Genomic DNA, 57,671 nt, shown 5'->3' on the forward strand with positions numbered 1-57,671 from the left:
TAACTGGATTTTTCGACAATGTAACAGATAATACTGTTGGTATTAACTTTAAGACAAAAGACGGTTCAATAGCAGTATTCATGCGTCCAGATATTGGAGAAACATTTAGCGAGTTTAGAACATTCTTAGCCGTCTTGTTAATGTTGTTATTATTTATCTCGATTTCATTAGTTATCGCATCAACCTATTCAATCATTCGTCCAGTAAAAAAGTTAAAGCTAGCGACCGAACGCTTAATTGATGGTGATTTTGAAACACCTATCAAACAAACACGCAAAGATGAAATTGGAACATTACAGTATCACTTTAATAAGATGAGAGAGTCATTGGGACAAGTTGATCAAATGAGGCAGCATTTTGTACAAAATGTATCTCATGAAATCAAAACACCATTAACACATATTCATCATTTATTAAGCGAGTTACAACAAACTTCTGATAATACATTAAGACAACAATATATAAATGATATTTATACCATTACAACGCAGCTGAGCGGATTAACAACTGAATTGTTGCTCTTATCCGAATTAGATAATCACCAACATTTATTATTCGATGATAAGATTCAAGTCGATCAACTCATTAAAGATATCATTCGACATGAACAATTTGCTGCTGATGAAAAGTCGTTAATTATTTTAGCTGATCTAGAATCAATCAATTTCCTAGGAAATCAACGTTTGTTACATCAAGCATTGAGTAATTTATTAATAAATGCTATTAAGTATACAGATGTTGGTGGTGCCATTGACATCGCTTTGCAACATAGTCACAACAACATCATTTTTACAATAAGTAATGATGGTTCACCAATTAGTCCACAAGCTGAAGCACGTTTATTTGAACGTTTTTATAAAGTGAGCAAACATGATAATAGCAATGGTTTAGGTCTTGCAATTACAAAATCCATCATTGAATTGCATCATGGTACAATCCAATTCACACAAAGTAACGAGTATGTAACCACCTTTACTATTACACTGCCAAATAATTCACTTTAATCTCTACCTCCTGAAAAAACATTTCTGTTTTTATTTCAGGAGGTATCTTTTATATTGATTAGCGCTTTCTAGCCACTTAACATTTAATTTCTACCATTCAACAAAATTTAAATATATCGATGGTCATTTATGGTTTAATAATTTTGAAGGAGGCATTAACCTATGATGAAACTCAATTTATTTATCAATGCAAAAGAGACGGAATCTTATATTGATATACATGCACCTAAAATGAATGATCACGTTCAAAGTATTATTAATGCAGTCAATGATTTAGACAAATCACATACATTAGTCGGATACATAGACAAAGAAATCCATATCATTAATGTATCAGATGTTATAACATTCCAAGTTATTAATAAAAATGTAACAGCCATTACAAGCAATCAAAAATTCAAACTAAAATTACGACTTTATGAACTAGAAAAACAGTTACCACAACATTTCATTCGCATTTCCAAATCAGAAATCGTCAACAAGTATTACATTGAAAAATTATTATTAGAGCCAAATGGACTTATACGTATGTATCTTAAAGATGCACACTACACCTATTCTTCTAGACGTTATTTAAAATCTATAAAGGAGCGCTTATCAATATGAAAAATTTGAAAAACTCATTATTTATTAGCTTAATCATTGGTTTGTCCCTTTCACTGTTCTTTAGTATGTTATTTGCAGACGGCAAATATTATCCACTGAACCCACAATCAACTATTGGCATATTGTATTATACGCATTTCACAGAAACTACCGTAATGTTGATTTCTATCATTTTATGGTTACTCATAGGCGTCGTCTTTTTCCTTGGAGATTTTATCTTTAAATACACAGATTGGAGCATTACTAAAGCAACTATAATGCATTTCATAACAACGTATGTCGGATTCTTGCCTTTAGCAATGCTTGCCGGTTGGTTTCCACTAACAGTGCATTATCTAATCATATTCACAATTATCTTCATTGTGGTTTATGTATTAATTTGGATAATTCAATTCTTTAAAAATAAGAACTACGTAAACACTATTAACAAGCAACTGAAACAATTAAAATGATTTTCATTAACAACTAAAAAACGGTAATGTCTATCACATTAAAAAAGACATTACCGTTTCATTTATTATTTAACTTGTAAATACTTAGTTACTTCTTCATTAATTTTGTGATATAAATCCTCATGATCTGTTAAGCGATAACCAAATGACGGCACCATTTCTTTAATCTTTGGTTCCCATCCTTTGAATTCATCACGATAGCATCGCTGTAAAACATCAAACATAATATCTACAGCTGTTGACGCACCAGGTGATGCACCAAGTAATGCAGCTAATGTGCCATCATCTGACGTAATGACTTCAGTACCAAATTGTAAGTTACCTTTAGAATCCTCAGTATCCTTGATTACTTGGACACGTTGCCCTGCTGTAATCACTTCCCAATCTTCATTTTTAGCATTTGGGAAAAAGACTCTTAAATCATCCATACGCTCATCATTAGATAACATCAATTGTGACACTAAATACTTCGTAAGACTCATTTCTTTGATACCTGCAGATAACATCGTCACGATATTATTTGGTTTAACCGATTTAATTAAATCCATATGTGAACCTGTTTTTAAAAATTTAGGTGAGAAACCTGCAAATGGACCAAATAACAATGAACGCTTGCCGTCTACAAAACGTGTATCTAAGTGCGGCACTGACATTGGTGGCGCACCCACTGCTGCTTTTCCGTACACTTTAGCATGATGACGATCAATCACTTCTTGATTTGTACAGCGCAGGAATAATCCACTTACCGGGAAACCACCAATATGTTTTGATTGTTTAATCCCAGTCTTTTGGAGTAATGGTAAACTCGCACCGCCAGCACCAATAAATACAAAATCAGATTCATATGTTGTCGTTTCATTAGTTTCTAAATCTTTAACTTTAACTAGCCATGCCCCAGATTTCTGTTTCTTGATGTCTAATACATTCTGCTTATATTGAATTCCCACACCACGTTGCTCTAAATTTTCAAATAACTTTGCAGTTAACGCACCAAAGTTAACATCTGTACCAGTTTCATCATAAGTTAAAGCAATTGGTTCATCAGACTTACGACCTTCAATCATTAACGGTACCCAAGATTTCATTTCTTCTTCATCTTGCGATAATTTCATTTTTTCGAATAAAACACTTTTCTTTAACGTTGCAACACGACTTTTTATAAAAGCTACATTATCTTCGCCAATGACAAAACTCATGTGTGGCACCGCTTGAATAAAGCGATCTGGGTTATCTAATTGTCCTGTTTTAACTAAATATGCCCAAAACTGTTTTGAAATTTGGTACTGCTCATTTATCTTAATTGCTTTACTACAATCAACTGTGCCATCCTTACCTTCTTTTGTATAGTTCAACTCGCAAAGTGCTGAATGCCCTGTACCGGCATTATTCCATACATTTGAACTCTCTTCGCCAGGTTGTGCTAATTTTTCAAACACTTTAATATTTTTCTCAGGTGATAATTCTTTAAGTAATGTTCCTAATGTTGCACTCATAATACCGCCACCAATTAAGATGACATCTGTTTTGCTATGTTGTGTTGTCATAACAAATACAGTCCCCCTTTTTAAAATGAATAATGGAACGTTCGAGAAATACGACATATTAATACCACTTTAAATCAATAAGTGTCTCAATAGGTTCCCATGGTGATGCTCTATTACTATCTACTATGTATATTAATATTTTATAATAACGAAACTACTTTAATTATATACTTTATGTGCGATAGCACAAAGACAAAACCACAAACCTTAACAGCTATCAACCAATTTAATTTGATTGCTGATTACTCACTATTCATTTTAACATAAAGCGCTACCATTATTATAATGTCAAACTTCTTTCATTAATGATCCATTAAAAAAAGATGAGATGTTAGAAAACATCTCACCCTCTGTATATTTATATTTTGAAATACGTTTTTTTATAATAATGACAAGATGAAAGTCCAAATACAGATGAATATTAGTAAACATACACTGTATTTCAATGTCATTTTTAATAATTCTGATTCCTTACCAACTTGTTTTACTGCTGCAGTTGCAATTGCAATTGATTGTGGTGAAATCAATTTTGCCGCTACACCACCAACTGTATTAGCAGATACAAGAAGTGAACCACTTGTTCCAATTTGTTGTGCAACAGAAGCTTGAATTGGTGCAAATAATGAATTGTTATTTACAACTGATCCTGTCATAAACACACCTATCCAACCTAAGATTGGTGATAGAACTGGGAAGACATTACCTGCTTTAGCTATACCTTGACCCATTGCTGCACTTAAACCACCATAAGTTGTGATTTTAGAAATTGCTAAGATGAAACAAATTGTAAGAACTGGTAACCACAACTCTTTAAATGTAACGCCGAATAATCTACCAGCATCTTTAAAGTTAACCTTTTTAGACATTAAAATTGTAATAATAATAGTTAATAAAATAGCTGTACCTGTTTGTCCAATAATATTTAAAGTCAATACTAATGGTTTATGCGTAACTTCGCTGATTGTTCCAGGTAAGTTGAATTTAAATACTAATGATGATAAAGCACCATTTGGTAAGAATAAGTTTTTAAAGAATGGCGCACTCCAAATCATTACAATGACTGTTAATACAATAAATGGACTCCATGCATGTAATACTGCTTTTGCAGAATGTGCTTTTGCAGGTTCAATTTCTTCATCTTTATTAACACGATAAATGTGTTTTGGTTGGAATTTTTTAGAAAATACTGCTAATGCTAACATTGTTAATAACGGTGGAATAATATCTGCCAATTCAGGTCCACTGAATACAGTTAATAATCCTTGAGTAAGTGTATATGTGATTGAAACTACTAAAATTGCTGGTAATGTTTCTTTAACACCTCTAAAACCATCAATAATAAAGATAAGTAAGAATGGAATAATGAAATTTATGATTGCCAATGTTAAAGTTGCTGATTGAGAAACACCTAATACTGAAACATCTCCAGGTAATTTCAACGTTTCTACAACACCTACAGGGATACCAATCGCACCAAAAGCACCAGACGCTGCATTTGCGACTAAACATAACATCGCAGCTTTTAATGGATTAAATCCTAATTGTGTTAATAAAAGTGCACAAATTGCAATTGGTACACCAAATCCTGCTGCACCTTCTAAAAATGCGTTGAATGCAAATCCAATAAGTAAAACTTGAATACGTTGGTCTTGTGAAATATTTGTAATACTATCTTGAATTGTTAAAAATTGTCCAGATTCAACAGTAATTTTGTATAACAATACTGCCATCATAACGATATAGCCAATCGGAATGATACCTTGGAAGAAACCTTCGACTACTGCACCAGAAGCGATACCAACTGGCAATTTGAAAAATGGTATTGCAATTAGTAATGTTACAACAAGTGTTGTAATAGCTGCATAAATACCTTTCATTTTAAAAACAGTTAAACATAGTAAAAACAGTACAATCGGTATTGCTGCAATTAAAGACGATAATAATAAATTATCAAATGGGTTAAACGTATTTACTAACATAGGCTGACTCTTCTTTCCATAAAGTAGTAGTGTAATTGCTTCATTAAAATCATGCTCTGGCTATAGCATTTTGTTATCGATAACATTTTACAGAACAGTGAGATTAATGTGATTTTTTTCACAATTAAAATATACCATTTTTTCAGACTATTAACAATATCACTTTCCTATTTAATTGTTTTATTTTTCATTTTAAATCTGTTCATCAAAATGAATTGTACTTAATGTAATGAAGTAACTTATACTATTCATGAATTTTACATAAGACCGTGCTAAAATAAGGAAGATACTACGATGAGAAATGGAAGTTATAGCAATGATTAAACAGATAAATGTTTCTAATATGCAAAAGTTTGAATCTCAATTAATGAAAGCTCAGTCTGAAGGTTATACACATGTCGTTCCATATGCAAATGAGATAATGATTTATCAATCGATGTTAGATGCGGTTCAATTATATCCTAAGTCTATCGTGGTTGATTATACTGTGGATGGACAATACAAAAATGATTGTCACTATTTCGGTCAATCATCGATCAACATTGCCGATTGGGCTCAAAACAATAATTATTATCCTAACCTGATATATGCGATTCAACAGACTCTTGATTTAATACATTATTACTCTGTAGAAACGATTTTCGATTTAGCTTTATTGACACTTCTGAAAGGTGATTTATCAATCGATGGTCATGTCGTTTTTGATTTTAAAGCCCCTATAGCAACAAGTGCTTCAATATGGGAAACTATTAAAACTATTGAAGATTTTGATATGATGTCTCAGTTTTATTTGAATAAAATGGCTTATATTGATCATCATCCTATACCTTTTCGCAACCTTTTTATCGAGGATTCAGAACAACTTAATTCGCCAGATAATTGGTTGTATTCTACCAAGTTTATGCTACCTAAATGGTTATATAAAATAGCAAAGCAACGTGCTGATAACAAACAATTACAAAACTTCGGCCTGTATACGAAGCAACCAAACGTTTTAAAAGATCACATCGTTTTTATCGGTGATCATCATCAATATATAGGTAATTCAAAATATTTATTTACTTACTTCGTTAAACATAATCCAATGACTGCCTGTTATTTTGTTACTGACGATCGTCGCGGACCACATTTCATATCACCTAATTCTGAAAGAGCTGACGAATTGATTAACAGCGCACGCGTAGTTATAGTTGAAAATGATATACCTGAAACGTTACAACCAAACGGTACTTTAATTCAATTACATCAAGGCACACCAATAATGCAATTATTTTTAGATAGTAAAGAGCCTATTAAAAATATAGAAACACCTTTTTATCGTGCTAAAAGGTATAATCGCTGGTTGCAATTCGATTATGTTATACATTCTGCTGATGATATTAGCCACTTTTATCAAACGGCTTTTCCTAGTCACCAAGCAAATGTATTGGCTTATGGTAATCCTAAACACCAATATTTACTACAAAAGCGTAACGAAAGTACTACTCAACAACAGTATAAGAAATCGTTTAAAATAAATGATCAAAAACCAGTTTTATTATACGCACCTATTGGATTAGTGAGTGCGCAACAATTACCACTATCAGATGCTTTATTCAAAGCATATCATGTTGTGGTTCAGGGTGTTGATGAAGCGATCTTACCAGAAGAGGCGCTTGTTGCACCAAAGTATCTTAGTGCTCAAGACTTAATTCTAATGTCTGATGTCGTTATCACTGATTACTCAAATATAATATTTGATGCGATGGCTATAGACAAAACAGTAGCATTATACACTCCAAATCACAGTCAATACATTGAGTCTCAAGGTGTTAACGAAGATATTTGGCGTCATCTATCAAAAATTTGGTATACAGACCGACAATTATTAATTAATAATTTAATTTCCCAGGCAATACCAGTGATTAAATATCCACAAATACAACATAAAGAACAACCATTAGAATCTATTTCACAACTTATATTGTCTAAGATGACATCTAATCAATAGTGTTTAAATTTCTCAGTGGCTGTGAATGAGGTTTAAAAGTACTATAAAACGTAAACTTTGATACTTTAAAATACGCAAAAAACGGTAAACCCTAATTCATATTATAGAGTTTACCGTTTTATTTTTTTAACTTGCATCATAGTTATATTAACATTATTGTTGGTAGTTTGGATCAGTAACCATTGCTTGTCCAGTATAATCAACCGTTACAATTGAATATTTTCCATTTGCATTTGGGTCTTTAAAACTAAACACATACTTATAGTTGCCATTATGTTCTTCAATAGAATAATCATTATACACTTTATTATTACTACCAAATTTATTTGCTTCATTATTAGCCGCATTTAAAGCTGTTTGGAAATTTGGCAATTGCTGTAAAGCTTGAGTTTTATTTCCATTAAACGGATAAATTTGACGTGCAACCGGCGCGGCATTTTGTCCATAATATGGTGCAACGTAACTTGATTTTTGATTATTATTCGCTTGGTTATTATTTGTTTGGTTTTGGTCATTGTTTGTTGCATTTGAATTAGATTGTTGCTGGTTATCGTTTGCACTATTATCTTTATTATCTTTGTTTACGTCTTTACTATCATCTTTATTATCTTTCTTATCTTTAGATGAATCATTTGTTTTTTTATCTTGTTGTTCAGTTTTCGCTTTATCATCTTTTTCTTTATTACCGTCTTTTTGTTGGTCACTATCTTGACCACATGCAGCTAAAAATAATGATAATGCTAGTAACCCTGTAACTAATCTTTTCATACATATCTCCTCCTATAATTCGATATTCATTGAATAATCTTGAAATACATATCTACCATGTGTATCTTTTCATGGCTTGTTACCAAAGACGTCAACATTAATATGATCTGAATTATCACAATATCCATAACTACAATCTAAGGTTCTTTTTATTATACCCTAATTTTTGTTCATTATTATTTAATTTTTGTGAATTTTATGTTTTCTATAAATTTAATTATTTTACTTTAACAATTCATTACGCATTTAGCATTTCAAGGTATACACAATATTTATTACTATGATTTCATTTTATCTGCTGCAAAAACAATCATTATAACTCTTTTTCCATAATTAAATCTGTATCCGTTACATCACCTGTTTGAAAATGATGTTCACCAACCACTTTAAATCCATGACGTTTATAAAATGCTTGAGCACGAGGATTATGTTCCCAAACTCCTAGCCAAATTTTATGTTTATTATGTTCTTGTGCAATTTTTTCGGCCAATTCTATCAATTGTGAACCTCTTCCGCCACCTTGAAAGTCTTTCAAAAAATATATGCGCTGCACTTCTAAATAGGTCTCCCCCATTTCTTCAGTTTGAGCACTATTAATATTCATCTTTATATAACCAACATTCGCACCATCTTCTTGATAAAAATAATGAAATGAATCTACATGGTTAATCTCTTGTGTAAATTTTTCTACAGTATAATTGTCTTTAAAAAATTGATCAAAATCTTTGTCATCATAGTAAGAACCAAACGTGTCATAAAATGTTCTAGTTGCTAATTCAACTAATTCACTAGCATTTTGTTTTGAAATTTCTTTGATTATCCCAGCCATATAAATCCTCCAATAAACAGTGATCGAATCAAAATATTACTTATGTTATTTTTCAGCCAAAACTATTTAAAAATACATTAACACAAATCAATTACAGATTGTATTGATTGTGTGTAACATCAATAAATGATACATTTATTCCAGTAAAATGGCCGTATTTTCAAAAGAGAAAAAGAGAGGATGTATCGTTGTGATAGAAACATTTAAAGCATTTGTAATTGATAAAGATGAGAGCGGTAAAGTGACACCAACTTTCAAACAATTATCGCCTACTGATTTTCCTAAAGGAGATGTGCTGATTAAAGTACATTACTCTGGTATAAATTATAAAGATGCTTTAGCGACTCAAGATCATAATGCAGTCGTAAAATCGTATCCTATGATTCCAGGAATAGATTTAGCTGGAACAATTGTTGAATCCGAAGCACCAGGCTTTGAAAAAGGAGAACAAGTAATTGTAACGAGTTATGACCTAGGTGTTAGCCATTATGGCGGTTTTAGTGAATATGCGCGTGTAAAATCAGAATGGATTATCAAGCTTCCTGATACTTTAACATTAGAAGAATCAATGATATATGGCACAGCTGGTTATACTGCCGGTTTAGCAATTGAAAGACTTGAAAAAGTTGGAATGAATATTGAAGATGGTCCTGTACTCGTTCGCGGTGCTTCAGGTGGTGTCGGTACTTTAGCAGTACTCATGCTTAATGAACTTGGTTATAAAGTTATCGCAAGTACAGGTAAACAAGATGTTAGCGATCAATTACTTGAACTTGGTGCCAAAGAAGTTATCGATCGACTTCCTGTTGAAGATGATCATAAAAAGCCACTCGCATCATCAACTTGGCAAGCTTGTGTAGACCCTGTTGGTGGCGAAGGTATTAATTATGTTACAAAGCGTTTAAATCATAGTGGGTCAATTGCAGTTATTGGTATGACTGCCGGTAATACTTATACTAATTCTGTATTCCCTCACATTTTAAGAGGTGTAAACATTTTAGGAATTGACTCGGTATTTACTGCTATGAAATTAAGACAGCGCGTTTGGCGTCGTCTCGCAAAAGATTTAATGCCTGAAAATTTACATGAGATCAAGCAAGTTATTACATTTGATGAACTTCCAGAACAACTTAACAAAGTAATTAAACATGAAAATAAAGGGCGCATTGTTATCGATTTCGGTGTAGATAAATAGTATTCATGAAAAAGACATCCCGTTATGCGAGATGTCTTTTTATTTTCTTTTAGATTATCTACTTAATCAACATTACACAAATTAATCAATAAAAGAATTAAATAATTAAAATTCAACTAAACGGTACACAAAGACAACAGACAGTAGAGTAAATTGTTTGTTAAATAGCAATAATACCTTGATTTAATAAATTTTATTATTATAATTAATGTAAATAACTTTCAATGAATAGGTGTGATATTTTGAAAAAGTTATATAAAAATCGTTCGTTTTCTAATTTACTTATGAGTAGAATTTTGATAAATGCTGGTGATAGTCTCTATTATGTTTCTACAACTTGGATAGTTTTACAATGGACGCAAAACCCTTTACTAGTTGGTTTAACTAATACTTTATTAATGATTCCTATGTGTATTTCATTTTTATTTGGTCCTTTAGTAGATGCCTTACCATTAAAGAAGACTCTATTTTTAACCCCTTTATTACAATGTCTATTACTATCACTAATTGCTTCTTTAAACCTAATTGGATACTTAAATGTATACGGCTTGATCATTTTAGTGGCAATTGCAATGTTTTGCACTCAAATAGGATACCCAGCTCAGTCTAAAGCTATACCTTTATTAGTAAAAAAAGATCAATTATTAGATGCAAATTCTGCTATGAGTGTCGCATATCAAGGAACAGATGTTATTATGAATTCAATAAGTGGTATTATTGTTGCAGCAATAGCTTTTTTTCCACTATATTCTATTAATTCACTAATATTTCTAATAGCTTGTTTATTTATGCTGAATGTAAATATTCCTAATATAACTAACCCTGCAAGAAATAATCCTTCTTATTTACAAAATTTAAAAGAAGGTGTGCTAGGAATTAAAAATTCACTCCTACTAGTTGTTGCATTGGTAAGTGGTGTTATAAATTTTGGACTAGGACTTCTTTATACATGGATACCTTTAAAGGCTGACCATTTAGGTGGAGCCTATTATTACGGTTTATTAATGGCACTATTTTCAATAGGTTTAATTGTAGGTTCATTAATCACACCTTATATAAAAAAAATCAACTTGGGATATGGAAAATTATTAATACTCTTAAATACTATTTCAGGTTTAATATTAATTTTAGTTAACTATATTCCGCGAAATTTTTTTATAATTTTGTTTCCAGTAGCTTTTATGACAATTAGTATTACCAATATATCCTTAGCTTCTATTCAACAAAAGGTTATTCCAGAACATTTGCTTGCTAGATTAACTACAATCATAACAAGTATTTCAGCAATTTCATTACCGATGGGTAGTTTTATTGGCGGAATCCTAATAAAAAATCTTGGTATTGATTATACTCTTGTAATTGGTGGAGCATTATTTATTATTGCAAGTATCATTTTCTTTATATCTACACCTTACAGATCATTGCCTAAAATTGAAAAAATAGAGCATTATCATATATTCGGAATTCAGAAAATTGGAAACAATCATTAAAATTATACATTTTTATTAGTTCAATATACTTAAATAGGTTTTCAAAATAGATTTAGTATTAGAATTGATCTATGAAACTGACTCACAAAATGTCAAAACTCAAGAAGAATTGTTTACTGAATACAAAAATTTTAAACAAAAAATCACTAATGATTTATTAGATAAAACTAGTTAATTAAATGCTTTTCTTCGTCTAATCATTGGTATATCTATCTAAATCGGGAAATATTTTCCCATCAAAAAGACATCCCGTTTTGCGAGATGTCTTTTTATTTTTAAAACTTAATATACATTCCACCTGAATCTGGTTCCGTAGGTATAAATCCAAATTTTGTATATAATTTATCCGCCGGGTAGTCTGCGATCAGACTAACGTATGCACTTTCGACAGATACATTTTTAATATACTTCATAATATGTTCCATAATTTGACTGCCGTAACCTTGACCTTGATAACTTTTCGAAACAGCAATATCAACAATTTGAAAAGCAGTTCCGCCATCGCCAATTACTCTACCCATACCAATTAACCAATCTTTATCATACAAGGTTACTGTAAATAAGGCATTAGGTAATCCTTTTTCAGCTGCTTCGCGCGTCTTTGGACTCATACCTGCGTTAATCCTTAATGCGCAATAATCCTCGCAAGTCGGAATATCATATGTCACTTTAACCATTATTTACCCCACTTTTCATCACACAATATATCAACCTAGTATAAATGTTTATTTACAATAGTCTTATTCGCTTCTTTAAACACTTCATGATGACTTGAAACATAACCCTCTGCATTCGCATCTGGTTGGATATATGTTTTAGCAAGGTTCGCTGCATTAGCACCATCACTAAATGCACTTGCAATTAGATGTGATTTTGCATCATGATAAACAATATCTCCACACGCATAGATACCAGGTATACTAGTTGTCGTATTACCAAATCCTTTAACACGACAATCATCATGCATATCTAGCTTTGAAGATGTTTCACTCAATAATGTATTACAACGATCAAACCCATGACTAATAATGACATCGTCAAATTTAACTGTATGCGTATCGCCACTTTCAACATGTTCCAAAACAACTTCACTTATATGCGTTTCATCATCATTGCCGACCAAGTATTTAATACGTGTTTTTGGGCATAGTTTCACATTTAAATCTGTCACCAACGTTTTCATCGCTTCATGACCACTTACATCTTCTTTTCGATAAACAACTGTCACGCTTTTAGCAATCTTGGCAATATCATGCGCCCAATCTAATGCTGTATTTCCTCCACCTGATATTAATACATCTTTATCTTTGAAACGTCTGTAACTTTGTACAACATAATGTAAATTAGTTAATTGATATCTCTCTACACCTTTAACATCTAATTGTTTTGGATTAATAATACCCGCACCAATTGCAATGATAACTGCTTTCGATGTATATATTTCTCCCGCTTCTGTTTCAACTTCGAAATGACGTTCTGCCTTTTTCCTAATATCTACCACACGTTCATTCAAATGAACTTCCGGTTTAAAATATAATCCTTGCTTAATTGTATCTTTTAAAATTTCATGACAAGGTTTTGGCGCAATGCCGCCAATATCCCAAATAATTTTTTCAGGGTAAATTCTCATCTTACCCCCTAATTCAGATTGAACATCTATCAATCTTACAGACATATCTCGCAATCCAGCATAAAAGCTTGCATACAAACCAGACGGACCGCCACCAATGATTGTAACGTCTTTCATTATGTGCCTCCTATGACTCTCTATATTCATTTCTTTCATTAACGCGCTCAAATTGATAATTATTATCATTTAAAGCCATTATACTATTAATATTTATATTGTTAAAATAAATCGCATAGTTAACCATGAATTATCAATAACTATCCCATCACAATATAAAAACACACCTTTCAAAGTAAGAAACAACAATGTTCCTTTGAAAGATGTGTATATTTTTTAGTTCTAGTTATATTATTTTTTAAAAGACTCATCACGTGGTTCTTTAAGAATTGCTTGTCTTAAAAGGAAAAATAGCAACAATAAACCTGCAAGCATACCTGTGTGCCCAATACCTGCAAAGCCTGCAAATGCTTCTGGAGAGTATGATTTACCAGTGACTTGGAAGAATCCTTTTGTCACCATCATACCTATAGTAACGATAACACCTATGTTATATACATAGAAGAACCAGTTAAATAAGTAGTAACTTGATAATTTAAATAACTTCTCCAATGGTAATAATATTAAAAACATAAACATACCTAAAATAAGTGTATGTGTGTGTACAAGTGATAATTGTGTTGTACCAGTAAAATCATATGCTTTTGTTAGCTCTCTATAGAAAAAGCCACTAAATAAACCTATGATCATATAAAAAAGAAATGAATATAATAACCTACGCATTTTGAATCCTCCCTCACCTTTTCATTATATCCGATTATACCTATTATAACAGTGACAAAAAAGCGAAGATATGACACAACTGAATTTGGTTTAGCACATAGTATGACAGCTAAAATAACTTTACATCAAGCGCTATACAAATAAAATAGCTATACCATGACGCTCGCTACAAACGTCTTGTATAGCTATTATTTCTATTTATTAAATTATGACGGCACTTCAGTACGTTTTGTGCTATGTTTTCTAACAATAGCTGAAACTAAACTTGATACAGCGCCAAAAATCATAAACCCTATAAACATCCACATTGTACTATTTAATTCAATATGATGATTCAAGTATAATAGTTCTCTTACACTTGTTGCATAGTGTGTGAATGGATTCCAATCATATACATATTTTTGATAACTTTCAGGCAACATTTGTTTAGGTAACGTTACAAGTTGCATACTAAAGAACATTAAAATGAAGAAAATTGGAACTGACTTCATACCTAGCCATACCATAACACCTAAAATAAGGCCCACGAAACCAAGAATCGCAAATGCTACAAAAATTGCGATACGATTTGGATGGTCAAAATCAAATCCTTGAACGCCTTGCATGAAATAAATATAAACAAAGCTACCTGCAAATGCTGCAACAACTGCAAATATCATCTGTCCAATTGAAGCAATGATACGATGTTGCACGACGATATTGTTACTAGTTCTAAATGCAAAGAACAATAAGATAGACGTTACGATTGAACCTATCCAAATTGGCATAAACATTAGGAATGGTGCATTACCACCTGCTTGGTGATCTTTAACTTTATTAAGTTTTTCATTATCCACTTTTACTGGATTCGTCAAACCATTGATGTCCGCGGCATTGACTTTAACATTTTGACTCGTTAATGTTTCCAAACTTTGCTTCGTAATTTGAGCATTAATATTATCACCCATACCAGTTAATACAGCTGATGCAATTTGTGAACCTTGTAAGCTTGATCCTTCACTTACAATCGTTTTAAATTTAGCCTGCTTAACCTCTACTTGTTGATTCCCCATTTTTTGTTTCATTTGTTGAACCACTTGTGGCGGAATTTCACCTGAAGCAACTTTTTGTTGCATTTCTTCTTTTTTACTATCCATAACTACTTTTTGTGTTTTACTCATAGCATCTTTTGAAAAGTCTTTATCAATAATAGCTACTCCAAAGATTTTTTGATCTTTCAAATCTTTTTCAAGGTCTTTTTCACTATCAACCTTAACCCATTTAATTTTATTAGAATCACTATCTAATAATTTATCCTCTAATTTTTTACCAATGTTAACATTTTTATCTTGAATCGTTGTACCTTTATCCTCGTTTAATATACCAATTGGTAAATCTTTTGGTTTAGGATTATATGCAGGATAAAAAGCTAAAGAAAAGATTACCAAGATAATCATAGTTGCTATTGGTGCAATCCATAATAATTTATTTTTAAATATATTCATTTTATTAATTACCTCCTTATTAGACAATGTGTTGAATATTTCGCATGTTGTCTATTATAATATGTAAGTGGGAATAAACAATACACAATGTTCATCAATACGTTTATTAATAGACAAATACACCCGCATTGTTCAATAACACGAGGAGGTTGATTTATTTTTGAAAGAAGATAGGCGAATTAGAAAGACAAAGTCCTCCATTAAACAAGCGTTCACTAAATTACTACAAGAAAAAGATTTAGAAAAGATTACCATTCGCGACATAACAACACGCGCTGATATCAATAGAGGGACATTTTACTTACATTACGAGGATAAATATATGTTACTCGCAGATATGGAAGATGAGTATATTTCAGAACTAACGACATATACTCAATTTGATTTGTTACGCGGTTCTTCAATTGAAGACATTGCGAATACTTTTGTAAATAATATACTCAAAAATATTTTCCAACATATTCATGATAATTTAGAGTTTTATCATACTATTTTACAATTGGAACGCACGAGTCAATTAGAATTGAAAATCAACGAACATATTAAAAATAATATGCAACGTTATATTAGTATCAATCATTCCATCGGAGGCGTTCCAGAGATGTATTTTTACAGTTACGTTTCCGGAGCAACAATTTCAATTATTAAATACTGGGTAATGGACAAACAGCCCATTTCAGTTGATGAATTAGCTAAACATGTGCATAATATTATTTTTAATGGTCCATTAAGAATAATGGCAGAAAACCGTTTGCATAAATCAAACCTTGATTCACTAACTTAAGTAATACTCGCTTTTCCTAAATCCTTTAGAAAGGAACTATATATCATGATTACTTCATTCAGACATTCTGAAGATATAGATAAACATATTATAAAAACACCATTAGATCATACAGCGTCATGGATTAATGTAGTAGAACCAGACCGAGAAGAAATTGAAAATCTTATGGAACAATATAATATACCTGAAGACTTTATACGTGACCCTTTGGACTCAGAAGAAAGTTCCCGTATTGAATATGACGAAGATACTGGTTACTCATTAATCATTATTGATTTACCTATCGTCAATTCAACTAATCGTAGCGTTCTATCTTTTGTAACGATTCCATTAGGCATTATTATTGGCAACGGTATTATCGTAACAGTTTGTGACGCTGAAAATGAATTTTTAGAAAATTTACCTAAGCGTGATATTAATTTAAAATTTCACAGCAGATTTGCATTAGAAATTTTAACTACTATTGCCGACCATTATAATCGTAACTTACGATTACTTAATAAAAGTAGAATTCGTATTGAGAAAGAACTAAAAAATAACATTACTAACAAACAACTTTTCAAATTAATGGAAGTTGAAAAAAGTTTAGTATACTTTTTAGCTGCCTTAAAAGGTAACGATACAATTATTAAAAAGTTATTCCGTTTACCTGCAATTAAACGTTTTGAAGAAGATGAAGAATTACTAGAAGATTTAATCATTGAAAATAACCAAGCCATCGAAACAACAGAATTACATCAACGTATCTTAGAAAGTATCACAACATCATACGCTTCCTTATTATCTAATGATATGAATACGATTATGAAGACATTAACACTTTTCACGGTACTATTAACGTTACCAACACTCGTATTTAGTTTCTTCGGTATGAATGTGCCGTTGCCAATTGATGACCATAGTTATATATCTTGGATTATTGTGGTAGGTATTTCATTAATTCTTGTCGTAATTGTTAGTATTTTCTTATGGCGTAAACAGAAATTATAACTAAATTAAAAGGTATGACAGCTTAAAGTTTCATCCTATTGCATTTGCAATGACTGATACTTTGATTACTGTCATACCTCTTTTTTATTCTACAACTTCTTTATTTGCTTTTCTTTTAGATAAAATTAAAGTAACTGTTATAGCAATGATGAATGATATTGTCATACCAACAAAGTAGTGTAACCATCCTGCATGTACTGGATTGATTGAAATAAATCCTGGCAATCCAGCAGTTCCTAATGCGATTGCTTTAACCTTGAAGAAAGCAATATATGCTGAACCAATACCTGATCCAACGATAGCGCCAATAAATGGATATCTTAGTTTTAAGTTAACACCAAACATAGCCGGTTCTGTAATACCAAGTAATGCTGAAATACCTGCGGCAGATGCCACACCTTTTAACTTCTTATTTTGTTTAATAATAAAGAACGCTGCAATTGCTGCACCACCTTGTGCAACATTAGACATTGTCGCAATCGGGAATATAAATGATCCACCCGTTTTAGTGGCATCTGCAATTAATGTCGTTTCTACAGCTATAAAGCTATGATGCATACCTGTAATAACAATCGGAGCATACAATAATCCGAATATTAATCCACCAATTGCACCACCAAATTCATAAAGCCATGTTAAACCATCTGATAACCAGTAACCTAATTGTCGAGTGATTGGACCTACAAATGAAAATGTTAGAAATGCTGTTATAAAAATAGATAACAATGGTGTTAACAAATTATCTAACACCGTTGGAATAACTTTGCGTAACCCTTTTTCAATTGAGGCTAAGATATAAGCTGCTACAAGCATAGGTAACACTTGTCCTTGATAACCTACTTGATTAATATGCAAACCAAAAACATCCCAATATGGAATAGCCTTACCTGCTTCAACTGCTTTTGGGAAATCGTATGCGCTCATTAGCGATGGATGAACTAGTATCATACCTAATGCAGCACCTAAAAATGGATTGCCACCAAAGCGTTTTGCTGCACTAAATCCAATTAAAATTGGTAATAATGTAAATGGTGCATTCGCAAAAACATTTATCATTTCAGCTAATCCAGCAAATTGACTATATACATCTATCAATGATTTACCTGAAAAGAATAAATCTTTCGCAGTCAAAATGTTATTTAACCCCATTAATAAACCACCAGCAACGATGGCTGGTATAATCGGAACAAAGATATCTGAAAGCATTTTTACAAATCGCTGTAACGGATTCATATTTTTAGCAGATTGTGCTTTGACTTCCGAAGTGGTTGATGCTTCTTTTCCAGTTAATTTTTCCAGTTCACTAAATACTTTATTGACTGTACCAGACCCAATAATAATTTGGTATTGTCCCCCAGTAGAAAACGTCCCTTTAACTACATCCATATTGTTTAGCGCCTCTTCATTTACTAAACTTTCATCATTTAAAACTAATCGTAGTCTCGTTGCACAATGTGCCATTGCATCTAAATTCTCTTCTCCGCCTATCGCGTTCAAAATTTCTTCTGCGGATTGCTTATAATTCATATATTTAGCCTCCTAATTAGAACCGGTTCCATTTATTCCACTTTATTGTAACCGGTTCCAAAAATATTTGCAACACTCTATTATCATTTTATATAAACACCTACACCATTTTTGATAGCGCATTCATTTTTATTGCTATACTACATGCATGTATATTAACATTAATTATCGGAGGTAATTTTATGAAAGAACGTGGCTATATCGAACAGCTTTGGCGTGAGGAAAAATATCATGTATTGTTACACAGTCAACAGTCTTACCAAATGATAAGGAATGCTTTAAAAACGGATTTATCACTTCATCAAGTTCAACAAATGATTGATGATGCTTTGTTAATTGAACCGAGTATAGGAAGTGTATGTAATGCTTTTGATCATATGTGGGGATATTTTAAAAAATGTGCGAATGAAGAAGAAAGACAACAATCAAAACTACTTAAAGCTGATTTTATTAATGGTAAAATCGACACCCAAACTTTATTAGATTTTTTAGCAGAACTTGCTAATAAATATGATGTTCAATATTTACTACAAAGTCGTGTTTTAAACACAAAAAGAAAGAGATAGATTGAAACTTTAGTTGTAACGGACAAATAGTAGTCATTGGAGTTCAGCAATTCATACTTTGTACTAAAGTTTACTATAATCTATCTCTCAAGGTTTAAATGTACATATCTATATTAAAATGCGTTTCATGATGTTAGAAGATACCATACACATTTAATTAGTTACAGCATAAATCAATTTATACCCTTAATTATTACATTGTTTATATTTTAAATTCGGGGGAGTAATTTTAAGTAATATCTTGTTGCTGCTAATTCTATTGTTAATAAATTGATATTAGATGTAGAAATTGAGTGTGAAAGTTAATAATAGATGATTTAGCTAGTAACATAATTAATTCATATATAGTCAAAAAGTTCTGTTAGATACTGTTCTTGATGAATATTCTTTGATGTTAGGTGTTAGCTATTCTAGATGAGTTTCTTAGATGTGGATGCCTGTCTTGATGAAGTTATCTATGATGTTAATATAATACTTGATGTTGATTCTTAGATGTTAGTGCGATTTCAAGATGCTGATTCTTTGTTGTTGCACTATCTTGGTGACGTTTCTAGTTGTTTATAGTTATCGCATCTCTTGATGTAAAATCTAAGATGTTTATGCATTTCTAGATGTTAATTCTTCGCTGCTTAAGAATTATCTTGATGGTAAATCTAGTTGTGCCATGCATTTTCTCATGATGAATCTAAGGTGTTAATTCATTGATGTGTGCTGTTTCTTGTTGCTTCATTATCTTGATGGTGAATTTCGTTGTCTAATGCACTTTTTCAAATGATTATTCTAATTGTTACGGCAATAACTAGATGGATTTTCTTAGATGTTCACTTTTCTAGATGTTTATACTTATCTTGATGTTTTCTAAACAGAACTTTTAAACGCTTTATTTTTTAGTAGATTGTTTAAAATTTCTTAGTTGATGGTTATTGTTGTTGATTTGAATAATTTGTAGCGAATATTTTGTAACAGGGCTACTAAGAATTTTTATAACAAGAAGTGATTTCAATCGTACTAATTTTCAGCGTTTGATGACAAAAGTGTATGTCCAAACTTAAATAATGGCGATAAAATTTAAGTCATGGGTACATTTAATGTTTTTTGATTCAAACTTCCATTTTGGTCAATTTGCTTTTTTTATAACATAGTTGAATATCAATAAAAGATTAGCAAGTTAGTTCAAAATGGCTATGTATTGTTTTTTGAAATACATAGGTTTGAAATCTATATTAATTATGCACCAAATAATTTAATTAGACTCTATCGAAAATTTCCAAATTTTGCTTACTATCTTTCTAATTTTACTTTTATATTGTGCACAATGCATAAAAACAAGCGTTTTCCTAGGAGTTTTCATTAATTTCTTTTATTTTTCACTATTACCTTTTCAAAAATATTCAACTATAATAGGTATACTATCCATGATTTTAAAAATTTCCATGTTTTACATTTAAATGATAGATTTCAATATATATTAGGCAGGAGAGAGAAATATGACATGCCAACTTAAAATACATCATACATTATCGACAATACCCAGTCGTAATATTAATAATATTATGGTGCTATTTTCACTTACAAGTAAACTCAATATTACGATTAATGGTGAAACCAAAGACGTAAGTAATTATATTATCTTAATTAACCATGGTGATATTTATAATATTAACCACGGCGAAAATATAATCGAATTAATGATACCCGTTTTTTATTTTTATCAACAAGATGATGATTTCTTTAATGGTTATTTAGATCGTCATTTATTACAATCAAGTAATTATATTAAGTCATTAATTGCCGATTTAATCAGTACACCAACAAGATCTTCTTTAATGGGGAAAAATATAGGTCAAAGTATTATAGACACTTTACTTAAAGAAGCTTTTATAAGAATAGATCATGAATATTTACCAAATATTGCTTTAAGCAATCCGGTGTTCATAGACTGTGTAAACTATATTCATGACAATATTGATGCGCACTTGTCTTTAAAAGATATAGCGATGCATTGCAACATCTCTGAATCATATTGTTCTAATCTTTTTGTTCGATATTTGAGTATGAATTTTAAAGATTATTTTACAAGTATTAAACTTGTTAACGCCATCAATTTATTACTTTCTACAAAACATTCTATTACAACTGTTTCTGAATTGGCCGGTTATAACAGTCATACAAATTTTGCAAATCAATTTAAGAATTACTTGCATTTTAGTCCTAAACAGTTCCGTTCACTCGTTTCCAAGATTACTGAACCACCACAAATACACTTCCAACAAGATAACGTATCACAATTCACTGAGTTAATTTCAACAATTGATTTAACAGCTCAACTGGCTACAAATACAACAGATATTCATATAGATGATTTTAATCCGAAAGATCGAAGTCAGCGTGCCAAAGTATTTGTTCGATTTAGTAATTTCAATGAACTATTTCAATTTATTTTCAATGAATATTACGATATTAACTTTGAGCACTTACCAAAACCTGTCGTTTTCATTGACGATATTCACGATATTGAGATTAGCCAAACGAATTACAACCTGTTAAATAGATGTTTTGAAAAGCTTTTCGAAAAAAATATAGGTTTAGCAATCGCTATTAAATCAACACAACAATTCGAAACGATGAAGCAATTAATACTCACATTTTTACAAGGCAATCAAGACTATAAGACAAGCAAGAAATTAGTTAAATTTATGCTCGTATTTTGCTCTAATTCTATGACAGCAGAAGAAATTCATTTATGTCATCTTAAAATTAAAAACAAAAATAAAGAAATTAAATATAGTGTGACAGTCGATGGCTTTTTAGAAACTTATTCAACCGTGGAACAAGTTTATGATGTCATGCAGCGTCTTAAATTCCATTATTACTTTATTGATATTGAAAATTCAAAAACTGCAACACATCTTATCACTAAAAACCAACACTATCATCAAACTGACACTCATTTTGAACAGTATAAGAAATTTATTTTAGATTCAGGTATATCATCAACACAATTTGTATATAATAACCTGTCTGTAAGCGGATTTAAATATACTAATGATGGTAAGAATCCAATTCAATTATCTGACATAGTGTATCACTTAATTGCATTATTACGATATGGCGGTGGCATTAGCTATCAATTATTAGATGACCATTCAAATTATATTTCCTTGTACAACAAATATGGTAGTCCCCTACCATTAATGCATTTATATAAAATGTTTAGACCTTTTGTTAATGAAGATATTGAAATTACAAATAATTATGTATTGAGTCGTAAAGATAATAACTACCATTTCTTATTATTCAATAAAATTAATGATCGATATATGTCAGACGTAAAACAAGATTTCATTTTCCATAATGAATTACCTCAAGACTCTTTGATGATTATTAAAACATTGAATCATGAACATGGTTCAATTCAACATTTGCTTCCAATAAGCGATCAACTTGTTTATATAGAAAAAGAAATTTTAGATGAATTAGACAAAACGAATTACCCTAAAACGGAGCTTGCAGTTCAAGAAGAAACTGGTCGTACATTTGAACTCAAGTTAAATCACGACGAGGTTAAATATATTTGCTTTAAACCAAGCTAAATACTAACAGTCCTCTTGTGTTTAGTTTCTTACGTTAAAGGCTATTTATATCATAAGGAGATGATATGTAATGAGTAACTCACAAGCAATTCAAGCAATTGAAAACGTGTTAGCAACGTCAAAAGTTGGTGTATTATCAACTGCATATAATAATAAACCTAATAGTAGATATATGGTCTTTTATAATGATGGTCTTACTTTATATACTAAAACGAATATCCATTCTGCTAAGGTCAAAGAAATTAAAGATAATCCAGCAGCATATGTTTTGTTAGGCTACAATGATACGACAAATCGCAGTTTCGTTGAAATGGAAGCCACGATAGAAGTAGTTACTGATCAAAAAGTAATCGATTGGTTATGGGAGACTCAAGATAAAAGCTTTTTCAGTTCAAAAGAAGATCCAGAACTTTGTGTTTTAAAGGTGACACCACAATCTGTTAAATTGATGAATGACAAATCATTAGATACACCTATCAAAATCGATTTATAACACAAAGTATATATAGGAAATAACTTTTATGAATTCTAGATATAACAATGTTAAATACTTAAAATAACTCGCTATAATTAAAGTGTTTAATATGTTTACAATTCAATTTGCAATGTATTGTTTTTTAGACACACTTTATTCACATTTAACGTGATTAGGGTGTGTCTTTTTAAATTAATTTTATGTAATATAAATACTGCATTTGCAAACTGTTGCACTTTTAGGTATAACAGAATTAACTACATTTAAGGAGATTGATGAACCATGAAAAAGAAAAAAGGTTTTGGTCTTGGTATTAGTTTAATCGCCATCATGTTAATTGTATGTATTGTATTAGTAATCATGATGATGACTGGCGGAAAGAAAGATACATACTATGGAATTATGAAAGATAATACTACTATTGAAAAAATGATTAGTGAAAAAGATGAAAGCATTGAAAAAAATGTTAAATTACCTTCAGATTCAGATGTTAAAGTTAAAAAAGGTGATTTTGTAATTGTTTATAAATTAGCAGATTCAGATAAAATTGTTAAAGTTAAAAAAGTTGACCATGATGACGTCCCTCACGGTTTAATGATGAAAATTCATGACATGGGCAAAATGCACATGAAACACTAATTGTAATTTAAATTACAAATTTTAGTTGCCATCAAGGTATATACGAGTAAAAGCAGCGGTAAGTTGATTTCCAATTTGGAATCATCTTACTGCTGCTTTTTAAGAATTACTGTGTCAGTCTATTTTCGGTTCGCCTGCGCTTTTGCGCATGCATAAAAGCCCCTAACAACCAAAGGTTGTAAGGGGCTTTAAATGTCAGATAGTATTTTTTAAATTGATTTTAAATATTCTTGACCTTTTGCTTTGTCATATACGTTTTCCCATTTAGCTATAACGATTGTTGATAATGCGTTACCAATAACGTTTACACATGTACGTACCATATCTAAGATACGGTCAACACCAATAATTAATGCTAAACCTTGTGCCGGTAAGCCCATGGCACCTAATGTTGTTAATAAAACAACGATTGAAGTTCCTGGTACTGCCGCCATACCTTTAGACGTAATCATTAATGTTAACATCAACACAATTTGCTCTGATAATGTTAAGTGCATTCCATACATCTGTGCAACGAATAATGCTGCAATAGATTGATAAAGTGCTGATCCGTCTAAGTTAAACGTATAACCAATTGGTATAACAAAAGAAGTAATTTCTTTTGGAGAACCGAAGTTTTCCATTTTCTTCATCATTACAGGAAGTACAGCTTCCGAACTTGATGTAGAAAATGCTAAAAGCAATTCACTTTTCAAGATTCTAATAATATTCATGATATTAATACCACACATCCATGCAACTAGTCCTAGTATAGCGAATACAAAGAACACCATTGCAAAGACAACAACTAATACTAATTTTAATAGTGGTAATAATGCGGATGCACCAAATGTAATAATTGTAGTACAAATGAATGCAAACACTCCAAGTGGTGCTAATTTTAAAATTTTATTAATCATCCAGAACACAGCTTCAAGCGATCCGCTTAAAAATTCTTTAACTGGTTCTGCTTTTTTACCTACAGCAGCTAATCCTAATCCAAAGAATACTGCGAAGAAGATAATAGGTAATAATTCACCCTTATTTAAAGCTTCAAAAAAGTTTGTCGGAATAATATGTACAATGGTATCAATAAAATGATTTCCATATGTAGATTGTTCTGCTGCATGTGCAGTTGATTGATATTTAGAAATATCACCTTTAGGTAATTTTGTTGGGTCTAATCCAGCACCTGGTTTAAATAGGTTACCGAAGATAATCCCTAAACCTATTGCGATTGTTGTAATAATTTCAAAGTATAAAATTGTTTTCCAGCCATAACGCCCTACAGTTTTCGATTCCCCAACGTTCGAAATAGAAAGCGCTAGTGAGCAAAATACAACTGGTATAACGATCATTTTAATTAAATTTAAAAATACGTCACCAAATGGTTTAATGTAATTTGCTACGTTTTCTTGTCCATATAATAAAAGTCCTACGACAACACCTAACACTAATGCAATAACAACTTGCATAGGTAGGCTAATTTTTCTCTTGAATAGAGCCATAGTACAAACTCCCCTTCATCTGACATCACTCAATTATATCAGAAAATTGATAATTATCTATAAAAAATTAAAATATTTATCTTTTATAGATGTCAAAAATCACTAATTTCCATACAAAAACTGTTTACCTCAAATAATTAAAATTGAAGGCACTAAACTGTTTCACCAGTTATACGTTACACTATTTTGATGGTTTATAATTTTGATTAAAATATTTATGCTTTGCAGTTTTCAAACTTTTCTTAGTCTCTGTATCAAAGCCTTCAACAAATAATCCTTTATTAGTACTGATTGGTTGCACAACATAAGTTACACCAGGTTCATCTTTAAATGTAACTTCCTTATAGAAGAGACCTTTTTTAGCACTATACTCTGTTTTTTCTGATTTAATTTTATCTTTTAGATTTTTCTCTTCCAAGTAACTGTCAATTAGTTGAATATTCTTATGGCCTTGATATGTTTTCAGACCAAAGAAAAATGCTACTGCAACAATTAATGAAATAAATAATATAATGATAACTTTAATCGCGTTTTTTTTCTTCTTCATTATGTAACTCCTTTTTGCTTATCTATTCAGTATGAACGAATCAATTTATTTAATAAAGAGTTTTTACCAGATTGTAACAAATTTTTTTATTCTCAATATTATTATAGAAATCGAATTACATACACGATGCTTTTAAAAAATTTAATAACAAATTTTATTTTACTATCTATCAAAATAATTGACTACTTTTAACAATTAAGGATGATACAATTACATTTTTTTCAATTTAAAAAATCAGTCATATCAGTAATTACCGATGAAAATACTAAGATATCGATATATTTTGCATTATTTAACATTTAAATTCAATTATAGACAATTCAATAATTGCGATGAAATCAGTACTTGACAACTATTACACTTCATAATATTGTTTATTTTAACAAGGAGTGATTGGATGTATGTAGAAAACAGCTATCTTAGCAAACAGTTGTGTTTTTTATTTTATGTTTCTTCAAAAGAAATAATTAAAAAATACACAAACTATCTTAAGGAATATGATTTAACCTATACTGGTTACATTGTTTTAATGGCGATTGAAAATGATGAAAAACTTAACATCAAAAAATTAGGTGAACGTGTATTCTTAGATTCTGGAACACTGACACCATTACTAAAGAAATTAGAAAAGAAAGATTACGTTGTTCGAACACGTGAAGAGAAAGATGAAAGAAACCTACAAATTTCTCTAACAGAACAAGGTAAAGCAATAAAAAGCCCTCTTGCTGAAATTTCTGTTAAGGTCTTTAATGAATTCAACATTTCAGAACGAGAAGCATCAGATATAATTAATAATTTGCGGAATTTTGTTTCTAAAAATTTTGACTATTCCGACAAAAAATAACTCCCTATCATAAGGTGATGGGCAGAAGTATGCATCGCTATGTTTATTCATTATCTTTATTGCTTGTATAAATCTCGATGCTCAGTTCTTTTGCCCTGATTCCTTATCAGGCACAAATCTACCCATTTATTACTTTTTTATCTCCCCTTTTACTTTAACTTTTTTAATACTACTCATATAATGGCTTTGTAATACAAATTTCTATAATGGAAGTGATGATATTGAACTTCAATCAATTCGAGAATCAAAACTTTTTTAACGGTAATCCAAGTGATACATTTAAAGATTTAGGTAAACAAGTATTTAATTACTTTTCAACACCTTCATTTGTAACGAATATATATGAAACAGACGAATTATATTACTTAGAAGCTGAACTAGCAGGTGTAAATAAAGAAGATATTAGTATCGATTTCAATAATAATACGCTCACTATTCAAGCTACTAGAAGCGCAAAATACAAATCTGAACAACTCATTTTAGATGAGCGTAACTTAGAATCATTAATGCGTCAATTTGATTTTGAAGCTGTTGATAAGCAACATATTACTGCTAGTTTTGAAAATGGGTTATTAACCATTACCTTGCCTAAAATCAAACCAAGCAATGAAACTACTTCATCAACATCTATTCCAATTTCATAGTTAAATTTAAAATGAATACACTACTAAAGCCTTAATGTCATGCTACGAATATTGCGCATGATATTAAGGCTTTGTATTTAACTAAATGAATGTCATGTATTACATATCAACCGTTTTTCAATGAGCCATATTCTTTTTGGTATAAATGACGCATGGTAAATAATGCAATACATCCAAATACCGCTAAGAAAATAAATGCTAAATGACTTGATCCTGTTAAATTAGCTACGTACGTGATTACTAGTGGTGGGAAGAATCCTCCTAAACCACCCATCATTGATACGATACCATTTGCGGATCCCGCTTCATTTAAGAAGTAGGATGGTACTAATTTGAAGATTAAGCCGTTACCAATACCTGCACAAATACTTATTGTTAAACAGCCTACAGTGAATAATGCGATATGGTCTGAAATACCTAAAATAATGGCACCGATAATCATAACAACAAAATCAATCATCAATACTTTAACTGCATTAAATTTATCACCTAAAATGCCACCTATTGGTCTTAAGAATGTTGCCAGCGCAATGAATACACCTGATCGAATACCAGCATCTACTTTGTCAATTCCAAAATGATTTACTAAGTAGTTAGGTAAGAAAATACCAAATGCTACAAAAGCACCAAAAGTAATGAAATACCAATAACTTAAGTAATATAATTTGTAGTTTTTAGATAATGTTTTCATTTGTGCCATTAATGGCACTTTAATTTTACGTTCTTGTGTATCACCAAATATAAACATAATTAATGCAAATAAAGCGATAATAATTAAGTAACTTCTAACAGTTGTTTGCCAACCAATAATACCCGCAATTGGCGGTGCTAAAAATGAAGAAACTGCTGTACCGATATTTCCCATACCATAAATACCATTTGCTAGACCTACTTTTTCTTTAGGGAAATATTTAGGAACTGATGTAACACCAACTGAGAAAATTGCACCACCTACACCAAGGAAAAATCCTGACGCCATTAACATACCCGGTGTTTGTGCTTGGCTTAAGAAAAATATCGGGAATAACAATACGATAAAACTAGTAAAGAATACCCATTTAGCGCCAACAATGTTTGTTAGATAACCAAATGGCACACGGAGCACCGATCCCAAAATAACTGGTATCGCTAAAATGATTGATATTTGACCTTCAGTAACATTGACATCTTGTTTAATAAAGGGCATTAATGGCGCAATTATACTCCAAGCCATAAACCCAACCACTAAACTTAATGTCTGTAATGTAAGTTGAAAGCCACCTTTTGTTTTGTACATACGTTTCACCTTCACCAAAATCATTTATTTTTTAATAGATATCAATACTCTGCCTATATATTAGAGGTCAATGTTATTTAAAAATGCTTTCATTTATATGAAATCATTCAATATAGACAAAGTATTGACTACATATATATTTTATTATGATTGTGAAAAAGTGAACATAAGGATTTTCCCTTATTTATGAAGTGATTTACCCTATACAATGTCCCTTTAAGATGCTTTTAGACACTTATTCGCCATCATTTTAATCATATTATTTAGGAACACTCACATACTTTTCTTATTTTTTTCAATTAGTTACAATTACTGCTTGAAAATCACGTTACGTTATCCTTTATGCTGACAACATAAGGAGGTTTATCATGTATAAAATCAATATTATTAGATCAGATTCCGTCTATAAGAATATACTCAAGGCACCAATAAACGACCGTGATTCAATTTTCACTAAAGAAATATTAGTACCTTTTAAAAAGAAATTTGAGGTACAACATATGCCTATTTATAATGATGACAAACAAACAATGAGTGCGATTCAATTTTTAGATGCATTTCAAAAGTCTCCCAAAGAACTGGTTGAAACTGACCAAATGTCAATACAATACCTGAATAATGATTTCTGGAGTAATTGCGAAAAATATTTAAAAGTTGCTATAGATCAATTTTCAAATTATAGTATCTCATTTCAAGTTTCTAACTATCATTTCACAGTATTACTTGGAGATAGCCAAAAACCACTTATGTATCTAAATAAAAATCGCGGTGGTGATGGTGGCATACCAGGTTATATTATGATTTATTTAGTGCCGAGTACAAGTACAATTAATTCTATGAAAAGCTTAATTGCACATGAAGTAAATCATAATATGCGCTATCAATATTATTGATTGGGATGGCGGAAGTTTGATTGAATTGATTATTGCAGAAGGATTAGCTGAAAACTATGTAGAATCATTGTATGGTAAAGCGCATATTGGACCGTGGGTAACAAATACTAATTGGAGTCGTGATAACGTAAAAATTAAAAATACTATTTATAATCATTTACATTTAAAGCATATATTTGAATCGATGCCTTATCTCTATGGTGATGATATTAATAAACTTCAAGGTAGGCCTATCGTTGGCTTATCTCATGCTGCCGGGTATGCATGTGGCTATCACTTGGTAAAATACTTTTTACAAAAAACAAACATACCTATTGAAGTTGCCACAACACTTCCAGCACAAAAAATAATAAATGAGGTGACTGAATTTTGGCATACACATACACTTTAAAAGATATTATTGAAATTACAGGTGTAACTAAAAGAACTTTACATTATTACGATGAAATAGGATTATTAGTTCCAGATAAAAATGATAAAAATTATCGCGTTTATAAACAGCAAGACTTAGAAAAATTACAAAAGATTTTAATACTCAAGTCTTTTGATTTTGATATCGCTAAAATAAAACAATACATTTCATATGATAATGAACAATTGCGAAAGTTATTATCAGAGCAAGTAAGCAAGTTAGATAAAAAGATTTCAGACTTACAATTAATTAGACGCTCTGTATGTGAATTTATTAACGGACACTCTCTAATAGATACCAGCATTTTAAATAAGACACTACAGTCACAATATGATAAAGAAGCATCTATAAAATATGGTCATACGAAAGCATATCAATCATTTATTAGACGTAAAGACAGCTTACAATCGCAGGATATCAGACATAAATTGACAACTATCTTCAATAAATTTAATCATATGTCTTTGAGTCATTATCCAATCCAAGATTGTAGTGATCTCGTATTTGAGTGGAAGGCATTTATGAACACTATCGCTGATTTTGATGATGAAACATTATGCTGTATTGCTAAAACATATGAAGATGATACGCGTTTCAAAGATTACTTTAATTCATATGATAATCAAAATTTAGCATCATACATTTCAGAAGCTGTTAATTATTTTTTGAGCAATGTGAATAAGAGCGACAATTTTTAATCCTCATACAGATGCTACAACACTGAATACACCAACTAAAATAATTGTTCAAAGTAGAAAACTAATCATTTATTCTCTAAATCAATAACTATATTAAAAGTTATACCTTTGCAAAGCGAATTAGTAAAGGTTACCGAAAGGAGAAAGGATTAGGTTCCATTCGATTTATAAAAAAATATATTTCGAAACATACAAAAGCGCCAGAAGATAATCATTTCCTCTCGCGCTTTTATACTGAATTATATTAATTTCAAACTCTAAAACTCTAATAATTTCTTTTTCAATGCATATTCAACTAGCTCAGGTTTACTCTTTAAGCCAAGCTTTGTCATAATATGCGTCTTATGTGCTTCTACTGTTTTCACAGATACAAATAATTTCTCTGCAATTTCTTTATTCCCGTAACCTTTGGCAATAAGTGGCAATATTTCTAGTTCTCGTTTTGATAAGATTTTAAAAGGATCTGTTGTGTTTGCAGTGTCCTGATTTGAATTAGATACAAATTCATTCACTAAAGATGTTGTAAGTTTCATATCTACATATGTTTCACCTTTATATACAGTTCGAATAGCTAACAATAATTGTTCATCAGGTGCATTTTTCAATATGTAACCTTTCGCACCATTACGCAACACATGGAACAAATACTCCTCATCATCAAACATGGTTAATATTAAAATTTTAGTTTCTGGAAAACTGTCAGCAATTTTACTCGTAGCGATAAGACCTGACTCACCTGGTGGCATACTTAAATCCATTAGTAACACATCAGGTTTATATTCCATTACTTTTTGGTAAGCTTCGACGCCATCTGCAGCCGTTGCAACAACTTCCATATCATTTTGATAATTTAAAATCATAGAGAACCCCGTACGGACAACAGCGTGATCATCGGCAATGACTATTTTCAATTTTATTCCCCCAATGTATGTTTCAAATTGGAATGTTCAATGTAACATTGGTACCCTCACCAATTTTCGTTTCAATATTGACGCTACCGCTGACTAACTCAGCTCGCTCATTCATTCCATATAAACCGAGTCCAGAACCTTTAGGCTTAGAACTTGGATCAAAACCATTTCCCGCATCTATCACTTCTGCTACCAAATGGCGCCCAGTTTGACGGATACCTACATTTATTTCATTTACATCAGCGTATTTCAACGCATTTAGAATAGCTTCTTGTACTACTCGATAAACAACCGTTTCAATATCACTATCAAAGCGGGTATTTTTAATATTTGATGTATATATGATTTTTATTCCATAATTTTCTTCAAACTGTTTAAAATATGATTTAAAAGCTGCTTCAAGGCCTAGATCATCCAAAGAAGCGGGTCTTAATTCAACCGACATATTACGTATATCATCAATTAATTTAGCGACAATATATTCAATATTTTCTGCGTCTTCCAAAAGCTTAGTTGTATCTTCTTGATATTTTAATAATCTCAATTGAACATCTACATTGAGCATTTCTTGAATCACACTATCATGTAACTCTCTAGAAATTCGCTTTCTTTCATTTTCTTGGGCTGAGATTGTTTTACGCATCATACGTTGTTGATGTAATTTCTCTTGCTGTTCAATTTGTGATGAAACATTTTGAAGCGTAAATGCATGAATTCCCCTGTCTTGATCAATCAACTGATATGTTGCTGTAAATGGCATCACTTTTTGATCTTTCGTCTTCATAAATACTTGGAAATTCGTAGCTTGTACTTGCATCGATTCTAAGAAACAGTCTTTACATGATTGTACATCATAGGCATTTGTATACCCTTCACATCTGTGACAAATCGCATTCGCCACAGCACTGTAATTATCTTCTTCAGATAATATATCTTTAGCAGCATCATTCATTGCAATAATTTTGCCGTTATCATCAGCAAAAACTATCTTTTCGATTGAATGCTCATAATATTTTTTCAATAAAGTATCTAACTGTATACTGTCCTCATTAATCATGACTTACACCCTAATTCATCTCATTATTTATCATCATTGAAAATACCAAACTTACGTTGAATATCATCATTATCAAATATTTTTGGTAAAGGACGACCATCTCTTTGACCAAATAATAGTACGCCATACACTTGATTCTTATACCAAAGCGGCACTGCTAAAACTGCTGTTAATGATTCGCTCAATAAAATTGGATAGTCAATCTTTTCTTCAGGCCCTAAAGCTAAACCAACATTGGCTATTACCATACGCTTTCCTGTTTTCATAACAGTTCCAGCTAATCCACGACCTTTTCTTAAAATAATCAATTTAAATCGATTATTTTTATTACCTGAAACATAGTGCCATTTTATTGGAGATGATGGTTTGTTAGATTCATAGAAAGCGATTGCCGCAAAATCATAACCCTCTTCTTTGCGTATTTTATCTAATGTCTCTTGAAATCTACGATCTTCAATTATTGCTTCTGGTGTCAAATCCTTTCACCTCTTATGCTTACACTTTATTCTTACGGTAAATAATATATCTGCGATTTATATATGTCAAAGGTACACTCCAAACATGCACCAAACGTGTAAATGGCCAACAAGCCATAATAGTGAAACCTAACAATATATGCATTTTAAATGCAATCGGCACACCACTCATCAATGACGCATCTGGTTTTAACATAAATAATTGTCTAAACCAAATTGATAATGAAGTTCTGTAGTTAAAATCTGGATGTTGTATATTGGTTACTAATGTTGCGTAACATCCCATAAATACGATAAGTAATAATAAGAAATTTACAAATATATCCGACGCTGAACTTAATCTTCGAATACTTTTCGTAGTAACACGTCTCGCTGTTAATAAAAACATCCCTATCAAAGTTATTATACCAAAGATGCTACCAATATAAACAGCGCCTATATGATATAAATGCTCAGACACACCCACTGCATCCATCCATGATTTCGGTATTAACAATCCAACTACGTGTCCAAAAAACACTGGAATAATACCTAAGTGAAATAATAAACTTCCCCACATCAATCTTTTTCTTTCTATTAGTTCACTAGATTTAGCTGTCCAAGAAAATTTATCATAACGATAACGTGCAATATGACCTGCGACAAAGACAACTAAACATAAATACGGAAATATAACCCATAAAAACTGATTAAGCATGATGTTTCACTCCTTTTGGTGATGTCAAACATAATTTCAATGTTTTTCTAAGTGCTTGAATCACATAGGCATATGGATTGTTATCTTCACCAAGTGCATTCGCCATCACATATGTTCCATCCTCAATAATCATAATGATTAATTGAATATTCTCTTCAGCTCTTGGATCATTTCGCCATTCTGCCACTTGCAAAAATTGAAGCATCAACGGTAGATAATCAGAAAGTTCATTATCTACCATTTCTAGTCCAAACATTTCATATAATACCTTTAATTTAGCTAACATTTGCCCACGTTCTTTTTGCGTATCAAATTTGTTATACGTCATATATAATGGTGCTTTTTTCGTAAAATCAAATGTATCTGTATAAATCGCTTTGATTTCTGATAATGAAAATGTCATCATTACATTTCTAAATGCTACTAAATCTTCATATGCTGGATGATCTGTCGAAATTGTTTCTTCAAAAGTTTTTGGATGAAAAGTTAATTTTTCTGGAAAGCATAACTGTTGTGCCATATATCCAAAACTTTCTTGATATTTTTTAAAATTATCGAAATTAATCACGGAAAATCCCTCCATAGAAATTCTCATTATAAATTTCTTGACCAGTTTTCCCTGAACCTACTGCAACGCCACAGCCTTCACAGTTATCTCCAAAATGCTCGCCGCCGTAATTGTATCCTGTACTACCTTGTGCGTGATACGTATCTAAATAGGTTTCTTTGTGTGATGTTGGAATAACAAATCGATCTTCATATTTGGCTAGTCCTAATAAACGATACATGTCTTTAGTTTGGCGCTCGGTTATACCTAATCGCTCTAATCGAGACGTGTCAAATGGCTGTTGAGTAACTTGAGATCTCATATAACTTCTCATCATTGCCATACGTTGTAGGGCTCCTTTTACTGGCTCTGTATCTCCTGCAGTGAAAATATTAGCTAAGTATTCAATAGGTAAACGCATTTCTTCAATGGCTGGGAAAATCGCATCTGGATTTTGAGTTGTATTTTTACCTTCAAAATAGCTCATAATTGGGCTAAGTGGTGGGCAATACCAAACCATCGGCATCGTTCTAAATTCAGGATGTAACGGAAATGCAAGTTTATATTCAATTGCTAACTTATAAATTGGAGAGTTTTGTGCAGCTTCAATCCAATCATAACCAATACCATCTTTTTCAGCTTGAGCAATGACTTCTTCGTCAAATGGGTTTAAGAATATATCTAATTGTTTTTCGTATAAATCTTTCTCGTCTACTGCTGAAGCCGCTTCATGAACTCGATCTGCATCATATAATAAAACACCTAAGTAACGCATACGTCCTGTACAAGTTTCAGAGCATACCGTAGGCATACCCGCCTCGATTCTCGGGAAACAGAAAGTACATTTTTCAGCTTTGTTCGTTTTCCAATTGAAGTAAACTTTCTTATATGGACAACCTGTCATACAGTAACGCCATCCACGACATGCGTCTTGGTCAACTAATACAATGCCATCTTCATCACGTTTATACATAGCACCTGAAGGACACGATGCAACGCAACTTGGATTCAAGCAATGTTCACATAAACGTGGTAAATACATCATAAAAGTTTCGTCAAATTGGAATTTAATATCTTCTTCTATTTTTTGGATGTTAGGATCTTTTGGACCTGTAACATGACCACCTGCTAAGTCATCTTCCCAGTTAGGTCCCCATTCAATTTCAATGTTATCCCCTGTAATTTCTGAATACGCTCTAGCAACTGGCGAATGCTTCCCTGATTTCGCAGTTGTTAAATGTTCATAATTATAGTTCCATGGCTCATAATAATCTTTAATTAATGGCATATCTGGGTTATAAAAAATTTTACCTAAAGCAATTTTTGAAATTCTACTTCCAGATTTTAATTCAAGTTTCCCTTTACGATTTAGTACCCAACCACCTTTGTAGTGTTCTTGGTCTTCCCAACGTTTCGGATACCCTACACCTGGCTTCGTTTCTACGTTGTTGAACCACATGTACTCAGCACCTGGACGATTTGTCCAAGTGTTTTTACATGTCACACTACACGTATGGCATCCTATGCATTTATCTAAATTTAATACCATCGCAACTTGCGCTTTAATCTTCAAGCCAATTAACCTCCTTCATCTTTCTAACTGCTACATATAAATCCCTTTGGTTCCCAATTGGTCCATAATAATTAAAGTGATAACTAATTTGTGCGTATCCTCCGACTAGTTGTGTTGGTTTCAAATGGATTCTAGTCGGCGCGTTGTGTGAACCACCACGTGTATCTGTAATTTCTGACCCAGGCGTTTGAATATGTTTATCTTGTGCATGATACATAAACATTGTACCTTTAGGCATACGATGCGAAATAACTGCTCTTGCCGTTACAACACCATTACGGTTATACACTTCTAGCCAATCATTATCTTGGATATCGTGTTTTTCAGCATCTTCATTTGATATCCAAACCGTTGGACCACCTCTAAATAGTGTCAACATATGCTTATTATCTTGATACATTGAGTGTATATTCCATTTTCCATGAGGCGTTAAATAACGCAGTACCAAAGCATCTGTACCACCTTTAATTTTCTTATCTCTATTCCCAAATACCATTGGCGGCAATGTCGGTTTATATACTGGTAAGCTCTCTCCAAATTGTTGGAAAACTTCGTGATCCACATAATAACTTTGACGTCCTGTTAATGTTCTAAAAGGTACTAGACGTTCTATATTCGTTGTAAATGGTGAATATCGTCGACCTTGTTTATTTGAACCTGGGAATACTGCTGTCGGTATTACTTCTCGTGGTTGTGAAGTTATATTTAAAAACGAAATTTTCTCAGCAGCGCGTTCGCTAGAAATATCTTTTAACGGCATTCCAGTTTGTTCTTCGAGATCTTCATATGATTTTTGTGATAATTTACCATTCGTAGCAGATGAAATACTTAGTATTGCATCAGCTACATTACGTGCTGTATCAATACGTGGACGATTCGCTCTCACAGAATCATCATTTGTATCACTCCACGTACCTAACATACTTTTTAATTCTTCATATTGTTCACTGACACCGAAACTTACACCATGTGCTCCAACTTTCCCTTTTTCAAGTACAGGACCAAGCGTGACATATTTGTCGTAAATTTTAGTGTAGTCGCGTTCTACAATTGCAAAGTTAGGCATTGTACGTCCAGGTACCGCTTCAATTTCACCCTTCGACCAATCTTTCACTACGCCGTATGGTGTTGAAATTTCTTGCTTTGTATCATGACTAAGCGGAGTTGTCACAACATCTTTAAACGTTCCAGGTAAATAGTCTTTTGCCATTTCTGAAAATGCTTTTGCCAACGTTTTATAAATATCCCAGTCTGAACGCGATTCCCATAATGGATCAATAGCTGGATTAAAAGGATGTACATATGGATGCATATCTGTAGATGACAAATCATGCTTCTCATACCAAGTCGCTGCTGGCAAAACAATGTCAGAATATAAAGGTGTTGCTGTCATTCTGAAATCTAAAGAAACGACTAAATCTAATTTCCCTGTTGTTTCCTCACGCCACGTAATTTCTTCTGGCTTTTCATTTTCATTTGGTGTAGCTAATAACCCTGATTTTGTGCCAAGTAAATGCTTCATAAAGTATTCTTGACCTTTTGCAGAACTTGAGATTAGATTTGAGCGCCATATAAACAGTGATTTCGGATGATTCTTTTTCAAATCCGGATCTTCTATCGCAAATTGCGTTTGTTTTGACTTAACTTCATTTATCGCTCGTTTTAAAATTGCTTCATTTGAATCTATACCTTCATCTTTAGCTTCTTCTGCAAACAACAAACTATTTTTATTAAATTGTGGATATGATGGTAACCAACCAAGTCTAGCTGCTAAAACATTATAATCAGCTGGATGTTGATGCTTTAACTCCTCTGTTTTAGCTAATGGAGATTTTAAACGATCTACATTTGACTCTTCATATTTCCATTGGTCTGTTGCAAAATAGAACCAACTTGTTCCGTTTTGCAAACGTGGTGGTCCTTGCCAGTCTTTCGCAAATGCGACAGTACTCCATCCTTCAATCGGACGACATTTTTCTTGTCCCACATAGTGAGCCCAACCGCCACCATTCACACCTTGACAGCCACATAACATAACTAAGTTTAAGATTGAACGATAAATCGTATCTGAGTTAAACCAATGGTTAATACCCGCACCCATGATAATCATTGAACGCCCTTCAGTATCGATAGCGTTTTGCGCAAATTCTTTCGCTACTTGAATGACAACACTTTGTTTTACGCCTGAAATGGCTTCTTGCCAAGCAGGTGTATATTTTGATTCTGCATCGTCGTATCCTTTTGATTCTAATTTATGATCAAAACGACGCACGCCATATTGACTTGCCATTAAGTCAAAAATTGTAGCAATACGGACTTTGTCACCATTTGCTAAAGTGACTTGTCGAGTTGGAATTGGACGATTGAATATCCCATCTCCATCACTATCAAAGTATGGGAATTGAATTGTTTCTAATTCGTATCCACCTTCTGCCATTGATAATGTAGGGTTAATTTTAGAACCATCTTCTGTTTCTAGTTTTAAGTTCCACTTCTTACCTTCTTCCCAACGTTGACCCATTGTGCCATTAGGTACTACTAAACTATCGCTGATTGCATCATGAATAACTGGCTTCCATTCGCCTTGCTCTGTTGTTTGACCTAAGTCACTCGCTCTTAAAAATCGACCCGCTTTATATCCATTTTCATCTTCATCCAGCATGATAAGAAACGGCATATCTGTATATTGTTTAGCGTAATTTATAAAGCGTTCATTAGGTTGATTAACATAATGTTCTTGTAAAATAACATGCGTCATTCCTTGTGCAATTGCAGCATCTGAACCAGGATTCGGTGCTAGCCAGTTATCTGCAAATTTCACATTTTCTGCGTAATCTGGTGCTACTGAAATGACTTTTGTACCTTTATAGCGGACTTCAGTCATAAAATGTGCATCCGGAGTACGTGTTAAAGGTACATTAGACCCCCACATAATAATGTATGATGCGTTATACCAGTCGCTTGATTCAGGCACATCTGTTTGCTCTCCCCAAATTTGTGGAGAGGCAGGTGGTAAATCTGCATACCAGTCATAAAAACTAAGCATTTCACCACCAAGCAAATTGATGAATCGAGCACCTGCTGCATAACTAATCATTGACATCGCTGGAATAGGTGTAAATCCTGCGATTCGATCTGGACCATATTTTTTTATTGTATACAGTAATTGTGCTGCGATTATCTCTGTAACGTCTTTCCAATTTGAACGCACGTGCCCTCCCATACCTCGGGCTTGCTTATATTGTTTGGCTTTGTCTTCATTTTCAACAATAGACGCCCATGCAGCAACGCGATTACCATTGTTTTCTTCTAATGCTTCACTCCATAAATCCCAGAGTTTTCCACGAATATATGGATATTTGATTCGAAGCGGACTGTATTCATACCAAGAGAATGACGCACCTCGTGGACATCCTCTCGGTTCGTATTCAGGCATATCCGGACCACAACTTGGATAGTCAGTTTGTTGATTTTCCCAGGTAATCACACCATTTTTCACAAATACTTTCCAAGAACATGAGCCTGTACAGTTAACACCATGTGTTGTTCTTACTTCTTTATCGTGGCTCCAACGTTCTCTGTACATTTTTTCCCATTCTCTACTTTTACTTTCTAGGATCGACCAATTCCCATTAAATTTTTCTGTTGGCTTAAAGAAATTCAATCCAAATTTTCCCATATTTATATCCTCCTACGTATAAAAATACGATGTGTAGATGTCGTGTTTTTAAATACTTTAAAATGCCCAAGACTATTGCTTTAATTAGATTGTACATTTTTTCACAAACATAAAATATTAGGGAATCACCTAATTACTTAAGGAATTTCCCTATCAATAACGGGATTTCATTGAAATAATACACAATCATGTATGGTCGTGCTTATTGCCAATCTAAATCGTTCAAATTTGGCACAACGACAAATAAGGCTTCAACACGAATATATTCTCTCGGTTGAAACCTTACTTATTCATTTATTTTTTTAAATTAGTGACATAACACTGTATTAGCATCTGCACGATCGGTTGAAATATATGTTACATTTTCTTGCTGCTTAATAAATGCATCATAGTAATCATATTGCGACGAATGATATGTGCCATTCGATGTATTATTTGGGTTTAGCAAACAGCCATAACCTTCGTCATATAAATGTTCACAGAGCATAAGGGCGTCATGTTTAGAACCACTTACTACATAAAATTGCTGAGTCGGATTAGAAGTTGTTGAGACATTTTCAGTATAACCAACAACTTCCCCAATAATACATATACCTGGTTTCGCCTCAATTGAATAGTGTTGCAATTTTGAAATAATATTACTTAAACGCCCCTTAACAACAAACTCGTTAAAACACGATGCTTGAAAGACAATCGCTATCGGGTAATCAATATCTGTGTATTGTTGTATCTGTGTGATAATTTTCCCTAAACGTTTTACCCCCATATAAATTGCTAACGTGCCACCATTCACTAAGGAATTGACATCCACTTCATTTTCTTCTGAATCTTTAAAGTGACCTGTAGAAAATGTCACACTTTTAGCAACTGTACGCATTGTCAAACCTGTCTGCATAGTAGCAACTGCTGCGCTCGCTGATGTCACCCCTGGTACAATTTCAAACGCAATATGATGTTCATTTAGTGTGTCGACTTCTTCTTGCACACGACCAAATATCGCTGGATCGCCACCTTTAAGTCTAACAACCTTGTTATATCGACGCGCTGCTTCCACGATACAGTCATTTATTTTTTCTTGCTGAATATGTTTTGCATACGGCTTTTTACCAACATCGATAATTTCAGTAGTCAAATTCGCATATTGTAAAATTAACGGATTCACTAATCGATCATATAGAATGACATCCGCTTCACGTATTAAACGCTCAGCCTTTTTAGTCAAATAATTCGGATTACCTGGGCCCGCACCTATCAAGTAAACCTTGCCATATTCCTCTACAGACATATATATACGTTCCCGTCTGTAACTTCTACCTCATAAACATCTACACAACCTTCATCAGGTTCTTGAACAATACCTGTATTTAAATCAATTTTTTGATCGTGGAGCGGGCAAAATACATATTCCCCACTCACTGTCCCTTCAGACAATGGTCCTTGTTTGTGTGGACAGATATTGTGAATCGCATGAATTTTGCCACTTTCTGTTAAAAACAATCCTACCTCTTTGTCTTTGACAATAACCTTTTTTCCAATTAGGGGTGTTAATTCATCTATAGTTGTCACTTTAATTTTTTCTTTTGTTTCCATGTATTACACCTTCTCCACTTCAAAAATTTTACGTGCTTGCGCATTGCTAGTTATTGCTTCCCAAGGTTCAGCTTCGACTGCTTTTTTAGCATCCATAATGCGTTCAAATAGTTCATTTTGTCTTTCTGGGTCAAGTAAGACTTCTTTTACATTTTCAAATCCAAGTCTTCTTAACCATGGCGCTGTTCTTTCAGCATATATACCTGTTTCGCGATAATATTGCATCAAAGCACCACATAATTTGATTACTTCATCTTCTGTTTCTACAGTTGTTAAAAATTCAGCTTTTTCAACTTCTGTACCACCATTACCACCGATATAGATTTGGAATCCATTTTCAACTGAGATAATACCAAAATCTTTAACACCTGATTCAACACAACTTCTTGGGCAGCCTGATACACCCATTTTGAATTTATGAGGTGTATCGATGTATTCAAATGTTTTTTCTAAACGAATGCCAAGTCGTGTCGTGTATTGCGTACCAAATCGACAAAACTCTTTACCAACACAACTTTTAACTGAGCGAGTTTTCTTACCATAAGCTGATGCTGAACGCATACCTAGGTCTTCCCATATATTTGGTAATTCTTCTTTTTTAACTCCATACAAACCAACACGTTGCGAACCTGTCACTTTAACTAGTGGCACATGATATTTCTTAGCCACTTCTCCTAGACGAATCAGTTGGTCTGCATCTGTAACACCCCCACGCATTTGAGGTATAACAGAAAATGTACCATCATTTTGAATATTCGCATGGTAACGTTCGTTAGCAAATCTTGATTCTCTTTCATCTTCATGATCATGTGGATAAACCATATTCAAATAATAGTTAATCGCAGGTCGACATTTTGGACATCCACCTTTGTTTTTAAAGTTTAAAACATGTCGAACTTCTTTAGATGTTTTTAAACCTTTCGCTCTTATTTGCGTTACAATTTGATCGCGTGTCAAATCAGTGCAACCACATATACCAGCAGGTTTTGCGGCAACAAAGTCATCTCCTAAAGTGTGCTGCAATATTTGAGCAATTTGCGGTTTACATTTACCACATGAATTCCCCGCTTTTGTTTTAGCCGTTACTTCTTCAACTGTTGTAAAGCCATTTTCCGTAATCGCATTTACTATAGTACCTTTATCAACACCATTACAACCACAAATTGTTTCATCATCAGCCATATCAGCAATTGATAGCGATGCCTCTTCTCCACCTTTAGTAAGCAATGATACAAGTGTGTAATCTTCAGTGGATTCACCTTTTTTCATCATGTTATAAAAGCGTGAACCATCATCGATATCACCATATAGTACTGCACCAACTACATTACCGTCTTTTAAAAAGATTTTTTTATAGTTATTATCAACACTATTAAATATTTCAATACCTTTAATTTCTGCATTTTCTACAATTTGACCAGCACTATACAAGTCACACCCAGAAACTTTTAATGACGTAAATGTTGTTGATCCCTTGTATCCGTTCGTTTCTTTATTTGTTAAATGATCAGCTAATACTTTACCTTGTTCATATAGTGGTGCAACGAGTCCATAAACTTTGCCGTTATGTTCTGCACATTCACCAACTGCATATACATTGCTATCACTTGTTTGCATCACATCATTGACAACAATACCACGATTAACATCTAGACCTGATTCTTTGGCTACTTCTGTGTATGGTCGTATACCTACTGCCATAACAACTAAGTCTGCCGGAATCTCGCGTCCATCAGCCAATTTAACACCCTCAACATCATCTTCTCCTAAGATTTCAGTTGTGTTGGCTTGCATTTCAAACTTCATACCTTGCTTTTCTAGATCTGCTTTAAGCATATTTCCAGCTTTACGGTCTAGCTGCATTTCCATCAACCATTCAGCTAAATGTAACACCGTTACTTCCATACCTTGATCTAATAAACCACGTGCACACTCTAAACCTAGTAAGCCTCCACCAATTACAATTGCTTTCTTTTTAGTCTTCGCAATGTTCATCATTTGTTCAGTATCATCAATCGTTCTCCAACCAATTACACTCGGTAATGTCGAACCTGGAACTGGAATGACGAATGCTTTAGAACCTGTCGCAAAAATCAATTTATCGTATGATACTTCAATACCATTTGCAGTAGTAACTGATTGATTTGCTCTATCTACTTCAATTACAGGATCATTTGTAATTAACTCGATACCATGTTCCTCATACCACTCATATGGATTCATAATTGTTTCTTCAACTGTCATTTTATTTTGTAAAATATTTGAAAGCATGATGCGGTTATAGTTTGGATAAGGTTCTTTACCTATTACCGTAATATCATATAAATCGTTGGCGCGCTCTAATATTTCTTCGATTGTTCGAATGCCCGCCATACCGTTACCAATCATTACTAGTTTTTGCTTTGCCATAAAATATGCCCCTTTACTCCATAATATTTATTTCAAAAAAAGGTATTAATTTTTCGTTAGTGCTTTTATATTTTCATCGGAATCATTAAGCTTTCTAATCTATCGTTAATGATTTGCTTTAAAATTGGGTCGAAGTTAATTGAAGGTGTGATGTGTATATCTGTATTAATAACCATGTCATTCATTTGCTGCTTCACTTTGTTAACAAGCCTTCCGTCGTATAAAAATAATGGTACGACAATCAATTTTTGATACCGTTTCGAGATGCTTTCTAAATCATGTGTAAAACTAATCTCTCCATATAGCGTTCTCGCATATGTCGGCTTGCTAATTTGCAAATTTTGAGTGCATATTTGTAACTCTTCGTGTGCCTTAGTAAACTTTCCATTAATATTGCCGTGTGCAACAACCATAACTCCAACTTGTTGTTCTTCACCTGCTAATGCGTCACAAATACGTTGTTCAATTAATCGTCTCATTAAAGGATGTGTGCCAAGTGGCTCGCTTACTTCTACCTTTATGTCTGGATACCGTCGTTTCATTTCATGAACGATATTCGGTATATCCTTGAGATAATGCATTGCACTAAAGATTAGCAATGGTACAATTTTAAAATGGTCAACCCCACTTTGAATCAACGTCGTCATTACCGTCTCTAAATCCTGATGCTCACTTTCTAAAAACGCAATATCATAGTGATGTATATCATCTTTTACTAATTCAGAAATAAATGCTTCTAACGCTTGATTCTGTCGTCCGTGCCTCATGCCATGTGCAACAATGATATTCCCATTCACATTTACCAACCCTTTCACACGTATTGTATACCAAATCATTTTGTTTTTGTGAAAAGAATCACATTATAATGTAAAATCAGGGAATTCCCTGATGCCTGTAGTCATGCATATTCCTTATACATTTTCCCTTTTTGTTAAATCAAAAAAGCGACCGATATATGAATCCCTACTCAACATTTATTTGAGCAAGCATTAATATATCGGTCGCTTGTAGTGTATATTATTATCTTAAAATGGTGGTTGGCCTAATATTGTTTCGTCAAAGCGCTCGGGTATCAATACTTTGCGCATGATCACACCTAAATCGCCATCATCATTTTCATGTTCGCTGTATATTTCATAACCTCTTTTTTCATAAATTTTAAGTAACCACGGATGCAATCTTGCAGATGTACCTAAAGTAACTGCCGCTGACTTTAACGTATCTCGCAAAAATGCTTCTTCAACATAAGTAAGTAATTGGCTACCATAGCCTTTCCCTTCATACTCAGGATTTGTCGCAAACCACCAGACAAAAGGATAGCCCGAAATACTTTTCACACTTCCCCAAGGATATCTAACCGTAATCGTAGATATAATTTCATCATCAATTGTCATGACAAATGTAGTATTTTTATCTATATTTTCTTTAACAGCATCTAAATTAGCATTAACTGAAGGCCAATCAATACCTAGTTCTCTTAGAGGCGTAAATGCTTCATGCATGAGTTGTTGCAATTTTTCTGCATCTTGTTCACTTGCGAGTCGAATCATCATTTTTTGTCATATTAATCCCCACTCTTTTTTAAATGATTTAACCATATTTTATTTTTAAAATAAATATCCATCAAAGTGTATCAATAAATTTATCACATGTTAGAAAGTATGCTTCATCTGAATACACCAATACTCTCATAAAACTTATTAAAAATTACTCTCTCAACGTAAAAAAACCATTCAAATTCATGAATGGTTTGGAAGAATGATTCATTGTTACGCTATTTAATCACTACATCTTAATTATTGTTGCTCTAAACGATTACGCTTACCATTTAAGAAAGCATAAACGAGACCTACAAAAATACCGCCACCGACAAAGTTACCTAAGAAAGCAAAAACGATATTTTTTAAAACGTGTAACCATGAAACTGCATCAAGGTTAAAGAATACCATACCTGCATATAGACCTGCATTGAACACAACGTGCTCATATCCCATGTATACAAAGACCACGACACCACAAGCTATAAAGAATGCCTTTGTTAAGCCGCCTTTGAATTGCATAGAGATGAAAATACCAATATTAATAAAGAAGTTACAGAAAATACCTTTTGTAAAAATATTCAACCATGTTGAATCAACAGTCTTTTTCTGAACTAAAGCTGTTAAAGCTTGTGTCATTTCAGGTGTCATGACATGCGCAAATTTCATTAAGAAAAATAACACAAACCCACCTAAAATATTTCCTAAGAAACAATATAATAAAATCCAAGTCATCTTCTTAACAGAAACGACTTTATAATACCAGCCTACTGTAAAGTACATGAAGTTACTTGTTAATAATTCAGAGTTAGTTAATACAACTAAAATCAAACCTAAACTAAAAGCAATGGCTCCCATTAAATTGATAAGTCCATCTACGTGAGTACTCGCAAACTGCGTCTTTATTCCGAACATAAATACAGTAACGATTGAGAGTAAAAATCCGGCCATCATTGCTTTAAGCATATATCGGCCAGGTGTTTGCTGTACCATTACTTGCTTCATTTGTACTGAAGATGATATTGAATCAACAATTGCGCCTGTTGAATATGTATCTTCAACTGTTTTCTTATTTTCTATCACAGTACTTCCCCCATTTACTTTGATCAAATAAAATTTACTTTCTAATTATATTAGTAAATCAATGTAATTGATAGTTTAAATTTCAGAAAAATCTTTTTATTCTCTCAAAAATGTAGTTTTCTTTCATAAAAACAGCGAGATAAATCGCGTGATTGGCTAATATCTTTATGATTTAAGATATTACGACGCTCATTTTATCTCGCTTTATGTAAAGTATTACTTATTCTTTTTTAAATTTGAAAAGTAATGTAAACCATATGCAAATACACTGTAACCAATTGCAGTACGTAAAATAAACCTTATAACTTTATTAGGTACACATTTTGACGTTACTGAAATAGAAGATAGTAGTGTTGTGAAAATATATAATATTAAAACTTTGATATAACGTTCTACCATCGAATCATCCCTCATTTTTATAATATTACAAGATTATTATAAACCGAATGAAACAAAAAAGTTTTTACATATTTTCAACAACTTTATTTCAATAATGCATCAAGTTGATCTAAAGTTTGATTCATACCTTGTTCAACACCCATGTTTATGACTTGTTGAGCGGCTTCTTTTGTTGGAAATACCGATGTTGATGTCACTGTCGTTTTCGTTGTATTGCTCTTGGAAAATGACAAAGTAATTTTCATGCTTGGCATTTTTGTATCTTTTGCACCTTGAGGTGTCGCAAATGAGTCAATATATTCAATTAAATATGGACGCTTAACCGTTTTATATTCTGCTAATGTATAGCTGGTCATTGTAGGTGTTTTAATCGCATAAAATGCATCACCGCCTGAAACAGCATTAAAGCGAAACACTTTGGTACTAGCGTCTTTTGGATGAAACCATTTTTCAAATAATGCTTTTGTCGTATAGGCATCAAACACCTTTTCAATCGGTGCTTCTATCGTTCTTGAAAAAATAATTTTATTATCTTCAACTTTAATCGTCATCTTCCCACTCCCTATCTTTTATATTTACTCATCTTAACATGCATTGAGTAACATATGTTACCAAATCATTTGTTATAAACTATAGTAATATTAATCATTCCCTCTGTTGAAATTGATAACTACGAAATAAAAAACACACTCTATTCAGCTATTAACAGTTGAGTAGAGTGTGCAAACCTGTTGAATTAATGCGCTAACATTTCTTCTTTGATTTGGTCTTTATTTAATTTTGAAGGATAATATGTTGGCCAGTTATCCATTTCTTTTAATAACGCGTCATTATCATTACCCATAAAGATATGGAAGTGTTCTGCCTTTTTAGGTGCAATGTTGTGATCGCTAAATTGGATGAATTTCGGTAAGTCTTTATCATTACCATCGACCAATTTAAACATAAATCTCACGCCACGGTTACCTTTAGGATATTTCAATGTTTTCTTACCATTGTATTCATATTTACCAGTGTGTTTCTTACCATCTTTAGTAAATGTAATTTCATTTCCTTTTATATCAATGTTAGTAATATCAGTTTTATATCCTTTGTCATAATAAGCTTTTAAATCTTTAGCAGATTTCTTCGGATCATTTTCAGCTTTATGTTCCATCACTTCATCAAGCGTACCGTCTTTTAAGTAAGGGTAAACAGATTGCCATTCACCAGCATAATCGCTTAATTCACGGTCTTTAACTTGCTCATCTTTAAAATACCCATCAGAAATTGCTTTGTCATGTTTACTTTCAGCTTTGTCGTCTTTCACTTTAACACCACTGTCTAAAGCTTTACCGATATTTTCAATATTAGATTTCATTAATGATTGATACGTAATATTATCTTTTTTCTGTTGTTCTTTATTTAAAGACTCCATGTTGTAGAATTTTAAAGGCTTCGCATCTGTTTCTTTACGAATTGTTTCAGTCACTTTATTCGCAACATTATCTTCGTAAAGAATATATTTAGCATTGCTATCTCTAATTTCTTTAACAATTTTAGTTAATTCTTTTTGTGATGGATCTTCAGCATTCATGTTTTGAATACCTTTTTGAACAAAACCATAACGATCAGCTAAGTATCCAATTGATTCATGTGAAATGAATACTGCATTACCTTGCTTATCTTTTGTAACTTGCTTCATATCGTTATCAATTTTCTTAAGATCGTCGTTTAATTTTTTGTAGTTTTTCTCATAGTCATCTTTATGTTTTGGATCTTTTTTCACTAATTCATCTTTAATTTCTTTAGCGAAAGTTTGATTAATTTTAGGATCTAACCATACGTGTGGATCATATCCACCATGATGATGATGATGTTCTTCTTTCTCATGATCATGTCCCTCATGTTCATGCTCTTCACCATGCTCGTGTTGATCAGTTAAAAGCTTTGCTTTATCTAATTTATCCTCTAAAGACAGTTTTTTATCTTTATCTTTGATAGTAGATGCAACTTTCTTAGCAACCGGATCTAAATTATCCCCTGTATACATAAACAAGTCTGACTTGCTTGCACTTAATATATCTTTTTGTGTTGGTTCATAGCTATGTAAATCTGTCCCTGCTGGATAGATTGATGATACCTTCACGTGTTTTCCACCAATTTGCTCTGCAAATGATTGCAATGGATAAACTGTCGTTTTAATTGTTACCTTGCCATCTTTATCTTTTCCATCATCATTCCCACATGCGGCTAATGATAAAGTTACGGCTGGTACAAGAAGTAACATACCTAATTTCTTTTTCATAGTCACCCTCCTAAATAGTAATCTTTACGTTTTAAAATTATATACTCATGCTACTTAAAATACAAGCACTGTTTTTATAAATAATATAAAGTCGAATCATACTTTAGGTATTTACCACTTTTCGTTTTATCTAATACATGACTATTGTACAAATATGATACAGAAAACTTTATAGTATTTACGAACGTCATAATATAAGAAAAAAGACAATCTCTATCATATTGCTAATAGAAATTGCCTTTTCATATTGTCCTAAAATAACTTACCCTATTTTTATAGTGTGACTTTTAGATTTAATAATGGTATTTACATGATGCTATTTTTATATGATTGTCATCTACTGTATAAACCAATCTATGTTCGTGATTGATACGTCTACTATAATACCCAGTCAGATTCGATTTTAACTTTTCAGGCTTACCTATACCTTCCAATGCACCATTTCTGTCAATACTTTTAAGTAACTCATTAATTTTCTTCACCATTTTTTTATCGTTCTGCTGAAAATACTTATAATCTTCAAAGGCTTGAGGCGAAAACGTAATATTTAACCTAGCCATTATACATCTATATCTTTCGTTATAGTTTTCCCACGTTCTAGATCTGCAATTGATTGAGCTAAGTGTTCAGCATTATTTGGGTTCTGTTGGAGGTAAAGTGTTTCCATCATGGAGTTATAATCTGATTCTGACATGATTACTACGTTTTTATCATCAGTAGATGTTACAGTTACCATATCACTATCATCATTTACTTTTGTCATAAGTGCCTTTAAATTCTGTCGAGCGTATGAATAATTTTTAATAATCATATTTATCGCCTCCTTTTAACACACCTCAATTGTACAAATATCTGTACAATAAAACAAGCGACACAGAAAAAAACTACTAATCAAGATTTCGCACGGGGAAGAATCAATACCTATCCTGTACTGATTCCCTACTAAACAATGTTTACATGATAATTTCTACCTATTTAGACTTCATACATTAAAAAGACAATCTCTATCATATCGCTAATAGAAATTGCCTTTTCATATTGTCCTAATAAATTGATATCACTTACTTATCTCAACAATTAAGACTATTTTATTTTATCTTTTAATAACTTCTCATAACTTTCATAATCATATGGATCTTCAACTTTCTCGCCATTAATAAATGCAGTTGGTGTCGTTTTTATATGATTATCTTTCGCTATTTTTTTATCTTTCTCTGCAGCTTTCCAAGACTTGCTATCTTTTGTCTTGTAATCTTTTATAATTTTATTTTCCGTCTCTTTATCTAAATGCAGTTGTTTAATATGTTTATCTAATAGTTCTTTTGTTAACCATTCTTTATTTTCATCTTGCTGGGCAGCAAATAATTGCTTTTGAAAATCTAAAAATGATTTAGGTGCATACATCAATACTGCATGACTCGCACGCGAACCAACAATTGAGTCTTTACCTAAGAAAGCTAAATTGACAAATTGGTATTCCACTTTGTGATTATCTATATAATTTTTACGCAACTTTGGCATGACTTTTTCATCTAATTCTTTACAATAAGGACATTTATAGTCGCCATATATGACAACTAATGGTTTGCCGTTTTTCGAGGATGTCGTTGCTGATTCTTTTTTACCGCAAGCTGTTAAAATTAACATGCTCACTATAAATAATGTTAGTAATTTTTTAGTCATAATAACTCCTGTTCATATCTAGTTCGTCATATTTTCTTCATGATAATCCGCATCATGTTGTTGATAATATCGTCTCGAATCAAAATCTTGCTTATATGATACACGTTTATCACTAAAATCATATGCATAATAATGCACTTCATCATCATTACTCAAAGGTTTATAAGCTAAAATGATAATTTTATCCTTATCATAGACATAAATATTAGCATCTTTGCGTTCAAAATGATCAACACGATCACCGTTGCCTTTTTTGGCAAGTTGTTCTTGTTTTTGATTTTGAATTTTAACTGCTTCATCTATTTCTTTCACATATTTATCATTACCACATCCTGATATAAAGACTAGTAATAATAATACCGTCGCCACAAATCGCTTCAATGCTCCCACTCCTACTATCAACTTCCAACTAACTTTCAATATAATTAATACTATACACCGTCAAACATTAATGCGCTACAACTACTACCAATGCATTTAATATAAATATCCAAAGAAATAACAGTTATGTATAGTCAAAGAAAAATATATTTCATTTTCTATGTGTATTTGTAATCAGTTTTTGATAAAATAAAAAAATAGCATTATTAATAAATTCAAAAATTACAGTTCAATTCAGAGAGGGATGGGATAAAATGAACTTTGTAACGTTGACTTCGGATGAGTTCAATGCGTTTACAACAAAGCATTTTTCACATTACACACAATCAGCTATTCATTACAATCATAGAGTTGATTTAAAAGGCGATGTGCATCTTGTAGGGGTTAAAGATGACAATGGTCAAGTGATTGCAGGATGCTTATTGACAGAAGCACGCACACTTAAATTTTTCAAATATTTTTATACACATCGCGGGCCAGTGATGGATTATACAAATCAATCATTAGTAGCATTTTTCTTTAAAGCATTAACGTCATATTTAAAGAAACACAATTGTTTATATGTCCTTGTAGATCCATATTTAATTGAAAATTTACGCAATGCAGACGGTGAAATTGTTAAATCTTATGATAACCGAGCATTTGTTAGAACAATGGATAAATTAGGTTATAAACACCAAGGTTTCCCTGTAGGTTATGATTCAATGAGCCAAATCCGTTGGCTGTCAGTGTTAGATTTAAAAGATAAGACTGAAGACCAACTTTTAAAAGAAATGGATTATCAAACGAGACGTAATATTAAAAAAACATATGATATTGGTGTCAAAACTAAAACGTTAACGATTGATGAAACGCAAACTTTTTTCGACTTATTCCATATGGCTGAGGAAAAGCATGGTTTCAAATTCCGTGAGTTACCATACTTTGAAGAAATGCAAAAGTTATACGATGACCACGCCATGTTAAAGTTGGCGTATATTGATTTAAACGAGTATTTAAAAACGTTACAATTAAAGCAACAACAATTAACAGCTGAACTCTCAGGTGTTGAAGAAGCATTGGAAGAAAGTCCTAATTCAAAGAAAAATAAAACGAAACGCACACAGCTAGAACAACAGCTAAATAGCAATAAGCGTAAAATCGACAATACAATAGAACAAATTGAACAAGATGGTGCAGTCTTAAACTTAGCTTCTGCTTTGTTTATCTACAATGAGCATGAAGTTTATTACTTATCTAGTGGTTCAAACCCTAAATATAATGCTTATATGGGTGCCTACCATTTGCAGTGGGAAATGATTAAGTTTGCTAAAGCGCATCATATTGATCGCTATAATTTTTATGGTATTACCGGTGACTTTTCAGAGTCATCAGAAGATTATGGAGTCCAACAATTCAAAAAAGGTTTTAACGCACATGTAGAAGAGTATATCGGCGACTTTATTAAGCCTATCAAACCATTACTATATAAGGTACAAACATACTTAAATCATAAACGTCGTTAAAATATCGCTCCAAGATTATGACAACATAACAAAGAACCACGCATCATGTATATGGCATCATCACCATACTAAAACATGATACGTGGTTTTATTTGATTATTCTTCATTTATAACATTTAAGAAACGTCTTAATTCTTCTGTTTTCGGACGATTGAACATCTCTTCTGGAGCCTCTTGTTCTCCGATCATGCCTTCATGAATAAATACAATGTTATTAGATACTTCTTTAGCAAAACGCATTTCATGTGTCACAATGACCATTGTCATGCCTTCATTAGCCAAATCTTTAATAACCTTTAAAACATCATTCACAAGTTCAGGATCAAGTGCAGATGTTGGTTCATCAAACAACATCACTTTAGGGTTCATTGCTAGTGCTCTTGCAATAGCAACACGTTGTTGTTGACCACCTGATAATGCATGTGGACGTTGATCTTTGACATGTGTTAAACCAACTTTCTCAAGTAACTCAAGTGATTTCCCACGTGCCTCATCCTTTTTCAACTTTTTAACTGTGATAAGACCTTCCATTACATTTTCTAATGCCGTCTTATGCGGAAAAAGGTTATAACTTTGAAATACCATACCAGACTGTTTACGAACTTCTATTTGTGATTTTTTATCTTTAGATGTATATGTTTTGCCGTTAACATAAACTGTACCTTCAGTTGGAATTTCTAATGCATTAATCATACGTAACAATGTTGTTTTACCTGAACCAGATCGACCGATTAAGGTTACAACCTCACCTTGTTCAACAGATAAATCAATACCTTTGATGACTTCAACATCATTGAATGATTTATGGATATTGTTCAATTGAATCATGAGCGATACCCTCTTTCAATATAAGATTCATAGATACCTTGGATAATTGAAATAATAAAGCATACCACCCAGTACATTAGCGCAACTAACACATAAATTGTTAAATATTCATATGTTGTAGACGCAACTTCTTGAGCTTTTCTAAACATTTCAGCCACTAAAATAAATCCTAATAATGATGTATCTTTGATTAAACTTAAAAATGTATTACCTAGTGCAGGAATCGACACTCGAATTGCCTGCGGTAAAATGATACGTTGTATCGTTTGACCATACGTCATACCGATGGAATATGCAGCTTCTGTTTGTCCTTTCGGTATAGAAATAATACCGCCACGAATAATTTCCGAAGCATACGCACCTACATTTAATGATAAACCAATAATAGCAGCCACTACAGGTGCCAATGTCCATTGGTTGTCAGCGTCATTTGTTAATAATCTACCTAATTCTGGAATACCATAAAATATGATAAATAGTTGTACTATCATAGGTGTTCCTCGAATAATAGATACATAGACACGTGAAATACTTCTTAAAATTTTACTCGTTGAAATTCGCATTAATGCTGTAAATAATGCAATAATCAATCCTAAAACAAATGTAACTAATGTAATAGGAATTGAATATTTGACCAAACCTTCTAGCATAGGTCCGAAAGCTTGTTTTGCAGCATCTAGCGCATGTTGTTGTTCGCTATTTAGATTTAGAAACATCTTGACCAAACCATTTCTTACCTATTTTAGCTAATTCACCGTTTTCCTCGATTTTTTTCAAGCCATCATTGAATTTTTGAACTGTTTCATCATCTGCTTTTTTAGAAAATGCAAATGCAGATCTACTTTGTTCAGCATTACCTTTGATTGCTTTGATCTTAGCATTAGGTTTTTGTTTTTTATAATCCAAGTATGACAGACTATCATTAAATGTACCATCAACACGCTTAGACAATAATAAATCCATTGATTGGTTAAAGCCATCAACTTTTGTAATATCAGCACCTTTATCCTTAGCTAATTTACCATAATTAGATGTGAATGTTTGTGCTAACTTCTTACCTTTAACATCATCAAAATCTTTAATATCTTTTTCATTTTCACGAATAACTAAAACAGCACTTGAGAATGTGTAAGGCTTAGAAAATTTATATTTCTTTTCTCTATCAGGATTAATACCTACTTGGTTCGCGATTACATCAAAACGCCCTGCGTCTAAACCTGCAAACATAGAATCCCAAGAAGTTTCATTAAATTTAAGTTTTAAACCTTCTTCTTTAGCCACTGCTTTAATAACATCAATATCGTAACCAGTTAATTTACCATCTTTATCGTGGAAACTAAATGGTGCATAAGTCCCCTCAGTCCCAACATTAATTGTCTTGCTATCTTTACTAGCTTCCTTGTCTTTCGACGAATTGTTTCCGCATGCAGCCAATATGAAAACGAAAGCTATCATCACAAATAAAAGTCTTTTCATAGAATATATCTCCTTATTCTTATTATTCTAATCGGAATAAAAATATTTTAATCTGAAATGCCGGATAAGTCAATATGTTGAACTTTTGCTAAAAAGCTTTATATAGCTAGCAACTTATATTTATTGACGAGAATCAACTTCTTTTTTCTTCCCTTGTAACATAAATGAACAAAAGAAACTAATAACTGTAATCAATAATGCAAATAAAAATCCAGCGTGATAACCATGCAACATCGTATCAACTTTAATTTGATTCATCATATCAATTTTGTTCATGCCATTATAGTCTGACATAGTTGGAGAAAAGTTTTTGCTTGCATGAGATAAAATAGTAATTAATGCAGCTGTTCCGATAGAACCAGCAATTTGTTGTACTGTGTTTGTCATAGATGAACCATGTGCATTCATTTCTGGCTTTAATTGATTCATCGTATGGGTCATTACTGGAATTAATCCTAACGCGATACCAACCATTCGAATCGCATAAACTGTTGCCAACATGATTGTTGATGTTTGTTCATCCATTACAACAAAATAAGCCGTAGTAATAACAACAATCGCCATACCGACTAAAGCCAATTTTCTAGGACCAAACTTTTCATATAAAGCACCCGAAGTCATCGACATAAATGCCATAACAATTGCTCCTGGTAATAAAGTTAACCCAGAATCTAAAGCTGAACGATGCAATAAATTTTGCACAAAGATAGGTAAAATCGTTTCCGAACCAATCATCGATACCATTGTGACACCCATAATAATGATACCAACTGTAAATTGTTTATTTTTAAATACAGCAAAATTTAATAATGGTGTTGATAGCCGATATTGACGTAATACAAATAATGCGACTAAAACAACGCCTCCAATCATAGATAATAATACGATAGGATTATCAAAACCTTTTTCTGAAATTGAACTCGTTCCATACAATAACCCGCCGAAACCTAGTACAGAAAAAATGACAGAAATAAAATCAATAGGTACTTTAATTGTAGTTCCAACATTTTTTATCGTTTTAAATCCAATTAAAAATGTCACAGCTGCAATTGGAGCGACAACATGGAAAAGCGATCTCCAGTTAAAATATTCAACAAGGTAACCTGAAAGAGTAGGTCCAATAGCTGGTGCTAAACCAATTACCAAACCAAATATCCCCATATATTTACCGCGTTCATGCGGTTGGAAAACATCCAAAATCGTTGTCATCATCAATGGCATCATAATACCTGCGCCTAACGCCTGAATAATTCTAGCAACTAATAATGTTGCAAAGTGCGGACTCAAGCCGCCGAGTAATGTACCTAAGAAAAAGATAGAAATACCCACTAAAAACACTTGTCTTGTTGTATAACGTTGTATAACAAGCGCGGACAAAGGAATAACAATCCCATTAGTCAATAAAAAAGCTGTTGTCAGCCATTGAACTTGTGTATATGAAATTTCAAAATCTTTCATAATACTTGGTAAAGCCGTCACTAATAGTGTTTCATTTAATAATCCAAAAAATCCACCCATCAGCATAGTAATAATCATCGTTAATTTTTGTTTCTTCGACATTTAAAGCTTCCCCCTCACCATCTAAAAAACGACACACATTTTTAGATATCCGGTAATTATACCCATTTTCCAAAAAATTAGCACGACTTTATTACAATTTCTTTAAAACGTAATCATTACTATTTACATATGAGTAGTTATCGGTCATAATATATTTACAAGGAGGGATAGAGATGAAATTAGATTTACAGACTGCTCGTCGAAATTTAAATAGCCCTAACATTAAAACAAGAAAGCGTGCTTTAAAGATTATTAAGCAACACAAAAGAGCGAAATAATTGTTTTAATTTGACTATATTGTATGTCTAACTATATTTTCGAGTATCCCTAGCTCGTTAATATAAACTCTATACTTAACTATTTCCTTACATTACTTCACATATTTAAGAGCTGCATATACACTCACTCCTTGTGTACATGCAGCTCTTTTTTTATAAGTAGTATTTATCTATAACTTCTAAATCATCCGTTAATTCATAAACAAGCGGTGCACCTGTTTTAATTTCATAATTAATGATATCTTCATCTGACACATCTTCAAGATATTTAATTAATGCGCGAATTGAATTTCCGTGTGCAGAAACTAATACCGTTTGACCATCTAGCAAATATTGTGAAATATGATCTGTCCAAAATGGTATCACTCGAACTAAAGTATCTTTCAGACTTTCAGAATAAGGCATCATACGTTTATCTAAATGATTATATCGACGATCAGCTAAGTAAGCTTCACGTTGTTCTTCGGTTTCAGCAGGTGGTTTCACATCATAAGAACGACGCCAAATATGTACTTGTTCTTCTCCAAATTCTTTTCTAGCATCATCTTTATTTAAGCCTTGCAATCCACCATAGTGGCGTTCATTTAA

57 protein-coding genes and 1 pseudogene (2 of these 58 cut by a window edge) are annotated in these 57,671 nt (G+C 32.3%); 18 read left to right on the forward strand and 40 right to left on the reverse strand.

Annotation, left to right across the window (positions count from 1 at the left end; genetic code table 11):
• The 3 genes from hssS to IDG66_RS11535 form a co-directional block, all read left to right on the forward strand.
• Nucleotides 1-1,004 carry the 3' portion of a heme sensor histidine kinase HssS gene (hssS, locus tag IDG66_RS11525; protein WP_000477339.1) on the forward strand. 370 nt of this gene lie to the left of the window's left edge, so 1,004 of the gene's 1,374 nt are visible here — the last part of the coding sequence; its start codon lies off the left edge, out of view; its stop codon occupies nucleotides 1,002-1,004.
• Nucleotides 1,005-1,166: 162 nt separating this feature from the next.
• A complete protein-coding gene (locus tag IDG66_RS11530) occupies nucleotides 1,167-1,610 on the forward strand; it encodes a LytTR family DNA-binding domain-containing protein (RefSeq protein WP_000977022.1) in 444 nt (147 codons plus the stop codon).
• Nucleotides 1,607-2,062, forward strand: a complete 456-nt coding sequence (locus tag IDG66_RS11535; protein WP_000793170.1) for a DUF3021 domain-containing protein — start codon at nucleotides 1,607-1,609, stop codon at nucleotides 2,060-2,062. Before IDG66_RS11530 ends, IDG66_RS11535 begins: the two co-directional genes overlap by 4 nt.
• A gap of 65 nt (nucleotides 2,063-2,127) precedes the next feature.
• Here IDG66_RS11535 and mqo read toward each other — a convergent pair whose 3' ends face one another.
• Both mqo and IDG66_RS11545 read right to left on the reverse strand, forming a co-directional pair.
• On the reverse strand, nucleotides 2,128-3,606 hold the full coding sequence (mqo, locus tag IDG66_RS11540) for a malate dehydrogenase (quinone) (RefSeq protein WP_000211366.1): 1,479 nt from the start codon (nucleotides 3,604-3,606) through the stop codon (nucleotides 2,128-2,130).
• A gap of 380 nt (nucleotides 3,607-3,986) precedes the next feature.
• A complete protein-coding gene (locus IDG66_RS11545) occupies nucleotides 3,987-5,585 on the reverse strand; it encodes an L-lactate permease (protein WP_000960854.1) in 1,599 nt (532 codons plus the stop codon).
• 316 nt (nucleotides 5,586-5,901) lie between these two features.
• Between IDG66_RS11545 and IDG66_RS11550 the strand changes: the two genes are divergently transcribed.
• A complete protein-coding gene (locus tag IDG66_RS11550) occupies nucleotides 5,902-7,575 on the forward strand; it encodes a CDP-glycerol glycerophosphotransferase family protein (protein WP_001837382.1) in 1,674 nt (557 codons plus the stop codon).
• Nucleotides 7,576-7,728: 153 nt separating this feature from the next.
• Here IDG66_RS11550 and IDG66_RS11555 read toward each other — a convergent pair whose 3' ends face one another.
• Together IDG66_RS11555 and IDG66_RS11560 are read right to left on the reverse strand one after the other, a co-directional pair.
• Nucleotides 7,729-8,343: a hypothetical protein gene (locus IDG66_RS11555; protein ID WP_000826997.1), complete on the reverse strand. Its 615-nt coding sequence runs from the start codon at nucleotides 8,341-8,343 to the stop codon at nucleotides 7,729-7,731.
• 313 nt (nucleotides 8,344-8,656) lie between these two features.
• The gene (locus IDG66_RS11560) at nucleotides 8,657-9,172 is read right to left on the reverse strand and encodes a GNAT family N-acetyltransferase (protein ID WP_000907332.1); all 516 of its coding nucleotides are present in this window, start codon (nucleotides 9,170-9,172) and stop codon (nucleotides 8,657-8,659) included.
• A 190-nt stretch (nucleotides 9,173-9,362) separates the two neighbouring features.
• Between IDG66_RS11560 and IDG66_RS11565 the strand changes: the two genes are divergently transcribed.
• Nucleotides 9,363-10,367 carry an oxidoreductase gene (locus tag IDG66_RS11565; protein ID WP_000573235.1) on the forward strand — a complete coding sequence of 335 codons (1,005 nt, stop codon included), beginning with the start codon at nucleotides 9,363-9,365 and terminating at the stop codon, nucleotides 10,365-10,367.
• Nucleotides 10,368-10,609: 242 nt separating this feature from the next.
• Nucleotides 10,610-11,857, forward strand: coding sequence for an MFS transporter (locus tag IDG66_RS11570; RefSeq protein WP_000737848.1), 1,248 nt, complete (start codon nucleotides 10,610-10,612; stop codon nucleotides 11,855-11,857).
• Between the two features lie 275 nt (nucleotides 11,858-12,132).
• Here IDG66_RS11570 and IDG66_RS11575 read toward each other — a convergent pair whose 3' ends face one another.
• From IDG66_RS11575 to IDG66_RS11595, 5 genes are all read right to left on the reverse strand, one after another.
• The gene (locus IDG66_RS11575; RefSeq protein ID WP_000241612.1) at nucleotides 12,133-12,534 is read right to left on the reverse strand and encodes a GNAT family N-acetyltransferase; all 402 of its coding nucleotides are present in this window, start codon (nucleotides 12,532-12,534) and stop codon (nucleotides 12,133-12,135) included.
• A gap of 35 nt (nucleotides 12,535-12,569) precedes the next feature.
• Entirely contained in the window at nucleotides 12,570-13,604 is a 1,035-nt protein-coding gene (locus IDG66_RS11580) for an NAD(P)/FAD-dependent oxidoreductase (RefSeq protein ID WP_000655972.1), read from the reverse strand.
• A gap of 10 nt (nucleotides 13,605-13,614) precedes the next feature.
• Complete coding sequence (locus IDG66_RS11585; RefSeq protein WP_001808030.1) at nucleotides 13,615-13,731, reverse strand: hypothetical protein; 117 nt, start codon at nucleotides 13,729-13,731, stop codon at nucleotides 13,615-13,617.
• 104 nt (nucleotides 13,732-13,835) lie between these two features.
• Complete coding sequence (locus tag IDG66_RS11590; protein ID WP_001253464.1) at nucleotides 13,836-14,267, reverse strand: DUF2871 domain-containing protein; 432 nt, start codon at nucleotides 14,265-14,267, stop codon at nucleotides 13,836-13,838.
• A gap of 206 nt (nucleotides 14,268-14,473) precedes the next feature.
• A complete protein-coding gene (locus IDG66_RS11595) occupies nucleotides 14,474-15,751 on the reverse strand; it encodes a YhgE/Pip domain-containing protein (protein WP_001020016.1) in 1,278 nt (425 codons plus the stop codon).
• A 160-nt stretch (nucleotides 15,752-15,911) separates the two neighbouring features.
• On the opposite strand from IDG66_RS11595, the gene IDG66_RS11600 reads away from it, so the two are divergent.
• Nucleotides 15,912-16,535, forward strand: coding sequence for a TetR/AcrR family transcriptional regulator (locus tag IDG66_RS11600; RefSeq protein WP_000656771.1), 624 nt, complete (start codon nucleotides 15,912-15,914; stop codon nucleotides 16,533-16,535).
• Between the two features lie 45 nt (nucleotides 16,536-16,580).
• The gene (locus IDG66_RS11605) at nucleotides 16,581-17,525 is read left to right on the forward strand and encodes a magnesium transporter CorA family protein (protein WP_000633068.1); all 945 of its coding nucleotides are present in this window, start codon (nucleotides 16,581-16,583) and stop codon (nucleotides 17,523-17,525) included.
• An 84-nt stretch (nucleotides 17,526-17,609) separates the two neighbouring features.
• On the opposite strand, the gene IDG66_RS11610 is transcribed toward IDG66_RS11605, so the two are convergent.
• Nucleotides 17,610-19,052, reverse strand: a complete 1,443-nt coding sequence (locus IDG66_RS11610; RefSeq protein ID WP_001108126.1) for a sucrose-specific PTS transporter subunit IIBC — start codon at nucleotides 19,050-19,052, stop codon at nucleotides 17,610-17,612.
• Nucleotides 19,053-19,234: 182 nt separating this feature from the next.
• Between IDG66_RS11610 and IDG66_RS11615 the strand changes: the two genes are divergently transcribed.
• The 4 genes from IDG66_RS11615 (at nucleotide 19,235) to IDG66_RS11630 (ending at nucleotide 24,325) form a co-directional block, all read left to right on the forward strand.
• Nucleotides 19,235-19,618: a YbgA family protein gene (locus IDG66_RS11615; RefSeq protein WP_000664393.1), complete on the forward strand. Its 384-nt coding sequence runs from the start codon at nucleotides 19,235-19,237 to the stop codon at nucleotides 19,616-19,618.
• Nucleotides 19,619-21,105: 1,487 nt separating this feature from the next.
• Nucleotides 21,106-23,211 (forward strand): AraC family transcriptional regulator Rsp, encoded by a 2,106-nt coding sequence (gene rsp / locus IDG66_RS11620; RefSeq protein WP_103143704.1) that lies wholly within the window; start codon nucleotides 21,106-21,108, stop codon nucleotides 23,209-23,211.
• A 70-nt stretch (nucleotides 23,212-23,281) separates the two neighbouring features.
• Nucleotides 23,282-23,704, forward strand: a complete 423-nt coding sequence (locus IDG66_RS11625) for a pyridoxamine 5'-phosphate oxidase family protein (RefSeq protein WP_000071904.1) — start codon at nucleotides 23,282-23,284, stop codon at nucleotides 23,702-23,704.
• Nucleotides 23,705-23,968: 264 nt separating this feature from the next.
• A complete protein-coding gene (locus IDG66_RS11630; protein ID WP_000727328.1) occupies nucleotides 23,969-24,325 on the forward strand; it encodes a DUF4889 domain-containing protein in 357 nt (118 codons plus the stop codon).
• Between the two features lie 209 nt (nucleotides 24,326-24,534).
• Here IDG66_RS11630 and IDG66_RS11635 read toward each other — a convergent pair whose 3' ends face one another.
• Both IDG66_RS11635 and IDG66_RS11640 read right to left on the reverse strand, forming a co-directional pair.
• On the reverse strand, nucleotides 24,535-25,812 hold the full coding sequence (locus tag IDG66_RS11635; protein WP_001173165.1) for a cation:dicarboxylate symporter family transporter: 1,278 nt from the start codon (nucleotides 25,810-25,812) through the stop codon (nucleotides 24,535-24,537).
• A 181-nt stretch (nucleotides 25,813-25,993) separates the two neighbouring features.
• Nucleotides 25,994-26,359: a DUF3139 domain-containing protein gene (locus IDG66_RS11640; protein WP_000727537.1), complete on the reverse strand. Its 366-nt coding sequence runs from the start codon at nucleotides 26,357-26,359 to the stop codon at nucleotides 25,994-25,996.
• A 397-nt stretch (nucleotides 26,360-26,756) separates the two neighbouring features.
• Here IDG66_RS11640 and IDG66_RS11645 point away from each other — a divergent pair, with 397 nt between their 5' ends.
• Complete coding sequence (locus tag IDG66_RS11645) at nucleotides 26,757-27,203, forward strand: MarR family winged helix-turn-helix transcriptional regulator (RefSeq protein WP_000289213.1); 447 nt, start codon at nucleotides 26,757-26,759, stop codon at nucleotides 27,201-27,203.
• Nucleotides 27,204-27,418: 215 nt separating this feature from the next.
• Nucleotides 27,419-27,847, forward strand: a complete 429-nt coding sequence (locus IDG66_RS11650; RefSeq protein ID WP_078065667.1) for an Hsp20/alpha crystallin family protein — start codon at nucleotides 27,419-27,421, stop codon at nucleotides 27,845-27,847.
• 106 nt (nucleotides 27,848-27,953) lie between these two features.
• Here the strand turns inward: IDG66_RS11650 and IDG66_RS11655 are convergent, their stop codons facing one another.
• Nucleotides 27,954-29,123: a nitrate/nitrite transporter gene (locus IDG66_RS11655; protein WP_000278558.1), complete on the reverse strand. Its 1,170-nt coding sequence runs from the start codon at nucleotides 29,121-29,123 to the stop codon at nucleotides 27,954-27,956.
• Nucleotides 29,124-29,491: 368 nt separating this feature from the next.
• On the opposite strand from IDG66_RS11655, the pseudogene IDG66_RS11660 reads away from it, so the two are divergent.
• Nucleotides 29,492-30,407, forward strand: a pseudogene (locus IDG66_RS11660) (DUF2268 domain-containing putative Zn-dependent protease).
• Nucleotides 30,386-31,126 (forward strand): MerR family transcriptional regulator, encoded by a 741-nt coding sequence (locus IDG66_RS11665; protein ID WP_000332069.1) that lies wholly within the window; start codon nucleotides 30,386-30,388, stop codon nucleotides 31,124-31,126. Before IDG66_RS11660 ends, IDG66_RS11665 begins: the two are co-directional and overlap by 22 nt.
• 257 nt (nucleotides 31,127-31,383) lie before the next feature.
• Here the strand turns inward: IDG66_RS11665 and nreC are convergent, their stop codons facing one another.
• From nreC to IDG66_RS11770, 22 genes are all read right to left on the reverse strand, one after another.
• Nucleotides 31,384-32,037 (reverse strand): nitrate respiration regulation response regulator NreC, encoded by a 654-nt coding sequence (nreC, locus tag IDG66_RS11670; RefSeq protein WP_000706315.1) that lies wholly within the window; start codon nucleotides 32,035-32,037, stop codon nucleotides 31,384-31,386.
• A gap of 22 nt (nucleotides 32,038-32,059) precedes the next feature.
• Nucleotides 32,060-33,094, reverse strand: coding sequence for a nitrate respiration regulation sensor histidine kinase NreB (gene nreB / locus IDG66_RS11675; RefSeq protein WP_000606546.1), 1,035 nt, complete (start codon nucleotides 33,092-33,094; stop codon nucleotides 32,060-32,062).
• Between the two features lie 23 nt (nucleotides 33,095-33,117).
• The gene (nreA, locus tag IDG66_RS11680; RefSeq protein ID WP_000186933.1) at nucleotides 33,118-33,570 is read right to left on the reverse strand and encodes a nitrate respiration regulation accessory nitrate sensor NreA; all 453 of its coding nucleotides are present in this window, start codon (nucleotides 33,568-33,570) and stop codon (nucleotides 33,118-33,120) included.
• A gap of 19 nt (nucleotides 33,571-33,589) precedes the next feature.
• Nucleotides 33,590-34,267 (reverse strand): respiratory nitrate reductase subunit gamma, encoded by a 678-nt coding sequence (narI, locus tag IDG66_RS11685; RefSeq protein ID WP_000934155.1) that lies wholly within the window; start codon nucleotides 34,265-34,267, stop codon nucleotides 33,590-33,592.
• Complete coding sequence (gene narJ / locus IDG66_RS11690) at nucleotides 34,260-34,835, reverse strand: nitrate reductase molybdenum cofactor assembly chaperone (RefSeq protein ID WP_000606771.1); 576 nt, start codon at nucleotides 34,833-34,835, stop codon at nucleotides 34,260-34,262. The genes narI and narJ overlap by 8 nt, the downstream gene beginning before the upstream one ends.
• The gene (narH, locus tag IDG66_RS11695; protein WP_000692645.1) at nucleotides 34,828-36,387 is read right to left on the reverse strand and encodes a nitrate reductase subunit beta; all 1,560 of its coding nucleotides are present in this window, start codon (nucleotides 36,385-36,387) and stop codon (nucleotides 34,828-34,830) included. The genes narJ and narH overlap by 8 nt, the downstream gene beginning before the upstream one ends.
• Nucleotides 36,377-40,066 (reverse strand): nitrate reductase subunit alpha, encoded by a 3,690-nt coding sequence (locus IDG66_RS11700; RefSeq protein ID WP_001837375.1) that lies wholly within the window; start codon nucleotides 40,064-40,066, stop codon nucleotides 36,377-36,379. The genes narH and IDG66_RS11700 overlap by 11 nt, the downstream gene beginning before the upstream one ends.
• Before the next feature lie 307 nt (nucleotides 40,067-40,373).
• Nucleotides 40,374-41,351: a uroporphyrinogen-III C-methyltransferase gene (gene cobA / locus IDG66_RS11705; RefSeq protein ID WP_000109972.1), complete on the reverse strand. Its 978-nt coding sequence runs from the start codon at nucleotides 41,349-41,351 to the stop codon at nucleotides 40,374-40,376.
• Complete coding sequence (gene nirD / locus IDG66_RS11710) at nucleotides 41,342-41,656, reverse strand: nitrite reductase small subunit NirD (RefSeq protein WP_000448220.1); 315 nt, start codon at nucleotides 41,654-41,656, stop codon at nucleotides 41,342-41,344. Before nirD ends, cobA begins: the two co-directional genes overlap by 10 nt.
• 3 nt (nucleotides 41,657-41,659) lie before the next feature.
• Nucleotides 41,660-44,065, reverse strand: a complete 2,406-nt coding sequence (nirB, locus tag IDG66_RS11715) for a nitrite reductase large subunit NirB (protein ID WP_001118725.1) — start codon at nucleotides 44,063-44,065, stop codon at nucleotides 41,660-41,662.
• Nucleotides 44,066-44,130: 65 nt separating this feature from the next.
• On the reverse strand, nucleotides 44,131-44,862 hold the full coding sequence (locus tag IDG66_RS11720) for a sirohydrochlorin chelatase (RefSeq protein WP_001014065.1): 732 nt from the start codon (nucleotides 44,860-44,862) through the stop codon (nucleotides 44,131-44,133).
• 228 nt (nucleotides 44,863-45,090) lie between these two features.
• The gene (locus tag IDG66_RS11725; protein WP_000973468.1) at nucleotides 45,091-45,618 is read right to left on the reverse strand and encodes a GNAT family N-acetyltransferase; all 528 of its coding nucleotides are present in this window, start codon (nucleotides 45,616-45,618) and stop codon (nucleotides 45,091-45,093) included.
• Nucleotides 45,619-45,861: 243 nt separating this feature from the next.
• Nucleotides 45,862-46,686 carry a formate/nitrite transporter family protein gene (locus tag IDG66_RS11730; protein WP_000572040.1) on the reverse strand — a complete coding sequence of 275 codons (825 nt, stop codon included), beginning with the start codon at nucleotides 46,684-46,686 and terminating at the stop codon, nucleotides 45,862-45,864.
• A 216-nt stretch (nucleotides 46,687-46,902) separates the two neighbouring features.
• Nucleotides 46,903-47,085 carry a hypothetical protein gene (locus IDG66_RS11735; RefSeq protein WP_000230294.1) on the reverse strand — a complete coding sequence of 61 codons (183 nt, stop codon included), beginning with the start codon at nucleotides 47,083-47,085 and terminating at the stop codon, nucleotides 46,903-46,905.
• An 83-nt stretch (nucleotides 47,086-47,168) separates the two neighbouring features.
• Nucleotides 47,169-47,636 carry an SRPBCC family protein gene (locus IDG66_RS11740; RefSeq protein WP_000153344.1) on the reverse strand — a complete coding sequence of 156 codons (468 nt, stop codon included), beginning with the start codon at nucleotides 47,634-47,636 and terminating at the stop codon, nucleotides 47,169-47,171.
• Nucleotides 47,637-47,821: 185 nt separating this feature from the next.
• Nucleotides 47,822-49,372, reverse strand: coding sequence for a zinc ABC transporter substrate-binding lipoprotein AdcA (gene adcA / locus IDG66_RS11745; protein ID WP_000727763.1), 1,551 nt, complete (start codon nucleotides 49,370-49,372; stop codon nucleotides 47,822-47,824).
• Between the two features lie 187 nt (nucleotides 49,373-49,559).
• A complete protein-coding gene (locus IDG66_RS14210; RefSeq protein WP_223200558.1) occupies nucleotides 49,560-49,631 on the reverse strand; it encodes a hypothetical protein in 72 nt (23 codons plus the stop codon).
• Nucleotides 49,632-49,665: 34 nt separating this feature from the next.
• On the reverse strand, nucleotides 49,666-49,932 hold the full coding sequence (locus tag IDG66_RS11750) for a Txe/YoeB family addiction module toxin (RefSeq protein ID WP_000113262.1): 267 nt from the start codon (nucleotides 49,930-49,932) through the stop codon (nucleotides 49,666-49,668).
• Complete coding sequence (locus tag IDG66_RS11755) at nucleotides 49,932-50,183, reverse strand: type II toxin-antitoxin system Phd/YefM family antitoxin (RefSeq protein WP_000584499.1); 252 nt, start codon at nucleotides 50,181-50,183, stop codon at nucleotides 49,932-49,934. Before IDG66_RS11755 ends, IDG66_RS11750 begins: the two co-directional genes overlap by 1 nt.
• Nucleotides 50,184-50,347: 164 nt before the next feature.
• Entirely contained in the window at nucleotides 50,348-50,428 is an 81-nt protein-coding gene (locus IDG66_RS11760; RefSeq protein WP_223197974.1) for a hypothetical protein, read from the reverse strand.
• 27 nt (nucleotides 50,429-50,455) lie between these two features.
• Nucleotides 50,456-51,055 (reverse strand): DsbA family protein, encoded by a 600-nt coding sequence (locus IDG66_RS11765; protein WP_000162810.1) that lies wholly within the window; start codon nucleotides 51,053-51,055, stop codon nucleotides 50,456-50,458.
• Nucleotides 51,056-51,073: 18 nt separating this feature from the next.
• A complete protein-coding gene (locus IDG66_RS11770) occupies nucleotides 51,074-51,436 on the reverse strand; it encodes a DUF4467 domain-containing protein (protein WP_000819843.1) in 363 nt (120 codons plus the stop codon).
• A 254-nt stretch (nucleotides 51,437-51,690) separates the two neighbouring features.
• Here IDG66_RS11770 and fmhA point away from each other — a divergent pair, with 254 nt between their 5' ends.
• Nucleotides 51,691-52,941, forward strand: a complete 1,251-nt coding sequence (gene fmhA / locus IDG66_RS11775; protein ID WP_001012222.1) for a FemA/FemB family glycyltransferase FmhA — start codon at nucleotides 51,691-51,693, stop codon at nucleotides 52,939-52,941.
• A 96-nt stretch (nucleotides 52,942-53,037) separates the two neighbouring features.
• On the opposite strand, the gene IDG66_RS11780 is transcribed toward fmhA, so the two are convergent.
• The 4 genes from IDG66_RS11780 to mdeA all read right to left on the reverse strand — a co-directional run bounded on the left by IDG66_RS11780 (nucleotide 53,038) and on the right by mdeA (nucleotide 56,805).
• Nucleotides 53,038-53,769, reverse strand: coding sequence for an amino acid ABC transporter ATP-binding protein (locus IDG66_RS11780; RefSeq protein WP_000615458.1), 732 nt, complete (start codon nucleotides 53,767-53,769; stop codon nucleotides 53,038-53,040).
• Nucleotides 53,766-54,485 carry an amino acid ABC transporter permease gene (locus tag IDG66_RS11785; RefSeq protein ID WP_000479576.1) on the reverse strand — a complete coding sequence of 240 codons (720 nt, stop codon included), beginning with the start codon at nucleotides 54,483-54,485 and terminating at the stop codon, nucleotides 53,766-53,768. The genes IDG66_RS11780 and IDG66_RS11785 overlap by 4 nt, the downstream gene beginning before the upstream one ends.
• The gene (locus tag IDG66_RS11790; protein WP_000825929.1) at nucleotides 54,466-55,245 is read right to left on the reverse strand and encodes a transporter substrate-binding domain-containing protein; all 780 of its coding nucleotides are present in this window, start codon (nucleotides 55,243-55,245) and stop codon (nucleotides 54,466-54,468) included. Before IDG66_RS11790 ends, IDG66_RS11785 begins: the two co-directional genes overlap by 20 nt.
• A gap of 120 nt (nucleotides 55,246-55,365) precedes the next feature.
• Nucleotides 55,366-56,805, reverse strand: a complete 1,440-nt coding sequence (mdeA, locus tag IDG66_RS11795) for a multidrug efflux MFS transporter MdeA (RefSeq protein ID WP_000038951.1) — start codon at nucleotides 56,803-56,805, stop codon at nucleotides 55,366-55,368.
• 173 nt (nucleotides 56,806-56,978) lie between these two features.
• On the opposite strand from mdeA, the gene IDG66_RS11800 reads away from it, so the two are divergent.
• Nucleotides 56,979-57,083, forward strand: a complete 105-nt coding sequence (locus tag IDG66_RS11800) for a putative metal homeostasis protein (RefSeq protein ID WP_000762708.1) — start codon at nucleotides 56,979-56,981, stop codon at nucleotides 57,081-57,083.
• Nucleotides 57,084-57,236: 153 nt separating this feature from the next.
• Here the strand turns inward: IDG66_RS11800 and IDG66_RS11805 are convergent, their stop codons facing one another.
• Nucleotides 57,237-57,671, reverse strand: partial view of a 2,3-diphosphoglycerate-dependent phosphoglycerate mutase gene (locus IDG66_RS11805; protein WP_001125208.1) — the 3' portion only. Its footprint extends 252 nt past the window's final position; 435 of the gene's 687 nt are visible here — the last part of the coding sequence; its start codon lies beyond the right edge, outside the window; the stop codon is at nucleotides 57,237-57,239.

The sequence above is a fragment of the Staphylococcus sp. EG-SA-18 genome (assembly GCF_017151825.1).
Taxonomy (GTDB): Bacteria; Bacillota; Bacilli; order Staphylococcales; family Staphylococcaceae; genus Staphylococcus; species Staphylococcus aureus.

What these genes read in the sequence shown, in the direction of transcription:
- IDG66_RS11580 (WP_000655972.1), bottom strand. Translation starts at nt 13,604, where the DNA reads ATGAAAGACGTTACAATCATTGGTGGCGGTCCGTCTGGTTTGTATGCA.
- IDG66_RS11640 (WP_000727537.1), bottom strand. Translation starts at nt 26,359, where the DNA reads ATGAAGAAGAAAAAAAACGCGATTAAAGTTATCATTATATTATTTATT.
- IDG66_RS11630 (WP_000727328.1), top strand. Translation starts at nt 23,969, where the DNA reads ATGAAAAAGAAAAAAGGTTTTGGTCTTGGTATTAGTTTAATCGCCATC.
- IDG66_RS11550 (WP_001837382.1), top strand. Translation starts at nt 5,902, where the DNA reads ATGATTAAACAGATAAATGTTTCTAATATGCAAAAGTTTGAATCTCAA.
- IDG66_RS11755 (WP_000584499.1), bottom strand. Translation starts at nt 50,183, where the DNA reads ATGATTATTAAAAATTATTCATACGCTCGACAGAATTTAAAGGCACTT.
- IDG66_RS11645 (WP_000289213.1), top strand. Translation starts at nt 26,757, where the DNA reads ATGTATGTAGAAAACAGCTATCTTAGCAAACAGTTGTGTTTTTTATTT.
- IDG66_RS11605 (WP_000633068.1), top strand. Translation starts at nt 16,581, where the DNA reads ATGATTACTTCATTCAGACATTCTGAAGATATAGATAAACATATTATA.
- IDG66_RS11785 (WP_000479576.1), bottom strand. Translation starts at nt 54,485, where the DNA reads ATGTTTCTAAATCTAAATAGCGAACAACAACATGCGCTAGATGCTGCA.
- IDG66_RS11650 (WP_078065667.1), top strand. Translation starts at nt 27,419, where the DNA reads ATGATATTGAACTTCAATCAATTCGAGAATCAAAACTTTTTTAACGGT.
- IDG66_RS11535 (WP_000793170.1), top strand. Translation starts at nt 1,607, where the DNA reads ATGAAAAATTTGAAAAACTCATTATTTATTAGCTTAATCATTGGTTTG.
- IDG66_RS11555 (WP_000826997.1), bottom strand. Translation starts at nt 8,343, where the DNA reads ATGAAAAGATTAGTTACAGGGTTACTAGCATTATCATTATTTTTAGCT.
- IDG66_RS11725 (WP_000973468.1), bottom strand. Translation starts at nt 45,618, where the DNA reads ATGATGATTCGACTCGCAAGTGAACAAGATGCAGAAAAATTGCAACAA.
- IDG66_RS11780 (WP_000615458.1), bottom strand. Translation starts at nt 53,769, where the DNA reads ATGATTCAATTGAACAATATCCATAAATCATTCAATGATGTTGAAGTC.
- nreB (WP_000606546.1), bottom strand. Translation starts at nt 33,094, where the DNA reads ATGATTAATGAGGACAGTATACAGTTAGATACTTTATTGAAAAAATAT.
- mdeA (WP_000038951.1), bottom strand. Translation starts at nt 56,805, where the DNA reads ATGTCGAAGAAACAAAAATTAACGATGATTATTACTATGCTGATGGGT.
- IDG66_RS11575 (WP_000241612.1), bottom strand. Translation starts at nt 12,534, where the DNA reads ATGGTTAAAGTGACATATGATATTCCGACTTGCGAGGATTATTGCGCA.
- fmhA (WP_001012222.1), top strand. Translation starts at nt 51,691, where the DNA reads ATGAACTTTGTAACGTTGACTTCGGATGAGTTCAATGCGTTTACAACA.
- IDG66_RS11750 (WP_000113262.1), bottom strand. Translation starts at nt 49,932, where the DNA reads ATGGCTAGGTTAAATATTACGTTTTCGCCTCAAGCCTTTGAAGATTAT.
- IDG66_RS11610 (WP_001108126.1), bottom strand. Translation starts at nt 19,052, where the DNA reads ATGAATTATAAGCAATCCGCAGAAGAAATTTTGAACGCGATAGGCGGA.
- IDG66_RS11615 (WP_000664393.1), top strand. Translation starts at nt 19,235, where the DNA reads ATGAAAGAACGTGGCTATATCGAACAGCTTTGGCGTGAGGAAAAATAT.
- IDG66_RS11800 (WP_000762708.1), top strand. Translation starts at nt 56,979, where the DNA reads ATGAAATTAGATTTACAGACTGCTCGTCGAAATTTAAATAGCCCTAAC.
- IDG66_RS11595 (WP_001020016.1), bottom strand. Translation starts at nt 15,751, where the DNA reads ATGAATATATTTAAAAATAAATTATTATGGATTGCACCAATAGCAACT.
- nirD (WP_000448220.1), bottom strand. Translation starts at nt 41,656, where the DNA reads ATGGAAACAAAAGAAAAAATTAAAGTGACAACTATAGATGAATTAACA.
- IDG66_RS11790 (WP_000825929.1), bottom strand. Translation starts at nt 55,245, where the DNA reads ATGAAAAGACTTTTATTTGTGATGATAGCTTTCGTTTTCATATTGGCT.
- rsp (WP_103143704.1), top strand. Translation starts at nt 21,106, where the DNA reads ATGACATGCCAACTTAAAATACATCATACATTATCGACAATACCCAGT.
- nirB (WP_001118725.1), bottom strand. Translation starts at nt 44,065, where the DNA reads ATGGCAAAGCAAAAACTAGTAATGATTGGTAACGGTATGGCGGGCATT.
- IDG66_RS11735 (WP_000230294.1), bottom strand. Translation starts at nt 47,085, where the DNA reads ATGGTAGAACGTTATATCAAAGTTTTAATATTATATATTTTCACAACA.
- narI (WP_000934155.1), bottom strand. Translation starts at nt 34,267, where the DNA reads ATGCTTAATCAGTTTTTATGGGTTATATTTCCGTATTTATGTTTAGTT.
- cobA (WP_000109972.1), bottom strand. Translation starts at nt 41,351, where the DNA reads ATGTCTGTAGAGGAATATGGCAAGGTTTACTTGATAGGTGCGGGCCCA.
- IDG66_RS11740 (WP_000153344.1), bottom strand. Translation starts at nt 47,636, where the DNA reads ATGACGATTAAAGTTGAAGATAATAAAATTATTTTTTCAAGAACGATA.
- IDG66_RS11545 (WP_000960854.1), bottom strand. Translation starts at nt 5,585, where the DNA reads ATGTTAGTAAATACGTTTAACCCATTTGATAATTTATTATTATCGTCT.
- IDG66_RS11635 (WP_001173165.1), bottom strand. Translation starts at nt 25,812, where the DNA reads ATGGCTCTATTCAAGAGAAAAATTAGCCTACCTATGCAAGTTGTTATT.
- IDG66_RS11655 (WP_000278558.1), bottom strand. Translation starts at nt 29,123, where the DNA reads ATGTACAAAACAAAAGGTGGCTTTCAACTTACATTACAGACATTAAGT.
- mqo (WP_000211366.1), bottom strand. Translation starts at nt 3,606, where the DNA reads ATGACAACACAACATAGCAAAACAGATGTCATCTTAATTGGTGGCGGT.
- IDG66_RS11560 (WP_000907332.1), bottom strand. Translation starts at nt 9,172, where the DNA reads ATGGCTGGGATAATCAAAGAAATTTCAAAACAAAATGCTAGTGAATTA.
- IDG66_RS11530 (WP_000977022.1), top strand. Translation starts at nt 1,167, where the DNA reads ATGATGAAACTCAATTTATTTATCAATGCAAAAGAGACGGAATCTTAT.
- adcA (WP_000727763.1), bottom strand. Translation starts at nt 49,372, where the DNA reads ATGAAAAAGAAATTAGGTATGTTACTTCTTGTACCAGCCGTAACTTTA.
- IDG66_RS11700 (WP_001837375.1), bottom strand. Translation starts at nt 40,066, where the DNA reads ATGGGAAAATTTGGATTGAATTTCTTTAAGCCAACAGAAAAATTTAAT.
- IDG66_RS11625 (WP_000071904.1), top strand. Translation starts at nt 23,282, where the DNA reads ATGAGTAACTCACAAGCAATTCAAGCAATTGAAAACGTGTTAGCAACG.
- IDG66_RS11765 (WP_000162810.1), bottom strand. Translation starts at nt 51,055, where the DNA reads ATGACTAAAAAATTACTAACATTATTTATAGTGAGCATGTTAATTTTA.
- IDG66_RS11585 (WP_001808030.1), bottom strand. Translation starts at nt 13,731, where the DNA reads ATGGTTAACTATGCGATTTATTTTAACAATATAAATATTAATAGTATA.
- IDG66_RS11590 (WP_001253464.1), bottom strand. Translation starts at nt 14,267, where the DNA reads ATGCGTAGGTTATTATATTCATTTCTTTTTTATATGATCATAGGTTTA.